This window comes from Psychrosphaera aquimarina, assembly GCF_032461525.1.
In the GTDB taxonomy this organism is placed as follows: domain Bacteria; phylum Pseudomonadota; class Gammaproteobacteria; order Enterobacterales; family Alteromonadaceae; genus Psychrosphaera; species Psychrosphaera aquimarina.
Map to the genome: position 1 here is coordinate 576,714 of NZ_JAWCUA010000001.1, position 57,671 is coordinate 634,384.

The following is a 57,671-nucleotide window of genomic DNA, read 5'->3' on the forward strand; positions in this document are numbered from 1 at the left end:
TTTAATTCAAATGAAGGATTTTCAGTTGTCGCACCAATGAAACTAACCGTACCGTCTTCGATAAACGGCAAAAAAGCATCTTGTTGACCTTTATTAAAACGATGTACTTCATCGACAAATAATACGGTTTTTTTACCGGTTTGTTGTAGACGTTCTTTGGCTCGTTCAACGGTTGCTCTAATTTCTTTGACACCGGCGCTGATAGCAGAAAGTTTTTCTACTTCTGCATCGCAATATTGTGCAATAAGCTCAGCCAATGTTGTTTTTCCAGTACCAGGAGGTCCCCATAAGATCATTGAATGACAGCGTTTGCCTTCAATCATTTTACGGATGGCTTTACCTTCGCCAACCAAATGTTTTTGTCCAACATATTGGTCTAAGGTCAACGGGCGCATTCGAGCGGCTAACGGTTTAGTATCAGCCGGTGAAAAATCAAAACCTATATTAGTATGGTGAGACAAAATGAGTCCTATTTACCCGGCTTAGTCTTTACTGGACGTTGATCATCGATTTCGATATCAGCAGGTATATCAAAGTTAAAATTAACATTTAATTTCTTTTTAAACGCTTGTTTCTTTAACTCATATGAACTGGTCTGTTGGGTTCGGTCGGTAATAACTATTTCCTTTAATAAGAAGTCATCAAAATAAATCGCCAATTGGCTAACTTGTGAATTATTTTCATTTTTAGGTTTAACTAAAAAACCTGACTCCAATTTAGTAATAGTAAATTTATTCCACACTTCATCTTGTTGCGAAACTAGCAATGCAAAAGGCGTAGTGGCCACTGCATCTTTTGCATCAAATATAGACACTTGTTCTAAAAAAGGATTAAACCACCACAAGGTGTCACCATTAGACATCAACAACTCTTGTTCAGGTGCGACAATTTCCCAAATAAATTGACCTGGTTGTTTAAACACTAATTGGCCAGATGCACTGTGCAATACGTTATTATCTGTATCTTTAACTTGTTGTTTAAATTCCGCGGTAAAACCGTCGTAATCAACGAGTAACTTTCTAAGCTCAGTTTCTACCGGCTCGGCGAAAAGTGAGAAACTGCTGATCAATGCAAATATTGTCACTAACTTAGATATATTCATTTATTAAAATTCTTCTTCAATGTTTTTAACTGGTGGCGGCGCTAATACCTCACGCCCCCCATTATTTGCAGCTCGACTTACAATCCCCATAGTTTCCATTTGCTCAACAATACGTGCTGAACGGTTATAACCAATGCGGAGTTTACGTTGAATACTTGATATTGATACCTTGCGAGTTTCCGTAACAAAAGCAACCGCTTCGTCAAATACAGGGTCTATTTCTTCACCATCTGCCATTTCTGCAGCTTCACCGGGTAACATATTTTCATCTGTCATTTCGCCCTGAAGAATCTCTGGTACATAATTAGGTTTCGCTTTAGATTTCCAATCTTTTACCACGGCATGAACTTCATGATCATCTACAAACGCGCCATGAACACGAGTTGGTACACCAGAGCCTGGTGGTAAATACAACATATCCCCCATGCCCAATAAGTTCTCTGCACCTTGTTGATCTAAGATAGTTCTTGAGTCAATTTTTGAGGACACTTGGAATGCCATTCTAGTTGGAATGTTTGCTTTGATAAGACCAGTGATAACATCAACAGATGGGCGCTGTGTTGCTAAAACTAAATGGATACCTGCCGCACGCGCTTTTTGCGCGATACGTGCAATCAACTCTTCCACTTTTTTGCCTACGATCATCATCATGTCAGCAAATTCGTCAATAACCACGACAATAGCAGGTAGCTTTTCAAGTGCAGGTTGACGGTCAGACATTTGCTCTGATTTAACCCAAAGCGGATCAAGGATCGGAGTTCCATCCGCAATGGCTTGTGCCACTTTCGCGTTATAACCTTTTAAGTTTCGCACACCTAATGATGACATTAATTTATAACGACGTTCCATCTCACCCACACACCAACGTAATGCGTTAGCGGCTTCTTTCATATCCGTTACCACTTCAGATAATAAGTGCGGGATACCTTCATATACTGATAATTCCAACATCTTTGGATCTATCATGATTAAACGAACATCTTCTGGTGTTGATTTATATAACAAACTCAAAATCATGGTATTTACACCAACTGACTTACCTGAGCCTGTTGTGCCTGCCACTAACAAATGTGGCATCTTAGCTAAATCAACAGTAACTGCTTTACCCGCTATATCTTTACCTAAGACCATAGTTAACGGTGATGCAGAGTTTTGGAAACCGGCACTGTTCATTACTTCTGATAGACGAACAATTTGGCGATGTTTATTTGGCAGTTCTAAACCTATGAATGATTTACCCGGAATAACTTCTACCACTCGCACACTAAGTGCAGACAACGAACGGGCTAAATCTTTCGATAATGTAGTGATTTTACTTACTTTAATACCAGGGGCTAAATCTAATTCAAAGCGGGTAATAACTGGACCTGGGAATACACCTACCACTTTAGCTTGAATATTAAAGTCTAATAGTTTCGCCTCAACCAAACGAGATACAGCGTCCAATTCTTCTTGCGAAACTGGATTTTCAACTTTATCCGGTCTATCTAAAAGATCTAGAGAAGGTAATGTAATTGGTTTCACTTCTTTAACTAATGGGGGTAAGTTTTCTACCACATTGGTATCACGCTGAGGTGCACGTTGATGTGCAGCTTGCATTCCATCTAACGCGCCTTTGATGTCATCATCGTGTAACTCATCATCCACCCCTGAATAAGTAGGCTGTTGATCGTATTCATCAAATGAAATCGGCATATCATCATCAAGGGAGATTTGATTTGCTGCTTTTACTATATTTGAGCCTTTAGTCACAGGTTCAATTTGCGCGTCAACCATTCCGGCCGCTTGAGAATCGACTAAGTCAATTTTACTATCATCGATTAACTCAGGCGCTGTTGATCCTATGTTACTGCTTTGTTCTTTGATTTCCGCCGCACCAAAAAACTGGTTTAATAAAGATTGTGAGTTATTGCCTTCTAATTTATCTGGTATTGATATCGCGGGCATCTCGTCTGCAGGTTCAACTGCAGCAGTATTTAATTCAAGAGCAACTTCACTTTCAGCCACCTTATTAGCAGCCACATCAATGCCCTTCTGCTTATTGTCTTTCGCATTTTGAATGGCATTCCGTAATTTTGCATAGATAAGACTGCACATAGCTATTGTATATTTACCTAATCCATCGACGACACGGATCCAAGAGACTCCAGTCATTAATGTGATCCCGATAAGAACAAAAACTAATAACACTAAGGTCGAACCAGAAAAGCCAATTACAGGTAATAATAAATACGCGATAACATCACCAATGATGCCACCAGAGGAAAAATAATAAATATCGTCGAAGTTAATACTACTTAGTGCGGAGCTACCAATAATGAATAAAAAGATACCAATTAACCTTAACCCTAAAGCTAAATAGTCTATCTCTATCAAATTATGGAACTTGCGAAATAATAACCATCCTACTAAGGACACGGCCACAGGAACAAAAAAGGCTAACCAGCCAAAGGTAAACAATAATATATCTGACAACCAGGCACCAAATGCACCTCCGCCATTTTTTATCAATTCGTAATTGCCGGTTTTACTCCAGCTAGGATCAGCGGGATCAAAGGTAAATAAAGTAATTAAAATATATATCGCGATAAGCCCAGCTATAAATAAGCCTGCTTCTAACAATCGCTGAAATCCATTTAACATATTCGGTTGGCTGTCTGTCAAAATATACTCCGCACTCAATTTTTGTTTTTATATGAAATATTCATTTTGAGGCTGCAAAACTTTACCAAATTTAATAACAAGAATCATTGCGTTTATGCTCTTTTGCTTAATTAATTGGTTATTATCTAATTGAATTTGTTCAACGTTTAAATATTAATCGGTATTGCCGTATTAGACTTGACCTCTTCCATCACAACATAGGTTCTACTTGCACTAACTGAAGGTAATCTTAATAAGGTATCCCCGAGTAATTTTCGATAGGACGCCATGTTTTTAACTCGGGTTTTTAATAAATAATCAAAACTACCAGAAACTAAATGGCATTCTAATATTTCACTAAACGAACTCACGGATTTAGAAAACTCTGAGAACACATCTTGTGCGGTTTTTTCTAGCGTAATTTCTACAAAGACTAATAACGACGCCCCCACTTGTTCGGCATTAACAATTGCTTTATAGCCCTCAATAACACCTTGATTTTCAAGACGTTTTACCCTTTCTAAGCAAGGGGTTGGGCTTAAACCAACTAACTTGGATAATTCGACATTAGAAATTCGGCCATTTTTTTGTAACTCGACTAAAATGTTTTTATCAATTCGATCTAGAGTTTTATTCATATATAGACTCAATTTTTTATATATAACAGAATAATATCCTGTATATAACGAAAATACAGTATTTAATATTGATTACTTACTACTATACTCGCCGAAAATAAAATACACATTACATAATGTTTGTCACTCGCAAATAATACAAAGAAGGTAGGTTTAAAATGATCGTTGGTGTACCTAAAGAAATTAAAAACCATGAATATCGTGTAGGTCTTACTCCTGCGGCAGCAAAAGAATTTGTTGCTCATGGCCATCAAGTTATTGTTGAAACCAATGCAGGTACTGCTATTGGCTTTACTGACGAGCAATATGTAGAAGCAGGAGCAAGTATTATTGCAACCCCTGCTGAAATATTTGCTACTGCTGACATGATAGTGAAAGTAAAAGAGCCACAGCCTAATGAATGTAAAATGTTACGCGAAGGTCAAACACTATACACTTACCTTCATTTAGCCCCTGATGCGACACAAACTGAATTATTAGTTGCTTCTGGCGCGACATGTATCGCTTATGAAACGGTAACGGACCACACTGGTGGATTACCTTTACTTGCCCCAATGAGTGAAGTTGCTGGACGTATGTCTATTCAAGCTGGTGCGCATCATTTAGAAAAAGCACAAGGCGGTAGCGGAACATTATTAGGTGGTGTACCTGGTGTAGCACCGGCTAAAGTTCTTGTTTTAGGTGGTGGTGTTGTTGGAACCAACGCAGCAAAAATGGCATTAGGCATGGGTGCAGATGTTACGATTTTAGATCGTTCATTGCCTCGTCTTCGTCAATTAGATGATATCTTCAACGGTACCGTTAAAACAGTATTCTCAACGGTTGACGCGATTGAATATTACACAGCAAAAGCTGATCTTGTGATTGGTGCGGTATTAATTCCTGGTGCTGCTGCGCCTAAATTAATTAACAAAACCCACATCGCTTCTATGAAGCCGGGTTCTGTAGTTGTTGACGTTGCAATTGACCAAGGTGGTTGTTTTGAAACAGCTAAAGCAACGACGCATCAAGATCCTACTTATGTAGTTGATGACGTTGTGCATTACTGTGTGGCTAACATGCCAGGTGGTGTTGCTCGTACTTCAACGATGGCATTAAACAATGCAACTTTACCATTTGGTTTAGCCCTTGCTAATAAAGGCCCTAAACGTGCAATGTTAGAAGACAAACATTTGTTAAATGGCCTTAACGTTCATAAAGGTAAAGTAACCTATAAAGCGGTTGTTGATGCATTAGGCGATAAATTAAACTTAGAATACATGGATGCTGCTGAAGCATTAGCACTTTAAATTTGTTTGATTAAACGAGTGATGTAATTACTCGTTTTAAAGATCCCGTAGCACACTTGTTTATAAGCACTGTGCTACGGGATTTTTTTATGTTTGTTAAAGCGTTTAATTACAGATCTTGTTGGATCATTTGTTTAATTTTCACGGCTTTTTCAAAATGGTCTAATTTGTGAGTCATTATCCACCAAGTCGCCACCTCCATTAGTAATTCTGGATCGTCGTTTTTATTGGCAAAAAATGCATAAAATGACAAACCAACATTGGTGCCTTTAGCTGCTATTTTTTTATCACATACATCTATAATTTTTTGCTTCATCGCCACTGGCATCTTAGTCGTTTTCATCATCCGTCCTTGTTTTATTCTAATATTGTTTATATAAATTTAAGACATAAAAAAACAGGCATTTAACCTGTTTTTTTTTAACGTTTTATCAAATTTTTCTGAAAGACTATTCTTCGATGAACTCAGGTTCAAAGTCATCTTCATCAAATTCACTTTCTTGTATTACGCGAATACCCGGCTTAGCTAAGATCTCAATATAAAAAGCGGTGGCACCACCTTCAACGGCAGTATCAATTGATTTATTGATCTCACTTAATTTAATGACTTCAGCCGTATCTTGAGTTAAACCAAATTTAACATCAAAATCCCAAAAATCTGCACCTTTAGGAATCTGTTTGTTGCGCTCTCTTCTTAGATATTTTTTAACATCATGTTTAACTGAGTCAACCATACGTGCTGGTTTAATTTTTTCGTGTGTAATTTCAAATGTTTTTCTCATGATATTCCTAAAAAGCTAACGGTCAGAATAATAACTGACTAATTGGCGTGCATGATACGCGAATTAATTGTAAAAGGCATGACTTTCCATACCTTAACTAATACTAATCTTGATAAAAGATTGGTATGACCTCAAATACGACAAAAAGGCTAAATACCGTTTTTTTATGTTGTTATTTAACACCTAACTCGCGTAAACGTTCTTGCAAATAACTGTCTGCGGTATAACGTTCCGATAATACCACCTCGGCTTTTGGGTGCAAAAATAATGGTAATGAAATACGAGACTTAGTTTTATCTTGGCCTTCTGGATTGATCACTCTATGGATAGTAGAAGGATAATAACCACCAGATGCTTCTTGCAACATGTCACCAATATTCACAATTAAACATCCAAAGTCACCCGGTACATCATACCAAGTCCCATCTTTTAACTGCACTTGTAAGCCACTTGCATTGGCTGCAGGTAAAATAGTTAATAAGTTAATATCACCATGTGCTGCTGCTCTTATCGCGCCAGGTTCTTCATCACCCGTAATTGGTGGGTAATGTAAAATACGTAATAACGTACGTTGGCTTTGTGCAATCATCTCAGATAACGCTATGGAGAATTTTTCTGATACATCTGCTGGCGAGTGTTTTTCTACCCAATCTAATAAGGTGGCAGCCAGTGAATTTGCTTGTTCGTAATAATCAGATAATTGTTGCTTTAATTCTGCAGGAACTTGACCCCAAGGGTAATAATGAAAGTATTCTTTAATGTCTTTTAAATTATTGCCTTTTGCCGTTTCAGAAACAGTAGTTGGAAAAAAACCATCTTGGGTTTCTACATTAAATTTATAATCAAATTTTTCGTCAGAGGCAAAGAAACCAGCCCAATTTTCATAAATAGATTCAAGTAATTCTTTTTGAATAGGATGATTTTTTAATACGCCAAACCCAGTGTTATGTAATGACGTAACAAACTCTTGAGCTGCGTTTTCAGCAGTATAATCAACAACAGATAACATAATATATTCCCAACTAAATTAACCTGCGAATTATAGAGGTTAATAAGTAAAAAGTAACACTAATATTGAGAAAGCTGACATTTAAAGGGGTTTCAACTGTAAACTATTATGAATCGATAAATTAATTTAGTTTATAAATGTTGGGGTTCCACTTTTCCATTAAACTTGACGGGTTAGCGGATTTTGTAAAACCGAATTGTTGATATAGTTGATGTGCATCTTTTGTCGCCAACATAAAACGTCTTAACCCTTGTAACTCCGGATGTTGCATAACAGCTTCCATCATACGTTTACTTAATCCTTTCCCTCTGTGTTCTGCTAAAACAAACACATCGGCTAAATAGGCAAAGGTAGCTTTATCTGTAATAACTCGAGCAAATGCAACCTGGTGTTGATGATCTCCATCTTTGGTATCGGTCATAAATATGCCAAAACAAAGTGAATGCTCAATCGCTAATTTTAAAGTATCAAATGGGATATTCTCGGCCCAATAAGACTGGCTAATAAAAGAATGGATTAATTTTATATCCATATTTTCACTACCCGTTTTTAAAACGTATTTATTTTCCACCTAGTTTCCTTATCAACATACCCAATATTGTACTTACGCTTTAGCCCTGAACCATTTCACTTTATGGCCAAATTGGAACAAACCTAATCCCAATACCACAAATCCTCCACCGACTATCAATAGCCAAGACAAATGTTCGTCATTTAATAAGATGCCAAGTCCTGTTGAAATAACTGGGGTGATCATGACCACTAATGCCACTGTACTGGCTGGCAATTTTTGCAGAATAAAAAAATAGGCTAAAAATCCAATTAAGGAAGCAAAAACCCCTAAATACAGAACCGCAGCTATCGCTCTTGGTTGCCAATCTTGGTAATTTACTTGCCCGTCTGCAACCAACCAAAATACGAGAAAAAACGGTAAACTCACAATTAACGAACCCATGGTTGTTGATAACGGATGAATTTCAATGTCCACACTTTTAACCAAAACACTACTTAAACTAAATAACAATACCGCAATAAAGACATAACCAAGACCAAGTAAACTGGTTGCGCCAAAAGTTACATTTTCACTACAAACAATAGCTAAGCCGGATAGACTAATTAATAAGGCCACTTTTTTCAGTAAAGAGAATTTTTGTTCAAATAGTATTTTTTGCGCCAATAAACCGGACAAAATAGGTGCAATACCAAAGGTCAACGACATCAAGCCTGAAGATATATGCCGTGCCGCTAAATAACAAAACAACATGCCAATAGCGACGGATAAACTGGAATACAAATAAATACGAACGGCTTTTAGGGTCCACTGTAACTTAACTTTTAATGCCACCATCAACACTGAGCCAACACAAATTGCAACGGTCATACGCATTAATAATGAAAAAGTTGGGCTAATAGATTCACTACTCCAAACTATACCAAGTGGCGTAGTGGACCAGATAATGACAACAAGAAGAAAGGCAGCAGAGACAGGCATTTAGGTTCGATAATTTGATCATGAAAAACAAATTTTATCACGTTTGTATTAATTTAAAATGTCATTAAATCGCGCCCGTTATATTGATAAACAATAGCTTATTTATCTGCAATGTAATCGATACATCGTTATTGTTTTTTATTTAACAGAAAAACCAACAAAAACAGGGAATACCTAAGTATCCCCTGTTGTTCACTGCCGCTAACTTTTGTAAAGTGTAGCGGTTAGTTTTGTTCTATTTTATCTTGTGTTTTAAGATCAAAATCAGACGCATCATGACGTTCATGTAATTGCTGGTCTAATTCTCCCCAACTACGATTGACTTTGATTCCACGTTTAACCGCTTCTCTTTGACTGATTTGATCGGCCCAACGCACTAAGTTTGTATAAGACTTAACATCTAAAAATTCAGCCGCTTCATAAAGTCCGCCCTGCACCAATACGCCGTACCAAGGCCAAATAGCCATATCTGCAATAGTATAATCGTCACCGCACATAAACTGATTGTCCGCTAAATGTTTATCTAACACATCAAGCTGTCGCTTTACTTCCATGGTGAATCTTTCAATTGGGTATTCAAACTTTTCGGGGGCATAAGCGTAAAAATGGCCAAAACCACCACCTAAAAATGGTCCACTGCCAACCTGCCAAAATAACCAAGACAAACATTGCGCTTTTGCTGCCGGCTCTTTTGGTAAAAATACATCAAATTTTTCCGCTAAGTGAAGCAAAATGGCACCAGACTCGAATATTGGCGTATTATCATCGGTACTGTTATCCACTAATGCAGGTATTTTTGAATTGGGATTGATGGCAACAAAATCAGAGCCAAATTGATCCCCTTCCATTATATTGATCAAATAAGCGTCGTACTCAGCTTCTTTTATCCCTAATGCCAGTAATTCCTCTAACATTACCGTTACTTTCACACCATTTGGCGTAGCAAGTGAATACAATTGAAATGGATGTTTACCCTTACTTAATGCTTTAACGTGCGTTGCGCCGGATATAGGTCGATTTATATTGGCAAATTTACCGCCACTTTCACTGTTCCACTGCCATACTTTTGCTGGTGTATAGGTTTTATCTGACATACTTTGGATCCTAAATAACTGTTTTTGTGTTTCTCTATTGATGAGGATGATTGCAGTGAACTCAAGGGACAACAAGGAAAGTAAATCGCATTAGTTATACGAAATATATTTAATGAAATGAATGGTTGCTTGAAATTATTTAACCCAAACCACGTTCGCCAAATGTGTATTTTACATTAACATTAGAAACGGTGAGTCATGGATTGACCTTATTTAGATTCCAAGCGCATTTCTGACTCAGAAGACTTAACCCAATAAGATTGTTTCTTCAGTTGTAGCCTAGAACATAACCTGAATGAGCACCATCTGTGTCTACTTTTTCATATAACTTATTTTGTTCAGTATCTAAGGTTTGACTGGTGTTTCGATTCGACTTGAAGCCATCACCTGGATAAGATTGATGTGAGTTATTGCTTGAATTTTTATATGAAGAATTACTTGGTTTATTCATAACGGTCACCTTTTATATCATTTTTATTAATCTCAATCGTGCTACCACGCACCAAACTGATGCAATTACCCTACCACGACTGGTTGAAAATAATACAACACACTGAACATTGTTTAATTAACAAACGTAAACTGTATGTTACAAATACTGATGACCGAGGATAAGAATGTTAATTATACAAATGCGTTGGCTAAACGATAAATAACTAAAAATTGGGTCAAAAAAAGCGGTAATAAACTGCTTTTATAAACATTATGTTTGCCGTCAAATTCAATAGATCATTTTCTATTAGCCAGAAAAGTCCTTACCCCTAACAAGGTGATCATCATCAACAATAAGAGACCAACAATTCCCATCACTTGATTAAAGCCTTTAAACGGTGACCACTGTAGATAGTGGATTTGGTATAACAAATTAATTAACTTAGTGTCTTTTCCGGTTTGACTTAATCTCAGGTATTGCCAATTTAATCGGATCTCAACCCCAGTGCTTGTTGTAGCATGCGCTTGATTGATATCAACAAGGCCACCGTATCTTTCTACATTGCTGGCGATAGCATCTTCTAACAGTAACTTAAATTGTTCTGATGTTGGCGGTGTTTTCTCAGTCATGGTAATTGGATCTAAATGTTGAGTTTCCCCATCAACCTTGACCAATAAATGGTGACCCAATATAGTTCTAACCAACTTAGCTTCTTGCCAATTTTCACTTAGGGTGATGGTTACGTTTTGGGCAAGTGGATATGTTTTTAATGAAAGTTGTTCGTAAGCACCTTGATAACCAGGCTTTATAAAAAATACGACACCGGTGAATATCCAACCAAGCATAGGCAATACTAGGATTAACCCTATAATTCTGTGTAACTTCCTGCTCTTCATCTATGAAAACCTTATTTATTGTTTCATTTAAATACTGGGGATCAATCTAGTCTTTACTGATATTTTTTGTCTTCATTTTAGTTAAAAGTTGATTGATCTCTCTTCGAACTGGAGCAACCACATCTGACTGATTCGCCAAAATAACGACAATCAAACCTGAGTCTAAATGGATATCTAATCTTGCATCAACGCCTAAATACGCACCGCCATGACCAACAACTCTATCATCTAACGTACCGCTAACAGAAAAACCATACCCATACCAAAAAGCAGAATTATACTGTGTCTTTGCACTATAAGCTTGTTCGGTCAACGTTTTCCCTAACAATTGGTAATTTGTTAGTGCAAGAGCAAATTTATGTAGATCACTAACTGTAGAAAAACCGCCTCCAGCAGGACTACCTTTCACCGCTCTGGTATAGGTACTATTAACCCACCCCTCACTGTGCGACCGTTTTAAATAGCCAATCGCTAAATTAGGCGTTACGCTATCTAGTTCAAAACTGCCTGATTTTGACATGCCAGCTTGATCATAAATATTCTGTTGAATGTAATCGTAATATGGCAGACCACTTACCTTTTCGACGATTAAGCCCAACATCAACATGCCAGAATTACTATATCGATTTCGAGTTCCCGGCGTAAATAATAATGGTGTACCGGACACCAAAGGTTTGTAGGCATCTAAATCACGATAAACCTCTTTATTGCTGGCGTTAAAATCACTATTAAAAAAGTTACCTAGGCCAGATGTATGGGTTAATAGTTGTCTGACCGTGATCAATTCCACCTCACCTTCGGGTAACCAACTTTTATCTACAAATTGAACAAGTTTATCGTCAAAGTTAAGTTCACCTTTTTCTATCAGCTGCAGTGCCGATATCGCTGTGAACATTTTATTCATCGAACCTATTGAGAAACGAGTATCAACTTGATTTTTTTGTTTCCACTCTCTATTAGCAAAGCCAACGGAAGTTTTAAGTAAAACATCTTTCCCCTTAGCGACTAATATGGAACCAGAAAAAGCATCTTTGTCATTTAGCTTTTTAATAAATTTAAATAACTGTTGTTTTAGCTCAGAAAGTGTAATTTTTGGTGATGAATTTTCATTATTATCAGGGTCTTGTAAGCTAAAATAGTTGATTTTTTGGGGCAATGTTTCAGTTAGATTTATGGTTAACAGATAAGTTTGCCGATTATTTTCGGACACCACTACGGTTTGTTGATTATTTTCGTTGTTAGGCAAACGTTCAATTAATGTAAGTTTCCCATAGGTACTTTGACTATTTAAAAACACGCCCACATGCGCATCTATTCCATAACGTTCGACCCTTTCTTCAGACATATTGTTTTCAAGGTAATCAATCACAGCAACGCGATTGCCGGTGTTGAACATAGTTATAAATGTATCTGACACGACTGTTTGCGCTTTAACCACCAATGTACAACTTGTGATCAACAGAAAAAGTAAACGTTTTAACATAGTTATCTCAAAATTATTGATGTGCAAATACCTAATATTAATCATTTTTGTCTAACATCTGTTTTCAACAATCTACGACCGTGTTTTAGTGCAGGTAAAATTAATATTAAATATTTTATAGGAGGAACAACAAGTTATCAGTTGTTACAATAAGAAACAATGGATTTAAAAAAGGAAAAATCTTGCAATGCTAAGGCTTAAACTATGTTTTAATAATGCTTACAGGTACAATACAGCAAACCAATAAATAGGAACGAACTTGAGTTTTTCTTTTGAAACGACCTTCCAACTAAATAAAGCTTTTTATCACGAATGTTTTGAACAATCTGCAAATAAAACAACCGGCTTAAAAGCCTATAGTAAAGCCTTAGTATTGTTGATCTTAGGGTTTGCCACTTCCGCTATCGGCCAGTTAGGTCACCTTTCTATGTTTATTATTGTTCTCTCGATTGTTGAAGCCATGAGTGTGTATTGGCAACAAACTTGGTGGGTATGGCGTCAACTGATCGCAAAAGAGTCAAACTCAGAAGTAAGTTTAACTATAGATGATGAAGGGATTAAAACGAACACCCCTTACCATCAATTAACATTAACTTGGTCTATAATTCATCAAATAACCTTGACGGAAAAAGGCTGTATTTTTCATTACGATAAAGGACGATACTATTTAAGTTTTTCTCACCTTAATGATGAAGCCGTTAATTTTGTAAAAACCCATATCAACTAGGTGAATTATAAACACCCACACTTTGTAGCCAATTAAATGCTTCTTGCAAGTCATCACAAAAGCGGCTTTCTACATTCGTTAATACCTCATGACTTGCTTCTAAAAACATTCTTTGAATTGATAAGCTACAAATTACAGCTTCATATTTTTGGTTATTCTGGTTCGCCCATTCATTTAACTCATCTATTTTTTCCCACATATCAGGTGTGGATAATTCCCATTGAGATAGGTCGACAAGGCAAGCCCAGGGTTTATCTTTTATCGTTTTAACCAGTTCTTTATATTCTTTACACATACGTACCACGGTTTCCGTATTCCAAGCATCAAAACACTTAACCACCAATGTTTGATCAATAACTTCCATTTGAAACGAACCATGTTCTATCATAAAAATTGCCATTAAATGACCGTAACTTATTATATAAGTTAACTTATTACGATTTTAAATCAACTAAAGCTGTGCTTAAAAAGTAAATATTTAACGAACGTCACGCTAAAATGTTTATTGTCGCAGCCCATTTGTCACACAGGCAGGTTAAATCATCAATTAGCTTATCTCGTTTTTGTTCGTTTACTGTTAGCTCTAAACTTTGACCATTGGCGATAATATATTGGCATTCATACAATGAATATAAACAAGAAAAATACACTTCGGTTCTCTTCGCATTTAAAAATTGGGTTGGAGATCTTGCTTAACATGTAATGATCCATTATTGCCTGTTCACCGACAAAGTGGATTTTTAATGATTAGTAACGTTTGAGCTTTGACAAATTGTATCGCTCGATATACTGCCTTTCGTTATTTGCAAGTAAGCGGTATAAGGTAAAATTAGCGTATCTGCCGGTAGGCTGAAAAATATATCCCAGAACATGATGGCACTTCCTTGACCTCCATTCCCTTTCAAGATCATACACAAGTCCAATGCCACGCCAGAGTATACTCTTGGGATAGAACACTCATTACGACAAACGTCTTGTTTTAGCTCTTCTGGCGCAGACCAGTCAGATGACACTGTATATATGGTACTGCACCCTTGTAGGGTCAACGTTAATCAAGCTAATAAAACCAAAGTGAATTTCAAATTGCTGTCCTTCAAGATATAAATAATGAACTGGCATCTAGTTTTTATTCCAGCTTAAGCCAATGGATAATTGATTTACTTGATGTAACTCTGACGCAGTCAAAACGCCATAAAGCCTCGGGTAAGGCCAACCATAACCCCATCTAAATTTCGTGGGTAAATACGGTGTTCCTCCCACTCTAACCCCAGCCAGCATTAATGCCGCTATTTCAGGCTCACCAACATTAGAGACACATGTTTTTGGTGCATTATCTGAGTCTAAACGCGCTTGGTACGTGCCGCCTTTCCAATAATCAAAATCATGTTTTTGGCAGCAAGAAAGCCACAAATTTATCTATTTAAATGTCCCGTCTGAAAATGCACTACATCCATCACTGGTAAATGGTTTTAACGTATCTGCGGATATTGAAAAAGGCAAAATTGTGAGTGAAATTAGGTAAATCGATATTTTCATAAATTCAATATGCCCCCTAGTTTTCATCGCAGTATATTGATTTATTAATCGGTTGTATCACCATCAGTTTCAGATGCATTGGCTTCAGATGCATCTGTTGATTCTGGACTTTTTAATTTTTGTAACCGTTTTTCTTCTTTCTTTTTCTTTTTTGCTAATTCTTTCTGGCGCTTTTCAAAAGCATAATTTGGTTTAGCCACAGGTAAGCTCCCTTAAGATAACGATACTATTCAAGCTTTAGAATACGGTATTTTCTCTGTAATTGCGCAATTCATTAACCGCCATTTTAACAAACACCGTAAACCGTAAGTTTAGGTCATTAATTAAGCGCTCACTGCTTCACATTAACTCGAAAGAATTGGCGTGTACCTTTGTAGCAATTCAGACGACCATGCTTACGAAGCCAACTATTACTGTTGAGCAGCCTTAAATACCATATGAGTCTTGTGCCATTTTATATGTCATCTCACCTTTTTCTGCTTCCTAGACAACTGAAAATTTAAAAACGACGGTATAACTTTTTTGTGTCCCATTTGTTATTTAATTTATAGCTCTCACCGATATAGCGATTGAAAAGTGTCGACGATATTTAGGACGGTTCAGCAAAAAAAGCGAAACTATTTAACAGTTTCGCTTTTTTAATGGTCTAGCTAGTGACAAGACTACACTTTAATTAACGTAACATCGCATTTAGCATAGTTAGCCACACCATTGGCCGTAGAGCCAATAAGGGCTTGAATCCCTTTTTTAGAGTGCGTGCCAAGGATAATTAAATCCGCATTTTTCTTTTCAGCCAACAAACAAATTTGTTCATAAGCTTTACCAAATTTCACCGAGACATTCTTCAATGGAATATCCAACGCTGCCGCTTTTGATTCGATTGAAGGTAATGCGTTTTCTTTTAATTCTTTTTGGTAATCTTTTGGAAGCAAAGAGTATGAAATGATGTGAGTAACGAGCAACTTAGCGTTACAAACTTGTGCAAATTCCTTCGCTTTGGCAAGTACACTTGCGCCCTCTTCACTGTCTTCTATTGCACAAAGAATGGTTTTATACATAGGGATTCCTTAGATTTATTAGTATGTGTAACGTATTTTATAAGTATAAACTACCACTGGTGTAGGCCATTAACAATCGCTTTCAATTTGTAACTTCCGTTGCTGCAAATTCTATTGACGTACATCAATATAATCAAAAAAAGTAACCTAAAGCGCGCAAAGCCGATGTCGGTAATTTTAATATGTTTATTGCAAAACGTAATCAAAGTATTTCCTGTGTTCTACCCCAGCTAAATTGGAATTTATTTTGTTTGGGTGTTTGTATTCACGCCAACTCGCGACATTACGGCCTACATTTAATTTTGGAAATTCAGCGCCATCTTTTGGCGTTAACCCCAAAAACTGACTGATTTTTAATAAGCTATCTTGCTCACTTACATCAACAGTTAAAAAATCATCACGTTTTTTAAAATATGAAAGTACTTCCTTTTCATGACGCTTATAACAATCCGTTAATTGAGCTTGACTCAAGGGTAAATCCACCGAAAAGGTATGATGAAAACTGCGCTTTAAAATAGGATGGAACACTCCCGTTTTGGGATCTAAACGGGGAGCCATTTTACCCAGTAACATAGTAATGGAAGGCAGCCATTTATCTAACTCTCTGGTTAAATAAATAAACTTGGAATTGGGAAATAATTGATCTAAATGTTTGTAGTCACTAAAACAGGGTGCATCCGAAATAGCGTCCGCCATTTCAAACGCCTTTTTGGTAAATGCGGTATGCGCCACCGACAACCCCATCTCTAATAATGCAACACTGATGCTGGTGGTGCCTGTCCTAGGTAAGCCAATTATAAATATCTTAGACATCGGATATCACTCACATTTAAAAGGCCGACAGTATACTTGAACTGAAAAACAGATGGTGAAATAAATAGTCAACAATACAACTAATAACTGATCAATTGATAATATGAAGAATCTATTAAGATTGACTTGACTAACGAGAAAATTTATCCAAACTGCACGGGTTCAAATCAGCCTAAACGTTATAAAAAGAGTGTTATGAAAACAGAAGTGAGTTACCGTTTCTCTTCAGCCCAAGTTGCGAATCGTTTTTTACATGAATTAAAAAATTGGCATGTTGCGCAAGTATCTACTCGTTTGTTCAAAGGAGATGATAGCGTCAATGTGTCTTATGAATATGATCAACGTGGATTTGATAATACCTTATCAGAACTTGATAATTTAGCGGAACAATATGGTGGTAAAGAAGTTTAGCGGTTAGATTTATTACCGCTTATATTTCAATAAAACTATTCAAACCTCGTTTAAGGATTTACTTTCCAAATTTTATCTGAAGACTCTAGATACTCTGATAAAGCCGCAGAGCCATACCATGGGTAAAGTTCGGCTTTAAGATATTTCTCTTTGATGGCGGGATCGGTTTCTAGTAATAAATTAGCCTCATCAATTGAGCTAACATCTAAAATAAATATACCTCTAAAATCATTATTATTTTTACCAAAGGGCCCGGCAACTATCAGCTTCTTTTGGTCTACGAGTTTATTTATATTCTTCATGTGACCAACAAACGCATTGCTTCTCATCTCTTTATTGATTGATGTATTCTCACCAGTTTTCAATATAACCAAGATATAACTTTTCATTCCATAATCATCTGCGCCTAACTTTTCTGCTAACTCAGGATCATAATTAGGATTTGAAATTTGGGATAAAGAGTAAGACGTTAAAGGCGCAAACAACAATATTAAAGCAGTGAAGAAGGTAAATTTCATTGTATTTATTCTCATTAAATATTCGTCCAATTATCAGTCAAGGTGAGCATATTTGGAGTTTTCTCTCCTAATATGAACCATTAATTGTTTAAGTAAGGTAAGAAGTAATCATAAACATTATTTATACATTTAATTACGTTAATCTCCAATCCACGTTATTTTGTATAAATCACGACGTCTGTCTAAGTAGTTTTTAACCGAGCCTTCATTTTTTAATTGATCCAACTTGGTTAAATCAAGATCGACAATCAAGGTCATTTCTGTATTTGGTGTGGTTTCCGCCATAATCGCATCATGCGGAAATGAGAAGTCTGACGGTGAAAAAACAACGGATTGTGCATATTGTATATCGGCCCCATCGACTTTTGGTAAGTTGCCCACACTGCCTGCCGTGATCACATAACATTCATTTTCAATCGCTCTAGCGTGAGCACAGTGACGTACTCTTAAGTAAGCATTTTTTGTGTCCGTCCAAAATGGCACAAATAACATTTGCATGCCTTTCTCAGACTGTAATCTGGCGAGTTCTGGGAACTCAACGTCATAACAAATAAGAATACCTATTCGGCCAAAGTCAGTATCAAACACATTAAGTCCATTACCGCCTTTCATGATCCACGCCCTTTTCTCATAAGGGGTTGGGTGTAATTTATATTGCGACTCTAACGTTCCGTCACGGCGACACAAGTAAGCTACATTATATAAATCACCGTCTTCCATCACAGGCATAGAACCCGCAATAATATTTATATTGTAACTGACTGCCAATTTGGAAATCGCATCTAAAATTTCGCCTGAATATTCAGCCAGAGCCTTAATCGAATCAAATGAGTTATCATGTTCATCAATACCCATTAATGGCGCATTAAAAAACTCTGGCAACAAAGCAAGATCACATTGATAGTCTGATAACGCGTCAACAAAAAACTCTACTTGCTGGATTAACTCTTCAACTGAGTTTAAAGAACGCATTTGCCATTGCACACAACCAATTCGCGCCGAAGTTTTGGTCGCGCCGATCAATGGGGTTTTTTGGTCGTCATAATAAAGATTGGTCCATTCAAGTAAGGTGGCATACCCTTTTGATTCTTTATCTTCTGGTAAATAGGCGGTTAATACCCGTTTTACCTCAAAATCATTGGATAGCTGAAAAGTTAAAATTGGATCATATATCTCACGTTTTTTTACTTGTTCTATGTATTTTTGTGGTGAGAGTTCATGCGCATAATTTTTATAATTAGGAATTCGTCCACCAGCAATAATAGACTTAAGGTTTAAGCTTTGGCATAACTCTTTACGAGCTTCATATAAACGTCTGCCAAGACGCATACTGCGATAATCAAGCGAAACACAAACCTCAATTCCGTAGAGCACATCACCAAGCGGATCATGCGTTGTCAGGTATGCATCACCGGTAATTTGATCATAGGTGTGATGGTCGCCAAACTTGTCATAATCCACTATCAATGAAAATGCAGCGGCGACAATTTTACCGTGATCTTCAATGCAAATTTGCCCTTCTGGGAAAACAGCTAATTGAGCTTTAAATTGTTTTTCCGGCCAAGCGCCGCCTAAGTTTGGATATACCTCATCCATCATCACTTTTAAGTCGGCGTAATCTTCTTTAACTAAATGACGTAGTGCTAATTTATGTTCGGATTCATCGGTATAAATATTTTCACTCATTACTTATTTTACTCATAATTTCTGGGGGTAAATTGGGTTTAACGTATTCAGCTCAACTTTACCTATTCAATTTGATATAGGCTTATTGTCGTTGCCGATTTTATTTGCCATTAAGATGGCTATAAAAACGGCCACCAATTGAATTAAAAGCGCAGGGATTATAAAAAATAAATCAACTCGGATGTTGGTGTTTGATGGCAATGATAGTTCAGTCAATAACCATAAACCGCCAAATACCAAGAGTGATTTATATAAGTACTTTTCTAATTTCAGTTTAAATTCTGGCGATTGCCAAATACTGAATACAAGAGTAGCTATTGATAATACAGGTAAGAATAAAAGACTAAAAAATGAAATTAAATATAGAGTACGCCAAGGTTGAGTATCCAAATCTGTGGGTATTCCGATAACAGCATTACAACCACTTAAGAAACCTAAACATATAATTATGAGTAATAATTTCATCTTGTATTCCTTTTCTAGATAAACCATAAGCTAGATTATAACAATGTTCATAATTTAACTTTAATAGAAACTAAAGCAACATTTTTTGTTTTCGTATGAATTCAGTTTTACTCCGAAAATTTAGTAAATAAGGCTATTTGAACCTTTATGTATTTTCTGATGTTATTTTTATCAGACGATCAAGTTTGAGATATTTTGCTTAATCTCAGTGATAACAGAAAGACGTATGACCTAAATCATGCTTTAGTTATATATATTTGTTACCTTAGCAGCGCACAATAAACCTTCCATAGTATTGGCTTACGAGCTCAATTGAAGTCACAAGAAAACAATTGATACTGCGACATACCTCCCCAAATAATAAATGAATTAATACATGGCAAAGACACAATTGTTTTTAACCCGTTAAAAAATTTAACCAATCAATTTGATAAATTAGTTAATGGTAGATTATGGGTTAATGTTTTAATCGCTCTAGGTTTAAGGGGGATTGTGGAATGCACCAGAGCATAAGCTAATTAACACTAAATAAGGTTTAACCCCGATTTTGAAATTAAAGTGGGTGTTCTGGTTATTTTTATAGTTATCATTTCAATTTATTTATTGAATTATATATAAAAAGTTTGAGTTTCGAGTGGGTGGCCTTTGAATTTATTAAGTGCAAATTCTAATATTGCCCTTTTAGCCACCTTTTTGCTGTTAGTTTTTCAAGCTTCCTTCTGTATTTCTTGGGCGAAAATTCTTTAGTATTCCCTTTCATAACTTCAAAAATATCTTCTGATATTATTGCACCAATGGCATGAATTGTTTCGTGCCGACTCAAGCCTTGCCTTGTAAGTTTTGCAAACGTTTCAGGTATTAAATCAACTCCCATTGCTAATTGATTCTCAACTATCACATGAATTGATGAATGTAACCGTATGGCATCTTCGGTTAATTCAAGATCTAAGTTTGAATGGAAATCATGAACCAATTCAATTCGTATCCCTTCATCTAATGCTAACCAATTTTCAGCATCTACTTGTTTATTGGGATTATAAATATCCATTATTTCCTCCAATGCATGAACTCAGATCTTTGTATCTAACAAAGCTGTTAAAATACGAGTGGGTGCCCCTTTTATTTGCTAATTGGAAGTGCATCACCTAATTGAGTATAGACATCATTTGGTGTTTTAAATAAGTTAAGACCAAATGCACGCTTAACGTTATGTAACACTTGATTTGATTCTTCTTGAGACTTTTGGCTACCAACTCTAAGAATGTCTATTAATTGAGATTTATCTGACATAAATATTTCCCTACGTTCTCTAATTGGCTTTAAGATCTCTTGTAAGCACTCTTCTAGAATTTTTTTAGTGGTTCCGTCACCTAAACCACCATTTTGGTATCTATCCTTCAGATCATTAATATAAGCTGAGTCAGGGTGGAATGCATCTAAATATGTGAAAACAACATTACCGTTAATTTGTCCTGGGTCTTCAACATTTAAATGATTAGGATCGGTGTACATCGACTTTACTGCTTTCGATATGTCTTTTTCACTGGAGTTCAAAAGAATACAGTTGCCCATAGATTTTGACATTTTATTTTTACCATCCGAACTTGGTAAGCGTGGCACTTTACTTAATAATGGCCGACACTCCACTAGAATGTCATCTTGTGCGATATGGTTTAATTTCCTCACTATCTCATTCGTTTGCTCAATCATTGGCAATTGGTCTTCACCAACAGGAACTAAAGTAGCTCTAAATGCGGTAATATCTGCGGCTTGACTAATCGGGTATGTTAAAAAACCTGTTGGAATTGACCTACCGAATGATTTAGCTGAAATTTCACTTTTCACAGTTGGATTTCTCTGTAATCTTGCAACAGAGACTAAGTTCGAATAGTACATTGTCAGTTCAGATAACGCGGGAATAGCTGACTGCAAACAAATAGTTGTTTTTTTAGGATCAATACCGACAGCCAAATAATCAGCGACAACATTCAAAATATTGGACGATACTTTGTGTGGATTATAACCGTTATCAGTTAAGCCCTGTAAATCTGCAACTAAAATGGTTTGTTCATGGTCGTGTTGTAGTTTCACTCTCTGCTGAAGCGAGCCAACAAAATGCCCCAGGTGAAGCTGACCAGTTGCTCGATCTCCAGTTAATATTTTTTCTTTTTTTAAGATTGTTCTTGGATTGTGCATAATATGACTCCTAATTGTACCATCGGAGACATAAATAAGGTTATTCATAAGCAGTCTTCCGACGGCTTTGAATAAATGTGATTCAGCGCCGCTCTATAAAATAGAGCGCCACCATGTAACTGTAATGAAGTTGTATGTATTGTTCATTTGCATTTTTTAAGGCTACCATCCATCAAAAAATGATTCAATGAAATTTAGCTTAGCGCAAGTTCTAACGTAGACACCCACTCTAAAATACGAATGGTTGGCTCTTTTATTTTTTTAGAGGTTAATAAAATACAAGCAGTTACCTTAGTTTGTATTAATAAAATCACCCAAGATAGAGCCTGTTATCCTTCCTTTTTATAGTTATCCATGGCCTGCTTAATTTTTTTCATTTCCCATTTATCTCCAAAGGGTTGAAATACTATATATCCATGTACGGCGATGATTAAAGCAAAAGATATTGCACATGAAACTAGTGCACCTAAATTGTCACCTTGGTTATAATTAGGCAATAAAAAGAGAACAAAAATGGCAATTAAAAAGAGTGTTAACATGTAGAATTCTTTTTTTGCTTTCACTTCAGCTTTTACAGTTTCTAAGTCAAATTCAGGTTCTGAATATTCTTGTATATTTGTTTTTTCACTTTGGTTACGTATGCCATTTTTGATTTCGTTTATATCAATTTCAAAAACTGATGCTAAAGACTTCAACGTTTCAAGACCAACACTTTCACCTTTCTCTGCACGTTGGATCGTACGAATATTTAACCCGCTCAATTGAGCTAGTTGCTCTTGAGACCAATTCTGTTTTTGCCTTAAGGATTTAAGAAACATAAACATTTCTCTCTCTTACTTTCATTGTGCGGTAAATATAATCCAATCTTACTTTGTTAGAAACGACAAAAACATGACAAAAACACGACAATCCAGTGATTTCCTTTATAAAAGACAATGCGGACACATCAAAATAAAGATTGATAGAAAGTAAAAGTGAGTTTAATAATGTCACTTCCCTCTTTTCATTAATTATTTAACGTGTTTTATTTTTAAATACTCTGTCTTGATTTTATATTACTTTGACTAATATTTTACGAAGTCATATCATCGATTATTAAAATTAAATAAATATAAATCAACGATTAAGGTTAATAAGGATGTTATTAAATAAAACAAATATGGCACAATCTTTAGTGTTATGTTTTTCACTTATATTTTTAACTAATTGTGCTCCAACAACAATTAAAGAAAATTGGAACAACACGGTTGAGTTAGTATCTAGTGGCGTAGTCAGTATTCAAACTGATGTACCAGTAAGCTTTGATGGTAAATGGAATAGCAGCGGTTATGGCACTGGTTTTATAGTTGATTCAAAAAGAGGGATAATATTAACCAATAGACATATTGTGACCCCTGGACCAGTAACCGCTAAAGCAATATTAATAAACAATGAAGAAATAGATTTAACCCCTTTGTATATAGACCCAGTGCATGATTTTGGGTTTTATCGCTACGATCCTAGCCAGATTAAATATTTGCAACCTCACCAATTTAAGTTAAGTAAAAAGAAACCTAGTGTTGGTCAAGAAATCCGCATCATAGGAAATGATGCAGGACAAAAAATTTCTATTTTAGATGGAACCATTGCACGACTTGATCGTGAAGCTCCGGCCTACGGCCGTGGTCGATATAATGATTTTAATATTTCCTATATTCAAGCAGCCACCGCTTCCAGTGGAGGTTCTTCAGGATCACCAGTAATTAATATACAAGGAGAAGTCGTTGCGCTTAATGCTGGCGGCCAAAGTAAATCAGCTAATGCGTTTTATTTGCCTTTAGAAAAAATTAATATTGCGCTTAAGAAACTTCAAACAAACGAACAAATTTATCGTGGAACAATCCAAACTACTTTTATAGTTAAACCTTATGCTGAGTTACAAAGGTTAGGTTTAAATAACACATTAGAAGTAAAATACCGTGAACAATTCCCTGATGTATTAGGTTTGTTAGTTGTAAATTCAATAATTCCTGAAAGTTCTGCCTCAAAATCACTTGAAGTTGGTGACATTTTATTAGACCTAAATGGACAATCGATTGCCGAGTTTTCAACTCTTGAAACTAACATAAATAATAATGTGGGACAGAGCATAAAATTAGCAGTACTAAGACGCGGTGAACTACTATCATTACAAGTTGATGTTGATGATTTAGATACTATTACTCCTTCTTCATACTTAAAATTTGATGGGGGCATTTTTCATAACTTATCCTACCAACAGGCAAGGCATTATAATAAGCCTATCAAAGGGGTATATGTCGCTAATTCTGCTGGTAGTTTTAAACATGCTGGACTACCGCATAATAGTGTGATTACAGAATTTAATGGGGTTCACGTTGATACCGTAGAAGAATTTAATAACCAATTAAAACTCATTAAAAACGGAACAAAGGTACATTTACGTTATTTCAATCTTAATAATCCTAATACAAGCAATTATGCACTTGTTGAAGTAAATAGTACTTGGTTTGAATTTAGTTTTTGTAAAAAAGATGCGGCTTTAGGCCATTGGCCATGCAGTCAATCGATGCAATTATCTGAGCCTGACCTAGTGGTTACTGATACCACTAATAAGCCCGCTATGAAAATTAGTGATCATATAGAAGATGCCTTAGTTGAAGTTAGTTTCTCTAGTCCTTATTCCATACAAGGTCGCAGTGGAAGCAGCATAAAAACGGGAACCGGGGTAATCGTTAATATAGAAAAAGGTTTGGTTGTTGTCGCAAGAAATGTTGTTCTTAGTTCACTTGGAGATGTCGACCTAACATTTAACAACCGTTTAGAAGTGAAAGGTAAGGTTGAGTATATTCACCCTTTGCATAATTTGGCATTAGTATCATTTAAGCCAGAGAGTGTTGCGAAAATAGCACTAGCACAAGTCTCATTAAGTAAAACATCTATAAAAAAAGGAGATCGCATACTGCAAATGGGACTTAATTATGACGGTGTCGTTGAGTATCGTGAAACGAACGTTGACACCATAGATGAGCTTTGGTTAAAACAATTCGAAGCACCACAGTTTATTGAACGAAATATAGAAGTGGTTAACCTCATAAATCCTAATTTATCTGCAGATGGTATTTTACTTAATGAAGCAAATGAAATGACCGCATTTTGGACAATCTTTAATGAACGAAATGGAGACGGTGTTAACACTCTGATGGCTGGTATTACCGTAGATTATATTGCAGAGTTAATTGAATTTTACGAAAGTAAAAATCCAATTTATTCCATAGATTTAAATTTAACAACGATAGCACCGGTAAATGCATTAAAAATGGGCTTGCCTGAAGAATGGTTAGTAAAGTCAACAGAACAAAATTCATCAACTGGTAAGTTACTTATTGTATATAATGTCGCTAAGAGCTCCAAAAGTGCTGAAATCTTTAAGCGTGGGGATATCTTATTGTCGATAAATGACACCCCAGTATCTTCTTTTAGACAAGTAGAATTATTATCTCAATCACCTGAATTGAAAGTGACTTACTTTAGCGAAGGCAAGGTTTATTCCGATACGTTAACAACGGCACGTTTAACAGGGAATGATATTGAACAAGTATTTTATTGGTCTGGTTTATATCTGCATACCCCGCATAGAGCGGCTCAACAGCAAGGTAATGTCGGTGAAGATGGCGTGTATGTAGCAAGTTATCGGTATGGTTCTCCTGCCACTCGTTATGGACTTTATGCAATGCAGCGAATTGTCGAAATAGATGGACAGGCAATTAAAAATACAGACGATTTTGTAAAGGCCGTTAAAGGCAAAAAGCATCAAGAGTCTGTTTTAATAAAAACGTTAGACTTTAGAAATACCTCAGGTGTCATCACGTTAAGAGTTGATAATAATTATTGGCCATTTTATGAGATCAAATACAAAAATGGACACTGGCAGAAAATCAATCATTTATCCGTTACAGAGTAACCCTCTCCCCCAATAAACACCGAGTAGCGTAAATAACGTTACTCGGTTATTTAAAATCTGAACATCCACTTAATTTACTATCTTGAAGTATCAAAAATTGCATATTTTTGGCGCAACTCCATCTTTCCATCTAAATATTTCTGAAGTGAAATAAGTTTCCTTGAAAAATTTGAGTGTCTGTCCTTGTTATTTAATTTACATATGTCGCTTTATTACTCACTGGATACAAAAGAACAATTGGGGCGTTTTACTAACTATAGGAGAAAGTGGCATATAAAGCTGTAATGCTTTTGCTTTTGCTTTTGCTTTTGCTTTTGCTTTTGCTTTTGCTTTTGCTTTTGCTTTTGCTTTTGCTTTTGCTTTTGTTGTTGCTCTTGATCTTGCTTTTACTCCCGATTCAAAACATCTGTATTAAATATTAACTTTTCTCTAATCGAGCGGGCATGGATGCCCGATTGAGGAAAATGTTCAGGGACGAATGTTTTTCCGTATTTGAAGATAAAAGTTAATATTTAATACAAATAGATGTTTGTTTACGGGCGGCCTTTTTGGGTTACGTTTTTGGGCTGTTGCAAAAAGGTAACTTGCCGAGGGGCGAAACCTTAAAGTTCAAATAAGTAAGATATAAAAACGTCAACTCTAAAAGCAACCTATAAAAAGCACAAAAAAAAGACCAACAATGTTGGTCTCCTCTCTATTCATAAAACACCTAATTTAAGCATCCATAAACGCCAGTTTATAAGTAAAAACTAAACTAGTTCTACAGCAATAGCCGTCGCCTCTCCACCACCAATGCACAAAGACGCCAACCCTTTAGTTAACCCACGGTTTTTAAGAGCATGTAATAAAGTAACAATAATACGTGCCCCCGATGCACCTAAAGGATGACCCAAAGCACATGCGCCACCGTTTACGTTTACTTTATCAGTAGGTAAATTCATGTCTTTCATTGCCGCCATGGTCACCATAGCGAACGCTTCGTTTATTTCAAACAAGTCTACATCTTCTACTGACCAACCCGCTTTGGCTAACGCCGTTTCCATCGCGCCAATTGGGGCTACTGTGAATTTTTCTGGTTCAATTGAGTTTGTGCTGTAACTTACAATTTTAGCCATTGGGGTTAAACCACGTTTAGTCGCTTCTGACAGTTTCATTAATACCAATGCCGCAGCTCCGTCACTGATTGAAGAAGAGTTTGCTGCGGTAATCGTACCGTCTTTGGCAAAAGCTGGACGTAAACTTGGGATCTTATCTATTTTAGCGTTACCCGGTTGTTCATCTACCGATACCACATAATCACCTTTACGTGATGATACCGTTACCGGTGAAACTTCATTATCAAAACGACCGCTAGCAATGGCTTCTTGAGCACGGGTTAACGAACGGATTGCGTAGTTATCTAATTGTTCACGTGTGAACTTAAATTCATCTGACGTATCTTGAGCAAAACAGCCCATCGCCTTACCTTGATACGCATCTTCTAGACCATCTAAAAACATATGATCCATGGCTTTGCCATGACCCATTCGCATTCCGCCACGGGCATTTGGTAACATATAAGGTGCGTTTGACATGCTTTCAAATCCACCAACAACCGCCACATTGATAGAACCTGCGCTTAATGAATCCGCAGCCATCATGGCCGCTTTCATGCCTGAACCACATACTTTATTTATGGTCGTTGCACCTGCAGCTAAACGCACCCCAGCTTTAATTGCCGCTTGACGAGCTGGCGCTTGCCCTAAACCAGCAGGTAATACACATCCCATAATAACTTCGTCGATATCGTTGCCTGTAATACCTGCTTTTTCAATTGCTGCAGCAATTGCTGTAGCACCAAGTTCCGGAGCCGCTAACGATGAAAGACTGCCTTGAAAACCACCTAATGGGGTACGTTGAGCCGATACTATAACTATAGGATCTTGATTGGACATGTTTAAAACCTCTGTTGATAACGTAAATGTTTATTATTGTTTGTTAAAAGTCATAAGCTGTAAGCTGTAAGCTAAAAGAAATAAGTAAAAAAGCATATTCTTTATTTTACTGTAAATAAAAAATTTCCACGATACTACCAAAGTAGCCTGCCTAGCATTTAGCTTTTCACTCAAAGCTCGCGACTCGAAACTGCTTTGTTTTTGCTTTTCACTTAAAGCTTAAAACTGCTTTTGTGGTTCATTGTGACCTGCCTCGCAACTTTATAAAACTATTGCACACAACTGAATGACAAAGCGCAAATGGATTTGTGTCTTGTTTTTTTTACAATCTTGCCTTATTTAAAATGTTCAAACTCTAAATAAAGATAAATACTAAGTTTACGTTAACGTAAACTTACCCTATTATAATTCCAACAATAGTAAACACAATAGTACGTCTATTTGTGTATACGACTATCACTATAAATTTCATGTCCTGTATGACAGCAGACGTGTTGTTGGTACAGATAAAAGTAGATTTAGGAATGAAACAAATGGCTACCGACCAACCTATACAATTTAGTATTGGTGAACTCGCCAAAGAGTTTGACATTACCACCCGCAGTATTCGGTTTTATGAAGACCAAGGCTTATTAGCACCACAGCGTAAAGGTCAGACCCGAATATATTCGCAAAAAGACAAAGTCAGACTAAAACTTGTATTGCGCGGTAAACGTTTGGGCTTTTCGTTAGCAGAAACTAAAACCATATTTGACCTGTACGACACCGAAAAATCTGAACAACGTCAACTTGAAACTATGTTGCAACTGATTGCCACCAAGAAAGAAATATTGGCGCAACAGTTACTCGACATTACCTCGGTAATGGACGATTTGGAACAATTGGAACAAAACTGTAACGAAACACTAAAACAGCTTTAAACACTTAATTTATATAAACGAATAAGAACTCATTCTGGTGAATGCCACTGGAACACACTAATTAATAAAAACAAGAGACCTACTTATGATCAGCTCATTCTCAACAATCAACTTTAATCTTGGCGAAACCGTAGACATGATCCGCGACCAAGTAAATGCTTTTGCCCGCGACGAAATCGCACCAAGAGCGGCACAAATAGACATAGATAACGAATTCCCAATGGACTTATGGCGTAAATTTGGCGACATGGGTTTATTAGGCATGACGGTTGATGAACAATATGGCGGTTCTGGTTTAGGTTATTTGGAACACGTGGTCACTATGCAAGAGATCAGCCGCGCATCAGCATCGGTTGGTTTAAGCTACGGTGCCATGTCTAATCTTTGTTTAAATCAATTAAACAAAAACGGTACTCACGAACAAAAAGCTAAATACTTACCAAAACTTTGTACTGGTGAGCACATTGGTGCGTTAGCAATGTCTGAACCAAACGCCGGCTCTGACGTCGTCAGCATGAAATTAAAAGCCGAGAAAAAAGGCGATAAATACATCTTAAATGGCAACAAAATGTGGATCACTAATGGTCCAGATGCCAACGTATATATCATCTATGCAAAAACAGATACGTCTGCCGGTTCAAAAGGCATAACGGCATTTATCGTTGAACGTGACTACCCTGGTTTTTCTCGTCATCAAAAACTAGATAAGTTAGGTATGCGCGGTTCTAATACATGTGAATTAGTATTCCAAGATTGTGAAGTCCCTGCTGAAAACATTTTAGGTGAAGAAGGCAAAGGTGTACGTGTATTAATGTCAGGTCTTGATTACGAACGTTTAGTGTTATCTGGTGGTCCACTTGGGATCATGGATGCTTGTATGGATTTAGTGGTTCCTTATATCCACGACCGTAAACAGTTTGGTCAATCTATTGGTGAATTCCAATTAGTTCAAGGCAAAGTAGCCGACATGTATACCCAAATGAATGCGGCTAAATCTTATGTCTATTTGGTTGCGCAAGCTTGTGACCGAGGCGAAACCACCCGTAAAGACGCTGCAGGTGTTATTTTATATTCTGCTGAACTGGCCACAAAAATGGCACTAGATGCGATTCAGTTATTAGGCGGCAATGGTTACATTAATGAGTTCCCTGCAGGTCGTTTATTACGTGATGCTAAGTTATATGAAATTGGTGCAGGTACTTCTGAAATTCGTCGTATGTTGATTGGTCGTGAATTATTTAACGAATCAAAATAAATAAAAACAATATACGTTTATTTTAATGACTACTTTGAAGCACAAGCTTGTTTAGCCAGTGCTTCAAAATTAAGAGTTAAGAAGAGAGACCATGGCAAAGATAATAAGTAAGTTAAATCCACGCAGTGCTGACTTCATTGAAAATGCACAACATATGCAAATACAGGTTGATGACTTAAAAGCTAAGTTAGAAAAAATTAAACTTGGCGGCGGTGAACGTAGCCGTGAACGTCATTTATCTAGAGGTAAATTATTACCAAGAGATCGTGTTGATCATTTACTAGATAACGGCTCTCCGTTTTTGGAGCTGTCTCAACTAGCCGCCTATGAAGTTTATAAAGACGACGTCCCTGCCGCCGGCATTATCACAGGTATTGGCCGTGTTGGTGGCCAAGAGTGTGTGATCGTCGCTAACGATGCCACTGTAAAAGGCGGTACTTATTATCCGTTAACGGTTAAAAAACACTTAAGAGCACAAACCATTGCCCTTGAGAATAACTTGCCATGTATCTACTTGGTTGACTCTGGTGGTGCAAACTTGCCAAATCAAGATGATGTATTTCCAGACAAGGAACACTTTGGTCGTATCTTCTTTAACCAAGCTACTATGTCAGCACAAAACATTCCGCAAATCGCGGTAGTTATGGGCTCTTGTACGGCAGGTGGGGCTTATGTTCCTGCCATGGCCGATGAATCTATTATTGTTAAAGAACAAGGCACTATTTTCTTAGCGGGTCCTCCTTTAGTGAAAGCAGCGACTGGTGAAGTGGTCACAGCGGAAGAACTTGGTGGTGCCGACGTACATTGTCGTACTTCTGGGGTATCTGATCATTTAGCTCAGAACGACAACCATGCACTCGAAAATTGCAAGAAGTGCCGTTGGTAACTTAAACCGCACTAAAGACGTTCAACTAAAAATAAAAGAAGTGAACGCCCCTGATTATTCTGGTGAAGAGCTTTACGGTGTTATTCCAAAAGATCCTCGCAAACCTTTTGATATTAAAGAAGTCATTGCCCGTATTGTAGACGGCAGTGAGTTTGATGAATTTAAAGCCTTATACGGTTCTACGTTAGTCTGTGGTTTTGCTCATATCTATGGTTACCCAGTTGGTATTGTTGCCAATAACGGCATTTTATTTGGTGAGTCTGCTGAAAAAGGCGCGCACTTTGTAGAGCTTTGTGCCCAACGTAAAATACCTTTGGTGTTTTTGCAAAACATCACAGGCTTTATGGTTGGTAAACAATATGAAGCTGGCGGTATTGCCAAACATGGTGCAAAAATGGTTACCGCGGTCGCTTGTGCCAAAGTGCCTAAGTTCACCATTTTAGTGGGTGGCAGTTATGGTGCGGGCAATTATGGCATGTGTGGCCGTGCCTTTGATCCAAGATTTTTGTTTATGTGGCCAAACGCCCGTATCTCAGTAATGGGAGGCGAACAAGCCGCTGGTGTATTAGCGCAAGTAACTCGCGATCAAAAAGAAAAACGTGGTGAGTCTTGGTCTGAACAAGATGAAGCTGAGTTTAAGCAACCTATCATTGATACGTACGAACACCAAGGTCATCCCTATTATGCCTCTGCCCGCTTATGGGACGACGGTATCATTGACCCTGCAGATACCAGACAAGTGCTTGGTTTAGCCATTTCTGCATCATTAAACAAAACCATTGAGGATACCAAGTTTGGTATCTTTAGAATGTAGGGAAAGGCAATGACTAAAGAATTAAAGATTCAAGAAAATGGTCAAACCTTAGGCCAGCCTAAAGTCTTGTGTACCGTCGATGGATTAGGGGTTGCAACAGTCACTCTTAATAACCCCGATAAACACAATGCGTTTGATGACGAAGTGATTACTTTATTGACCACATTGTTTGCCAATATAGCCAGTAACCCTGACATTAAAGTGATGGTATTAAACTCTACAGGAAAGAGTTTTTGTGCTGGGGCTGACTTAGGCTGGATGAAACGCATGGCCGATTATTCGTATGAAGAAAACCTTGCAGATTCAAATGCCCTCGCCCAGTTATTTAAAGTATTAAATTTTATGCCACAAGCCACGATAGCCCAGGTTCAAGGTGCTGCATTTGGTGGTGCCGTGGGACTAGTTAGCTGTTGTGACATAGTCGTTGCATCAGACAAGGCGAGTTTCTGTTTAAGTGAAGTAAAGCTTGGTTTAATCCCCGCAACTATCAGCCCGTATGTGATCAATGTTATTGGTCTAAAAGCAGCAAGGCGTTATTTTTTAACGGCTGAACGTTTTTTTGCCGACCAAGCCAAACTCATCGGTTTAGTGGATGAAGTCGTTGCCGTTACTGAATTAGAAAATGCTACACAGACCTTTGTTAATACTTTATTAGCCAATGGACCTTTAGCAGTTAAAGCCGCTAAACAGCTTGCACTCGATGTTGCACATCAGCCAATTGAAGACACACTTATTGCCAATACCTCTGAACGTATTGCTGCGATACGCGTATCTGATGAAGGCCAAGAAGGCTTAACCTCATTTTTTGAAAAACGTCCTGCTAATTGGCAGTCATCTGACGTGAAGGATAACTAATATGTTTACTAAAATACTCATTGCTAACCGTGGAGAAATTGCTTGTCGTGTAATTAAGACAGCTCGTGCCATGGGGATATTAACGGTTGCGGTTTATTCAGACGCTGATAAAAATGCCATGCATGTGCAAATGGCGGATGAAGCCGTTTATTTAGGTGGTTCGCCTTCTCGCGAAAGTTACTTATTATCACAAAAAGTCATAGATGCAGCCCTTTTAACCGGTGCGCAAGCAATACATCCGGGTTACGGATTTTTATCTGAAAACTCTGACTTCTGTCGTTTATGTGAGCAAAATAACATTGTCTTTATTGGTCCACCAATTGGTGCGATTGAAGCTATGGGATCTAAATCTGCCGCTAAAAGTATTATGGAAAAAGCTAATGTGCCGTTAGTACCTGGTTATCATGGTGACGATCAATCTATGGATGTGATCAAACAAGCTGCGGACGATATGGGCTATCCAGTATTACTTAAAGCCACTGCCGGTGGCGGTGGTAAAGGCATGCGTCAGGTTTGGAGTGAAAAAGAATTTAAGTCTGAGTTTGAAGCTGTAAAACGTGAAGCATTATCATCATTTGGTGATGATCGTATGTTGGTTGAGAAGTATTTAACTCAACCTCGTCACGTAGAAATCCAAGTGTTTTGTGATAATCATGGCAATGCGGTTTATCTATTTGAACGAGATTGTTCAGTTCAGCGTAGACATCAAAAAGTAATTGAAGAAGCGCCAGCGTTTAACATGTCTCCAGAACTACGTGCAAAAATGGGTGAGTCTGCAATTAAGTCTGCTCAAGCTATTGGTTATCAAGGTGCGGGCACGGTTGAGTTTTTATTGGATATTGATGGTTCTTTCTATTTCATGGAAATGAATACTCGATTGCAAGTAGAACACCCAGTTACTGAAATGATCACAGGACAAGACTTAGTTGAATGGCAATTACGTGTTGCCGCTAACGAGACCTTACCTAAAACACAACAAGAGCTAACAATTAACGGTCATGCATTTGAAGCACGTATATACGCTGAAGATCCAGATAATGACTTTTTACCAGCGACTGGCCATTTACAGTTTTTACAAACTCCTATTGAAAGCCAACACGTTCGTGTCGATACTGGTGTACGTCAAGGCGATGATGTCAGTGTGTTTTACGATCCTATGATTGCCAAACTAATTGTATGGGATGAAAGCCGCGAAAAAGCGTTACAACGTTTAACCAAAGCGTTAAAAGAATATCGTATACAAGGTGTGACAACGAACATCGACTTTTTACATAACGTGGCCAGTTGTGACGCTTTTGTGACTGAACAAATTGACACTGGGTTTATTGAAAAAAATCATGATCAAATCTTTTCAGAAAACAATGCCAACAACCAAAACATAACCCATCAATTACCTATGGCGGCACTGGCATTAGTTTTACAACAATCTAAAAAAGCGAATAGCCATGCCACAACTAGCACAGACGTTCATTCGCCTTGGCATACCAATAATGCATGGCGCTTAAACCAAGCTAATTTACATCCTATAACTTTGTCTCACAATGAAGTGGAATTTAACGTAAATGTTGAACAACACCCTAGCGAAACTAATGTTAACGGAAACATCCGTTATACCATTACGGTTAGTTCACAGGACAAGGACAACCTTGTATACCAATGTGAAGGAGAATTAGCAGGCAATAGCCTTAATTGTTTTATCGATGGCGTTCGTCGCAGCATAACAGTAGTTTTTGCTGATCTTGATGTCTGTTTATATACCGCAGAAGACGTATATAAGGTTACTCAAGTATTAGCAGATATGGGTGATGCAAGTGACGATACCAGCGCAGGAGGTTTAACTGCGCCAATGAACGGCACTATGGTAAGTGTATTAGTGAGTGCTGGAGATAATGTCGAGAAAGACCAAGCACTGATGATCATGGAAGCCATGAAAATGGAACATGTCATTAAAGCGCCAAGTGACGGCATGGTTACCTCCTTGTTTTATCAAGCTGGCGACATGGTTGATGGTGGTTCCGAACTTCTGAGCTTTGAAGCTACTGACGTTTGAATCCTGTAACAATTAACCGTGACAATATTATAGAGAGTTAATATGACAATTATAATGGATAACAATTTATCTAATATGGCCATGCCAAAGCAGGTCAAGATAGTTGAAGTTGGCCCAAGAGACGGATTACAAAACGAAGTGCCTGTCACATTGGAAGATAAAGTCAATTTGATCAATAGTTTGTCAAAAACAGGCTTAACCGTGATCGAGTCCGGCTCGTTTGTGTCGCCTAAATGGGTGCCACAAATGGCGGGCTCTGCTGAAATATATGGTTTAATCGATCAAGTTGATGGCATTAATTACCCTGCCCTGACGCCAAACTTAAAAGGTTATGAACTAGCCAAACAAGCAGGCGTTAAAGAAGTGGCTATATTTGGTGCGGCAAGCGAGTCTTTTAGTCAGAAAAATATTAACTGCTCAATTGCTGAAAGCTTGCAACGCTTTGAACCTATTATGCAACAAGCTAAGTTAGATGGTATAAAAGTCCGAGGATATGTGTCATGTGTTTTAGGTTGCCCGTACGAAGGTGACATAGACGTTGCTAAAGTAGCAGAAGTCGCTAAAACATTGTATGACATGGGGTGTTATGAAATCTCTTTAGGTGACACCATAGGTGTTGGCACTCCAATTAAAGCACAGGCAATGTTGGCTGAAGTAGCTAAGTTAGTTCCAATTGAGCACTTAGCGGTCCACTTTCACGATACTTATGGTCAAGCCTTAGCAAACATATATGCTTGTTTAGCCTTAGGCGTGAGTGTAATTGATTCTGCGGTTGCTGGATTAGGCGGTTGCCCTTACGCGAAAGGCGCATCTGGCAATGTAGCGACGGAAGATGTAGTTTATATGTTAAATGGTTTAAACATTAAACATGGCGTTGATTTAACAGCATTAGCACAAGCAGGCGAAACCATTTGCAAAGCGTTGGGTAAAAAAACGAACTCTAAAGTGGCTAATGCTCTGCTTTCTAATTAACTGTTAGCTCTTAACCAAAGTAGGATATTTTATGTTGTTACTCGGTGAGCGTATTACCGTTAGGGATATGCAAGAAAGTGACGCTGACTTTATGCTGGCGTTACTTAACAGCCCCGGTTTTATCGATAATATTGGCGATAGAAACATCAGAACCAAACAACAAGTCATAGATAAAATTCACCAAGTTTATACCTTAGAATATCCGGTTTATGGTTTGTTTACCGTCGTTAATAATCAAACCAATGAGCCATTAGGTACAGTCAGTTATTTAAAACGTGATCACTTATCACACGACGACATAGGATTTGCGTTTTTACCACAACATTTTGGTCAAGGTTATGCCTTTGAGACCAGTAAACTATTGTTGGATCATGTCATTAATCAAGGAAAAACCTGTGTAGTGGCAGTCGTTAATCCAACCAATGTTGCATCAATCAAACTATTAGAAAAGCTTGGTTTTATTTATGCTGGGAAAACGACAATGCCTGGTGAAACAAGTCTGATATCAAAATATTCATTTAACATTAGCGACTAATAAACGTATAAAAACACTGACCCTAAGATCAAAAAAGCCGAGTTGTTTTTCAACACTCGGCTTTAATTATTACGCTTGTTATATTTAAAGCTTTTCTAAACTAATACAACCCACTGAGTATCCAGCACCAAAGCTACATAAAATACCTTTTTCGCCAGATTTAAAGTCATCTTGATACTTGTGGAATGCAACAACAGAACCAGCTGATGCCGTATTCGCGTATTCATCAAATATTAGCGGTGCATCGAGAAACTCAGGTTCACGACCTAATAATTTTTTTGCCGCAAACAAATTCATATTAATATTGGCTTGATGTAACCACATTCGTTTAACATCAGTAACCTGCCAATTGTTGTCAGCAATATGACTTGAGATTGTATTGGTTGCTAATGGCAACAATTCTTTAAAAACTTTACGCCCTTCTTGGAAGAAAAATGAATTATCTTCTGCAAGTTCATCGTAACAGTGATCGACATAGCTGTGATTACAGCGAATATTATTTGAGAATTGTGTGATTTGACTCGTGTTTACAATTTTAAATTGATTTGCTGAAGTTGCGGTTTCTTGCTTTTCAATGATAAGCGCAGTGGCTACATCACCAAAGATAAAATGACTATCACGGTTAGTGTAATCTAACTGAGGCGTAGTGAACTCTGGATTAACCACTAATACCGTATTAGCATTGCCAGTTTGAATTGCATTATAAGCATTGATGATGGCAAAAGTAGCGGTAGAACAGGCTACATTCATATCAAAACCAAAACCGCTCGCACCTAATATTTGTTGTACTTCTACGGCCATAGACGGATAAGAACGCTGCATATTAGAGCTACCAAGAATGATCATGTCGATATCTGAGGCGTGTTTGCCTGAATTGGCGATAGCTTGTTTGGCTGCTTCAACGGCCATTAATACCATTTCTGGTGGCTGTTCAGGATCATTTTTTACCATGCTTGGGTGCATGACATTAAGGTCAGTTATGCCCTCTTTATGCATAACATAACGAGATTTTATACCTGACGCTTTTTCAATAAATTCTACGCTTGAACTTTTCTTTTCTGCTAATGTGCCAGCGGCAATTTCAGCTTGGTGTTCGCTATTATATTTTTCTGCATAAGCATTTAATACATCGACAAGCTCTTTATTTGAGACTTTATGAGGAGGGGTAAATAAACCTGAACCGGAAATAACAACTGAAGTCATGATGAAATCCAAAAATTAAACAGCTTAACATTATGCAATTGCGCCAAAAAAGTGCAAGTTTTAACTACCAATTTAGTGCATTTATAATACTAATTAGGTTAATTGGATTAACTTAGTTACAAATCACCTTTAATTACCACGGTTGCGGATATTTTATCTTGAATAGCCTGACGGTTTGAATCCCAATAAATTTGGAAAAATCCTAATAAACCTGTGGCAAAACCAGCACCATAACCACCATAACGACCAAATGAATCCCATGCTGACATATAAGTACCATCAAGTTGTATCACTCGTATTCCCATCAAACGTTTACCAGGAGTTTGTCCACGCCACCAAGCAGGAAAAGCCGTAAAATATAACGCCGCCCAACCAAAACCTAAGCCTAAATCAGAAATAATCCCTTTACCAAACTCAACCAAACTATACACAGGCGCTTCCTGTTTTGGCTGTATTTGTTCATCTGAGCTTTGTTCATCTGAGCTTTGCTGTTCATTGTTCTCTTCAACTACAACAGGTGCTTGAACGACCTCATTTTCCAAAGTGGCTTGATCTGACGGTTCAGTTTGATCTAGTTTTGTAGGATTTTTTAATGCCGCATACTTTTGTACTGACGCTTGATAATAAGTAAAAAGTTGATCAACGTATTCTAAACGCGCTTGTTCTGTCTCTATGGGTAACGATTTTGAATTGTCTTCGATGAATTCATACACTTCATCATTAGACATATTAAGCTCTGCAACAGCATCTAAAGTGTCTTCAATTAACGGATGGTAACAAGCTAAATCACAATCGGGTTGTTCTAATTTAGTAGTTAATTCAAAAAGTAATGCAGCAAACCTTATTGAATTAGCAAAAGAAGGGGCTTGTGTGATCTCTAGGTCATTTTCGGGGATAACAATATCGTTATTAAAACTTTGATTAATAAATGCGATAACACTAATAAAAACAGCAAACGCACCAATTAAACGTAATAAATAACGGGCAAAGCGCCAACGCTTTTGTTCACTTTTTTTACCAAATTTAAAGATAGATAAACCGGCAACTAGCCCCCAAAATACAGCGCCAACATGAGTAAGCATAAGCACTGCCAAGGCATCAATTGACATTGCAAGGCCACGCTGTAATGGCGAGGCCAAACCTTTACCTAATAAGGCGTCATCTACACCAAAGGCAATATCAGTAATGATGTTTTTATCATCGGCTAGTATTACTTTTGGTGTAGATTCCATGTTATTTCCAACGTTAATTTTTGATAGTCATGCTTAGTTAGCTGATGTATCTAATGGCGGAAACGACTTAACTAAATCATCAATGTGTTTCATTTGAGTTAAGAACCCTTCTAGCTTTTCTAACGGTAATGCACAAGGACCATCACACTTAGCTTCATTTGGATTTGGATGAGCCTCAATAAATAGACCAGCCAAACCTAATGCCATGCCAGCTCTAGATAATTCAGCAACTTGAGCTCGGCGACCATCGGCAGAGTCTGTACGACCGCCTGGACGTTGTAACGCATGGGTCGAGTCAAACATAACTGGAGCCATTTTTTTCATGTCATCCATACCCAACATATCAACCACTAAGTTGTTATAACCAAACTGTGAACCACGTTCACATAAGATCACTTGGTCGTTACCGGCTTCCATGAACTTATTAATAATATGACGCATTTCATGTGGTGCTAAAAACTGAGGTTTTTTCACGTTTATGATTGCATTGGTTTTTGCCATCGCCACCACTAAATCGGTTTGGCGTGCTAAAAAGGCAGGTAACTGAATAATATCAACAACCTCTGCGACAGGCGCCGCTTGAAAACCTTCATGCACGTCCGTAATGATTGGCAAATCAAATTGAGATTTAATCTCTTCAAAGATTTTTAATCCCCCTTCCATGCCCGGACCACGATAAGAAGTTACCGACGAACGATTAGCTTTATCAAACGATGCTTTAAAAACATAAGGAATGCCTAACTTAGTTGTGACTTCTTTATAATGTTCTGCGATTTTCATCGCCATATCACGAGACTCAAGTACATTCATACCGCCAAATAATACAAATGGTTTATCATTTGCTAACTCAATATTTGCGCCGATTTGAATGTTTTGTTTGTTGTTTGTCATTTTATTTCCAATAGTTTAAACACCTAACGTATTTAGTTAGGCAGCTATGATCCAATTACTTGTAACACTTGTCCGCAGAACCAAGCTGCATAGGTACCAATTGCATATCCCATAACTGCTAATAATACGCCAACAGGCGCTAATGCAGGATGGAATGCCGACGCAACCACAGGTGCAGAAGCGGCTCCACCGACGTTAGCTTGACTGCCAACCGCCATATAGAACAATGGAGCCTTAATTAATTTAGCCACACTTAACATTAATATTGCATGAACTAACATCCAAATAGTGCCTAATATAAAGAATTTAGGGGACTCAAATATTTGAGTTACATCCATATGCAATCCTACGGTGGCAATTAAGATATATAAAAATGCACTACCAAATTTAGAGGCTCCAACCGCCTCAACCTTGCGTAACTTGGTAAATGATAATGCAATACCAATGGCGCTAGAAATCACTATCATCCAAAAGAATTGACTATGAAAACTATATTTATCGAAAGTTGGGTGATTCTCAATCATATAAGGTGTGATCAGATCTGAGCAAAAATGTGCAAAACCAGTGACGCCAAAACCAATAGCACAAATAAATATAATATCTTCTAGTTTTGGAATGCGGGCGTGTTTTCTTTCAAACTCTTCAACGTTAGCTCTTAATTCATTTAAAGCTGTGGTATCAGCACCCGTACGCGCATCAATTCTTTTTGCATTACTTGCAAGTAACAGTAATACCGCCATCCAAATATTAGCGACAATGACGTCCACCGTTATCATAGATGAAAATATGTTATTACCTACTTCATAAATTTCTTTCATTGCAGTTTGGTTGGCACTGCCACCAATCCAACTACCAGCAACGGTTGTCATACCTCGCCAAACGGCTTCAGGACCTGCACCATTAAGCATTTCTGGTGAGAAACTAGACATAATCAATAACGCTAATGGGCCACCAATAATTATACCTAAAGTACCGGTAAAGAATAAAATTAACGCCTTTGGCCCTAACTTTAATATCGCGGGTAAATCAACACTGATGGTTAACAAAACTATACAAGCGGGTAATAAATAGCGAGATGCAACAAAATACACTTGAGACGTATCGCTATCGACAACATTAAAGGTATTAAGAAGTGATGGTAGGAAGTAACACATTAATACTGCTGGTACTATTTTATAGAACTTTTGCCAACCGCTATTAGCACTATTACTTGTATAAAATACAAACCCTAATATAACAGCAAGCAAGCCTAGAACTGTGGCGTCATTTGAAATCAATGGCGTCATAAATCCCTCTTTTTTATAATTATTGTTTATGAATAAGCGAACGCTTAATGAATTGTTTCCACTATATGACTTTGTTCTTCTAACTGCAATCTTATGAACATGGCCATTGGATCATTTGGGCAGGCTTTGATGAAATAATCAAAATCGTCTTTTGCCCACTTCCCGCAATCTAGTTGGTTTAATACTAAACCTCTATCTCTGCGTTCGTATGGGTCTTCAGGTAATAAATCCATGAGTGTTTCAACACAAGTTAACGCGTCTTCAAACATACCTTCATCTAACAAGGCTAATTTTTGATCGGTAATTAACGTTTTAACCAACTCTTCGTGTGGGATCTCTTTTGCGTAAGCGGCAATATCGCTGACTAAACTGCTTTTCACATCGTCATTTGAGATCAAATACTCAGTTGCACCTGATAAGGCATCCAAAATAATAAGTTCTGAACTACTAAGTCTAACAACTAACGCCATGCCTTCTTCTAATTCGGCAATAAGCGCATTGAAACCTAATTCACGTAGTAAGTATCTAAATAACACAGCAAGTGTCATTTCGTTACCAGTACGGTGCATGATGCAAAATGAAAGGTTGGCTAAGCTCGACTCAGGTAACTCTTGTAAACCTGGACCGGTAACGGCTAATTCGTCAATTAAACAATCGACTGCTTGATACAGTTGCTCTTGCACAGGTTGATTTTTGTCTACAGACGCAGACAAATGTGCAACCAATTCGGCTAAATGTATATCAATATCATCAATAGCAAATTCATCTTGCCAGTTTTGCTCTAACTGAATGACTTCTCTTAGCAAATCATCGGGTTTATCAGACTCGTACAGCCAATTTGCAGACATAATAACTTCTTATATAAATTAATAACGGTGAGGTTTATCCCCAAGCGCACTTAAGTGGGGGCAAATTCTAAAAATTCAATAACCGTTTTGTTAATACTGACCTTTTGTTACTGCATAAAATGCAGCAAATATAAGACAAATAGACGAAATACTTAACATCTGTATTGCCTTCGACTTCTGCTCAGCTTTCATCGCAAATACAGCAAATACAATATAACCCACCACAAAAATCACTTTAACGGTTAACCAGTGATCAACTAATGGGTATTGCGCAATTAAACTGGATAATATGCCAGCAGATATTAATAAAAAGGTATCAATAATATGAGGAATAATTTTAAGCGCTTTATTTAATTCGCGTCCCTTTAATTGATGCTGATAAAAACGATAATAAAACAAAATTATACTAATTAACGCCAACATAATGTGGGTATGTTTTACTGCCATATACATAATAAGGTTCTTCTTTGGTTAATATAAGATGACAACACTAATAACAATTAGTGTTGTTTAATAATGTGAAATGAGTGACAACAAAAGGGGTTAACCTTCTTGGAATTGCTCAATGATTTGTTCAATTTTATCGACCGAATTTAATAAACCTTGAACTAACTTAGGGTCAAATTTCTTACCACTTTCAGATTTAATAAACTCAATAGTTTCGTCTTTATTCCAAGCTTTTTTATAACAACGATCATGACGTAAAGCATCATAGACGTCAGCCATAGCAACTATCCGACCATATACATGGATATCTTCACCAGATTTACCTTTAGGGTAACCCGTTCCATCCCAGTTTTCGTGATGATCTTGCGCGATAATCGATCCCGCTTGAATCACACTGCGGTTAGATCCTTCCAATATTTTAGCCCCTGTTTCAGCGTGACTTTGCATAATGCTCCATTCATCATCAAGTAACTGACCTGGTTTATGTAAAATATTATCCGGTATACTGATTTTGCCCACATCATGTAAAGGTGCAGCACAACTCACTAATTCAACTTCTTTTTGGTTTAATCCATATGCTTGGGCTAACACGCCGCTGATCAAAGCAACCCGTCTAACATGATTTCCCGTTTCATTTGAACGATTTTCTAATGCTTCGCTTAAACGATAAACTAACTCACGTTGGGTATCTTCTAGCTCTAATTGCAATTGCACATTTTCATAAGCAATCTGTACATTTTGGGCAAATAATTCAATCAATGTTCGTTCTGTTTGACTCACCTCTTTTGGCAAACCAGACACATAAAGAATTGAGTTATTAGAAAAACGGCTGTAACAATAAGCAACTAAATAGTCACCACGATAAACAATAGACTTAGTCGATATCGCTTCTTGAAATGCGGCTTGCAGTTCTTCGTTCACAACATCTTTAACATTCTTACCCAAACTAGATTCAAATTCACCTTGGGCGGCAATAACGGTTAAGCCATCTTTGTTTCTTAAATTTTCACAATTGACCATTAAGGTATCTGTGATGTACATGGCTTTTTCGTTACCACAACCAATGACAGACGTAAGTTGTTGCATAACGCCATCAATAAACTGATCCATTGAATGTATAGAAAAAATATCCGCCGATGCTTCAATAATTTTTGTTAAACCTTTACGGCTATTGTCTAAGGCAACTATGTCTCGGTAAGCTCTAAGACTAGACATGATGACTGTAAATAACTTTTGAGCGGTCAGCTCTGTCTTAGATTTATAATCATTGATGTCATAATTTAGTATGACTTGCCTTTCCGGCGCTTGACCTGGTTGCCCAGTTCTTAAGATAATTCTGATTTTGTGGTTATTAGCTTCTTCACGAATAAATTGAGCGACTTGCAATCCTGCGTCATCGGTTTCCATGACAACATCGAGTAAGATAATGGCTGCATCAGGATTTTCGGTAATGACTTTTTTACCTTCAGCACCTGAGTAAGCACTGATGAATTCCAATTTTCTATCTTGGAAAATAAAATCACTTAGCGCTAATTTAGTTACCGCATGAACTTCCGGTTCGTCATCTACAATAATAACTTTCCAACTACCTATCGAAAAAGTTTCATCTTCTTCGCCAGTATCATTTGCAAACAAAAAATCATCATTCATTATCGTGTGTACCCTTTCAATCTATTTGCTTACATCGGCGTCTATCGCTCAATTAAGCTCCCTTTTGTTCAAGACTACCCCAATAATTAAAAATAGCCAACGGTGATACGCTCATTTGCTGATAAATCTTTAAACGTATTCACATTACTGTATCCATTTTGGCAAAAAATCGCTCTAACCTCTTTGCCTTGAGTGTTTCCATGTTCAATCATAACCAAGCCTCCATCATGCAAATATTGTTTGGCTTGTGACAGTATAATTTTAATATCGGATAAACCACTATCCCCTGCTGTTAAAGCGGATAATGGTTCAAAGCGAACATCACCTTGTGATAAATGAGAGTCAGCCTCATCGATATATGGTGGATTGGAAACGATTAAATTAAATTTAGTATTTGGGATATTTTCAAACCAATCACTTTGGATAACTTTACAATTATTTATTTGGTTTAATTTTGCATTTTCTTGCGCCAAAGTAACAGCTTCTGGAACAAAATCCGCAGCTATCCATTCCCAGGTTTTAAGCTCAGATGCTAAAGACAATGCTATCGCTCCGGTGCCAGTACCTAAATCTAAACCTAAAAAAGGCTTATCTTTGTGCTCTTGCATTAACAACAGCGCTTGTTCAACCAGTGTTTCTGTATCTGGACGGGGGATTAACGTTGCAGGTGAAACCTTAAGATTTAATGACCAAAACTCGCGGTATCCAACAATATGCGCAATGGGATGGCCAAGCGCTCGTTTGGCACAAACTTGCTTAAATTCTGCTAATTGAGCTTCATCTAGGGTTTTATCAGGCCAAGTGAATAGATATGTGCGATTACAGTCTAAGACATGGCACATTAGTAACTCAGCATCTAACTTGGCTGTGTCGGATAGTTTATTAAAGGAGCAAGTGGCATCATGTAGCAGCCACTTAATTTGACTTGAGTTATCCATTTCTACCTAATCTATTGCGCCTGATCATTTTAACCGATAAATAGTTTCATCGTTGTTATCAAACTTGGCCTTAGTTAACGCATTGTCCTAATAACCAAGGTTAATATTAATCTTCTGACATTGAAGCTAATAAGTCAGCTTGATATTCCGTCATTAACGGGTGAAGAACACAGTCTAAATCACCTTCCATGATCTCATTCAACTTATACAAAGTTAAGTTGATCCTATGTTCTGACATTCTTCCTTGTGGGAAGTTATAAGTTCTCACTCGCTCTGAACGATCACCACTGGCCACTAAGTTACGACGCATACTGGTTTCTTCAGCATTACGTTTTTCATCTTCCGCGGCTTGCATACGAGCGCTTAACACGGACATAGCTTTCGCTTTATTCTTATGCTGTGAACGCTCATCCTGACATTCAACCACAATGCCCGTTGGTAAATGCGTAATACGTACTGCAGAATCCGTTTTATTTACGTGCTGACCACCCGCACCTGATGCACGATAGGTATCTATTTTTAAATCCGCTGGATTGATATCAATTGCTTCAGCTTCTGGAACTTCTGGCATAACAACCACAGTACAAGCCGATGTATGAACTCGGCCTTGAGACTCAGTGTCTGGTACACGTTGAACGCGGTGACCGCCTGACTCAAACTTCATTGTTCCATAAACATCATCACCGGTTATATGAGCAACCATTTCTTTAAAACCACCGTGATCACCTTCGTTACAGGTCATGACTTCAATTTTCCATTTCTTGGACTCTGCATATCGGCTGTACATGCGGAATAAGTCACCAGCAAATATGGCGGCTTCATCACCACCGGCACCTGCTCTTATTTCTAAGAAACAGTTGTTACCGTCGTTCGGATCTTTTGGCAACATTAATACTTGTAATTCTTGGTCTAAACGTGCGATAGCCGCTTTTGAAGTTTTATATTCTTCTTGGGCCATCTCACGCATTTCTGCGTCGTCTTCATCCATCATTAACTTGGCTTCTTCGAAGTCTTCTTCAGCGCCTTGGTATTGCTTAAACGTAACCGTGATGGCTTCTAAATCGGAGTACTCTTTAGATAATGCACGGAACTTATCTTGATCTGAAATAATTTGTGGTTCACTTAATAGCGCTTCAACTTCTTCACGGCGTTCAATAAGCGTTTCTAATTTGCTTCTAATTGAGTCTTTCATCGGATCCCTAATACGGCTTTTATTGCGGTTAATTCCTGCATATTTTGTTTTTCTGCTGCATCTTTTAAGGCAGAAGTTGGCGCATGAATTAATTTATTTGTTAATTTATTTGCTAGCTCTTTTAATATTTGTTCTACGTCGTTACCCGCTTGTAATTGATTTATCGCTCTATCTAGCAGTTCATCTTTTATCGCCAAACTTTGTTCACGATAATCACGGATCAAATCCACAGACTCCAAAGAGTTTAGCCAATCATCAAATATATTGGCTTTCTGTTGTATTATTTCTTCGGCATCAACGGCGGCTTCGGTTCTTGCTTGCATGTTCTTAGCGACAATTTCTTGTAAATCGTCAACGGTATATAAATAAGCATCGTCGAGCTCAGCAACTTGAGATTCAATGTCTCTTGGTACGGCCAAATCAACTAAAAACATAGGTCTGTGTTTTCGTCGTTTTAATACATTCTCAACCATACCTTTACCAATGATAGGCAAAGTACTGGCGGTTGAACTTATCACAACATCGGCTTCTAACATTTGAGCCGGAATTTGGCCTATGGTACAAGTTTTAGCGGAAAACTGTTCAGCCACTAATTTAGCATTGCTCAAGGTTCTATTTGCGACAACTATGTCTTTAGCGCCTTGCTCAAAAATGTGTTTCGCCACCAATTCGATGGTTTCGCCCGCACCAACCAGTAACACTTTTTTATTATCAAAACTGCCAAATACTTGTTTGGCTAAAGTCACCGCGGCAAATGCAACCGAAACGGCATTCACCGCAATGTCTGTTTCAGTTCTGACTTTTTTAGCGACTGAAAATACTTGTTGGAACATACGCTCAAAATAAGTCTTAACGGTACCCACTGATTTAGCTTGTTGATAGGCCTGTTTAACTTGACCTAATATTTGAGGCTCACCCAACACCATAGAGTCCAGTCCACTTGCCACACGCATTAAATGTGTTGTAGCTGAAACGTCCCTTTGAATGTATAAGTGTTGATCAAGCTCTTGTTCGGGTACTAAATGAAAGTCAGCTAACCAAGATGTTAAGATTTGAGAATTGGTTGCATCGCCAAAACAGTAGATTTCAGTACGGTTGCATGTTGATAAAATCACGGCCTCATCACATAAACCATCGGCGATAACCGACTGCAATGCTTCAGATAATCGTTCTGGTGTAAACGCTAGGCGCTCACGTAACTCTACTGACGCTGTTTTGTGATTTATACCTAATGCAAGAACCGTCATAAAATGGCTGAATTTAAACCCCTTTGGAGAAAGGCGGCAATTCTACGAAAAAGCAGAGGTTTTTAAAAGCCTTAACATGGTTTATCACAATAGAAATTATTAACTAAGAATTGATTTTCATTTTTTATCTGGGAAAATGGCCCCACTAAACTTGCAAGATTGGATTATATGAAACCTTTTCAAACCATTTTTTTACGCGTCTCAATCTTGTTGCTTGCCTTATTTCTAAGTGCATGTAGCACATTAAATCAGTTTCAAACCGCACCAAAAGAATTGCCGCTTGATATCAAAAAACTAGATTCTTGGACTGTCAGAGGTAAAGTCTTAATAAAAACCGAGACCGAAAACCTATCCGGATATTTTTATTGGCAAAAACAACAAGACTCAGTTCAATTTTCGTTAAACACTTTTATTGGCACTAATATTCTTACCTTAACCACAAAAAACAACCTATCAACCTTAGAAGTGGACGGTAAGGTTTATAAAGATAGAAGTGCAAGTCGTTTGATACGGCGCACCACGGGAATCCAATTACCGTTAGAAAAGTTAGAACTATGGATACGGGGTCAATTAGCAGGTAAAGAAAAAAGCATTATTAAAAATGGCAATCAAATAAAACAATTTGACTATACCGGCACAGAACAAAAGTGGCAGGTTAAGTATTCAAAATTCCAACAACAGAAAATATATACCTTGCCAATGTTAATAAATTTAACCACCAAAGGGACTAAATTAAAATTATCCGTTTCTAATTGGGAGTTTGATTAAGTGCCAATTAACACACTAAAACTTACTTCCCCTGCAAAACTTAACCTTTTTTGCATATCAGTGGCCAGCTAGAAAACGGTTATCATGAATTACAGTCTTTATTTCATTTCCTAGACAAAGGCGATGAATTAACGTTTGAGCGCACCAACGACGGCATTGTCACTTTGGAATGTAATTTATCTGAGTTGGTGACTGAGCAGAACTTAATAATCAAAGCGGCAAATGCACTTAAGGCGAAAGTACCTCAAGCACAAGATGGCGTTAAAATTAATTTACAAAAAGTATTACCAATGGGCGGCGGTGTTGGTGGTGGGTCATCAAATGCGGCTACTACATTATTGGCATTAAACGAATTATGGTCGTTAAATTTAGCGCACTCTGAATTAGAAGTGATTGGAAAATCCCTTGGCGCTGATGTGCCTATTTTCGTACGAGGCCGATCATCAATTGCAGAAGGTATAGGGGAAAAATTAACCGACTACCCTATTGATGAAAAATGGTATTTAGTACTCACCCCACAGGTTCATGTAAATACAGCGCTTTTATTTAGCAGTACTGAATTACCAAGAAATACTAAAAAAATAGACTTATGTAACATTAATTACACAGGTTTAACGCCTGAACATAAAAATGACTTTGAAACTTTAGTCTATAAAAACTATCCAGACGTTGCCAAAGCGATAGACTGGTTGTTAGAATACGCGCCAGCCAGATTAACTGGAACTGGTGCTTGTGTATTTTCAGTTTTTGAAAGTAAACAAGAAGCTGAATCAATTTTTAATAGATTGCCTGCGGATCTGTCTGGTTTTATTGCACAAGGTTGTAATATTTCTGTCACACATCAACAACTACGTGAGCAATTAAGCTAGAAATAAAGCCATACTTATACTTTATTTCTTAAACACTTAACGAAGCTATAGGATAACTCTGTGCCTGATATAAAGCTCTTCGCTGGAAACGCTACCCCAGAACTTGCTGAAATCGTCTGCAATCGTCTTGATTTAAAACTTGGAAATGCAACTGTTGGCCGTTTTAGCGACGGTGAAATAAGTGTACAAGTTCATGACAATGTTCGTGGTTCTGACGTATTTATTATTCAATCTACTTGTGCTCCATGTAATGACAATCTAATGGAATTGATTGTTATGGTTGACGCATTACGTAGAGCATCCGCTGGTAGAATCACAGCGGTTATTCCATACTTTGGTTACGCTAGACAAGATCGTCGTGTACGTTCTGCTCGTGTTCCTATTACTGCAAAGGTTGTTGCAGACTTTTTATCAAGTGTTGGTGTTGACCGTGTGTTGACAGTTGATTTACATGCAGAGCAAATTCAAGGTTTCTTTGATGTTCCTGTTGATAATGTATTCGGCAGCCCAATTCTAGTTGAAGACATGAGAAGCCAAGGTTTTGATGTTGCAGATGATGTTGTTGTTGTTTCACCAGACATTGGTGGTGTAGTTAGAGCAAGAGCAATTGCAAAACTACTTGATGATAAAGACTTAGCTATTATCGACAAACGTCGCCCACAAGCTAACGTAGCGCAAGTTATGCACATCATTGGTGATATTGAAGGTCGTGATTGTATTATTGTTGACGATATGATCGATACTGGCGGTACTTTATGTAAAGCCGCTGAAGCACTTAAACAACATGGTGCTAAACGTGTATTTGCTTATGCAACACATCCAATATTCTCTGGTAATGCGGTTGAGAATCTTAAAAACTCAGTAATTGATGAAGTCATCGTTACCGACTCAATTCCATTAAAAGCAGAAATTGCAGCATTACCTAATGTGCGTCAATTAACTTTAGGCAACATGTTAGCTGAAGCAATTCGTCGTCTAAGTAACGAAGAGTCAATCTCAGCGATGTTTGATCACTAAACAAAGTAACCTTTGTCGCAGTGAAAAAAATCCGTCTTATCATAGACGGATTTTTTTATACCTATTTTTTATGTTTCATGCTTCATAACAGGGCTTGGTTGTCGGCTCTGGGTTGAGTCATAAAAAAACCTCAGTATTTACTGAGGTTTAATGAATCTATTCATTTTACAATCAACCGGTTATTTAACGGGCAATTCAATTGATTCAAACATTCTGTCCACTTCTTCTTGATTGCGTAACAAACATGCACGTTCCACCACATCTCGAGTAAGGTGCGGAGCAAAACGTTCAATAAAGTCATACATATAAGTCCGTAAGAAGTTACCTTTTCTGAATCCAATTTTAGTCGTGGATTTTTGGAAAATATGGCTAGCATCAATCGCAACTAAATCAGAATCTAAGTCATCCATTGCCATGGTCGCAACCACGCCAACACCAACCCCCATTCTTACGTATGTTTTAATAACGTCTGCGTCCGTTGCCGTAAAGACTATTTTAGGTTCTAACCCTTTATCATTAAAGGCGCGGTCAAGTTCAGAACGGCCTGTAAATCCAAACACATAAGTGACTAAAGGAAACTGAGCTATATCTTCAATCGTTAATGCACCACTGCGTTTTGCTAGTGGATGATCTTTTTGACCACTACCGAACGATTCCAATGATAACAAGGCAACATCACTAATTCGTTGTATAAATGCAGCGCTTCAGTAGCAATGGCAAAATCAGCTTCACCACGGGCAGCCGCATCACTAATTTGTGATGGCGTACCTTGATGCATATGCAAAGACACTTTAGGAAAACGTTCCATAAATCCTTTGATCACGCCTGGTAATGCATATCTTGCTTGGGTATGGGTTGTGGCAACATTTAACTTACCTTGGTCAGGTAAGGTATGTTCCTTCGCAACAGATTTTATTCCATCAACCTTACTTAGGATATCGTGTGCAATGGCAATTATTTCTTTGCCAGCCGAAGTAACATGCGTTAAATGTTTTCCGCTACGACCAAAAATTTGAATGCCTAGTTCATCTTCTAACATTCTAACTTGTTTACTAATTCCAGGCTGTGACGTATATAAATTTTCGGCGGTCGCTGATACATTTAAATTGTTATTTTCCACCTCAACAATATAACGTAATTGTTGTAACTTCATTAATCTGTTCCGAGCAGTTTTTGTTATACTAAAAATATATACATTTCGGCACATTTATTCCATAAAATTTTTAAATAGTTTCATATTTATTCAAAAAATGCATAAATAGTGTTTAATAAAGCAGTTTTCTATAACATTACTACCTCTTTCTATATAAACGGAGACATAAAAATGGAACGTCCTGTTATTGATTTTTCTACTGTACTTGCTTCATCTGCTCACGATATGAAAAATGGGCTTTGTTTATTAATCCAATTAATAGAACAACTCAGTAGCAAAATGCGCTTAAACAACATGGATGAAGCGGAAGAATTAGCTCAAATTCATTATGAAGCTTCTCGGTTAAATACCAATTTATTGCAGATGTTAGCCATGTACCGTGCTGAGAAAAACGTATTGCCGTTAAATGTAGATGATTATTACTTAGACGAAACCCTTGATGATCTTGTCGCGAATAACAGTCTTTATATAGAAAACAAAAAGTTATCTATTAATTTTGACGTAGAAGATGAATTATCTTGGTACTTTGACCAAGACTTAGTTTCTAACCTGTTAAACGATATCTTCGTTAATGCCATGCGTTATTGTAAATCGTCAATTTTAATTAGTGCAAAAACAGTCAATGACCAATTACATGTTTCCATCGCCGACGACGGTAACGGTTACCCAGAACATATGTTGCAATCGTCCATAACCACACCACAAGATATTGAATTAAATATTAGTCGAACGGGTTTAGGATTATATTTTGCACAGTTAATTGCCGCTACACACGAACAAGATGGCACTTGTGGTTTCATTAAGTTAGAAAATGGCGGTCCGCTAAATGGCAGTGTATTTACTTTAGTACTACCCTAATCCATTTATTTTGTTTACTATTATTAATAGTTACTGAATTTATTTGATTTATAGGTACCGTCTTTAATCAAATAGTTATTTGTATTTATTTGGAGTTATCAATGGCGATAATCATCGCATTAATCATCGGTCTTGTGATCATTGCCGTAATAGCAAACTTGTTACAGCAACATAAAGAAAAACAAGATGCCGATAGACGTCAAGAAATGACCAAATACAAAACCATTATTGAAGAAACTGAATTAATGATCGCCAATGATTCTAGTGTCCCAATCACCCGTAATGGTTTTATTATTTTATATCGTAGAGTTTTAAATTCATTGAAAAAATGAATGAGTTAACCCCTGGCAATAAAGATATACATGCCCGCATAAAAGACTGTACTGGAAAAATCGAAGCCGGTGAATTTCACACTATTGAAGCCGAGTCGATGCACTTACCTGAAAATGAAAAAGCATTAATAGCGTTAATTCAGGGAATTAAAAAGTACCGTATCATTTTGCGTTCAGAACATAGTAAAGGGACATTATCTGCCGCAATCTTCTTAGAAGAAGATAAAAAGATTGAACATTTACAGTTAAGAATTAATGTTGAGTCACAAATGCGCAGAGGGAATACCGCAAGATCAAATGGTATGACAGGCTCAGCAAGACAGTATTATGAAAAAGCGTTAGCAACACTAGACGCGCAAACCTACACAAGTGAATATATTGTGGCCGCTAGAGAAAAAACCGCGCAAATCCTTACTGAGATTGCTTCTGAGCTAAGTGCATCGAAAGCTGAAAAAGCAACAAAAACAGAAAGTGAAGATAATTTAGATGCCCTTTTTGCGCCGAAGAAAAAATGGTAACGGTCAGTTAATAACATAAAGCAGGCAAGCCCTGCTTTTTTTATGCAAGTTAATAACGTAATTAAAGAGTTATGGCACAATTGCAAATTGATCAATGGCGACAACCGCAACAAAAGTTGATCAATCAGTTTTATAAATCACATCAACAAAATGTAAGCTGCCATCGGGCGGATGATATTTATTTTATGCGCGATACTGAGTCTGAAAACGACACTATTGTAGCCGTAACTTTTATAAGAAAATTAACCACGTCTTCTGAACACTTACATCTGTTACGCAGCCTTTTTGTTAGCCCAACATTCCGTAACAAAGGTCTCGCTAAACAACTGATACAATATATTTTACAAGACCAACACGTCCCTTTAACGGTTATCTGTGAGCCCAAATTAACCGCGCTATATCTAAGTGTTGGTTTTACCCTATGTGATGTGACCGATTGTTTAGATTCAGACTATCTCAGTAAATTTATAAAACAAAATTACCACATACTAAAATACAACCACAATTCAAATACATGAACTCACGCCGTTAAATCTAAAGGTTTATTCGATTTGTATGATGCATCAATTCTATCTGATGACAATAGGAGTGGGAGTGGCGAGTGAACTTGTTAAAAATAAACAACAATAGTGGTATATTTAACAAGGAAAATTAAAAAATAAAGCCGCGTTAACGGCCTTATTTATTCTTTATAAAATGCTTATTGAGTTTTAAAGAGTATGAAAACCTTTATTCGTCCACTCCATCATGCCTCCATTTACCGAAAACACGCTGTTAAATCCCATAGACTGTAACGACGCGGCAGCTAATGCTGAACGAGCACCAGAACGGCAAATTAAATAAATATCAAACTTATTCATTTCATCTAATGGTGACTCTGCATCTTTAAATTCTGGATGCATCTGTAATTTCATTTCTAACACGCCACGAGGAAAGTTTACCGCACCAGCGATATGGCTTTCTTTAAACTCTTCAGGCTCTCTCACATCGATTAATACGATGTCATTAGCTAAATGTGTGGCTAAATCATCAACGGTGACTTCTGTGATTTGGCTTTTCACGTTTTGCACTATTTCTGCGGCGGATTTAATCATTTGTACCTCTAAATTCAATATTTATTAGAAAACATACACGTTAATTTAAACGAGTATTATGTAAAAATCTTATCAATTAATATAAAACTGGCAATTAATATTAAAAAACAGCCAAACAATTTGGTTAATAATTTTTGATTAATAAATTGTTGTAACCAAAGGCCTATATACGAACCCACAATACCAATCACTCCAATAACAATTAACATAGACCATTGTATTTGGCTAAAGAGTTCCATTGAATGTTCGTGATAAGAGATCAATCCCATAGTGGATTGTAAAAAGATGATAACAACGCTGGTTGAGACGGCTTTGTTGATCGATAGGTTAGACAATAAAACAAGCGCTGGAACAATAAGAAAGCCACCGCCCACGCCAATAAAACCAGTAACTAAGCCAACCAAAAGACCAATAACAATCAATATTAAATTATGAACCGGCACCCCTTGTTTATTAACATCCATCGTCAGCATTTTCACTGCAGCTACAAACATTAACGTAACAAATACAATAATTTGAATTTCAGGCTCAACACTCGCCCCCAAATAAGCACCAGCATAACTTCCAACTAGGCCGGGGAAAGCAAAATAGATTAAATGGCTCTTACTTACCCCACTTTTGAACCATTGTGGGATAGCAGTAAAAAAAGAAATGATAGCCACCACGAATAACGAACCAATGACGGCGGACTTCTCGTCATAACCGAGTAAGTAAATTAGTGTCGGTAAGGTTAAGATAGCACCACCAGAGCCAAAGACTCCTAAAGATAAGCCTATGACAATGGCGCTAATTACGGTCAGTTCAAACAAATTATTCTCAATAAGAGTTAACAAACTTGGTGCTTATTATATTAGCGTTTACTTATGTACTTGTCATCGCTTGTTTTGAAATAACTTGATAAAACTTTTTACTGCAGTAATTCATGCCCTTTTGGCAATTGCCTTGCTATCCAAAGTGCTAACTTGTGTTTCATATTGGGTTGATCTTCTTTATCCAAGGCAAGGGGTTGAATGAGCTTGTCATTCACTAATAAACGATAAAGGCTTTCTATTTTCTGTTTAGCCGAATTGGTTGCTGCAAACCCTTTATAACCTCGGTTCATAGCATACTTTTCGCCGACAATAATGGCTTTCTTTAATAACGCCGCTTCGTTTTTTATTTTTTTCATCGTTTACCTAACTCTATGATCGTCCTTTATAATTTACCTATCATTACACAGTTAACGCGTTGAGTATTTACTTATATAGACATTATCAAAGGCAAGTCGTTAAATTATTTTTTTACTTTAGCCGATGAATTAGAAGATGCCCTTGAAACCACAGGTTGGAATGTCGTGTTAAATCGAACTTTTGAACGTATTGGTGTTAACGGCCACTCTCGCTTTTTGGCGGTAATAATACAAACACTGCCTACCTTGGGAAGGTATTTTCTAATCAGTTTTTGTAACCAATTTTCAGTGTCCTTTTTACTCAGAAAAGTAGAATAACAGCAATATTCTTGCTCTATGATTTCAAAACCTAATAACACCAGCCAATCTTTAATTCGCGGAATAGAAAACAATCTGGCATTCCACAACGGTGATTGTGTTTTAAAAGGCCATAACTTATTAACAATAAAGAGTGAAAAAGGATTAAATACCGACATGACCAAGTTGCCGTTTGGCATTAAAACTCTGTGTATTTCTCTTAATACTTGATGCGGATCACTGGCGAATTCAAGTTCATGATTCATCAGCACAACATCAACAGAATTGGAAAGAAAAGGTAATTGGTCAAACTCAGCAAATACCCTAACAAATGAGGTTTAACGAATGATGGGGCAAGATTAATTTGATGTTTGATTAAGCACGACTTAGTATCTAAAGCATTGGTTAAATGACCAAGTTTTACTAAATGGTGTCAAAACTAATTTTAGTCTACGTCTTATTATGTCATTCTGAATATGCTTTAATTCTTTACCTGTGGGAATTTGCTCCCACTGAGATAGTGATTCAGTCCAAGTATAAGTTAACGCAGGTTTCATTAAACACTCTCACTATAAACAACTAAAAATTTACTAATCAAACACTAACACTAATTCACAATAGTATAGGCTTTTTATGTACCAAGTTATCGCCATTCCAGCATTTTCTGACAATTACCTTTGGGCGATTGTGAATAAAGAAGGATATTGTGCCATTGTTGATCCGGGCGATGCCAGCCCCGTTATTGATTTTTTACAAACACATAATTACACCTTAACTGATATCTTACTCACTCATCATCATCCCGATCATATAGGTGGCGTTGATACCTTATTAAACACCTATAACAATATTAACGTTTACGGGCCAAGCACAGAACGGTTCCCTATGGTCAATAAACCATGCAAAGATAATGACCAAATTACTCTACCCCAATTAAATATTGCCTTAACCGTCATGGAAGTGCCGGGTCATACCATCGATCACATTTGTTACTTTGATCAACTGAGTCTATTTGTTGGTGACACGCTTTTTTCGGCTGGTTGTGGCCGTTTATTCGAAGGTAGCCCTGAACAAATGCACCAATCATTAACCCGTATATCGGCTTTGGATAAACACACCATTGTGTATTGTGCACATGAATACACCCTAGCCAATCTAAAATTTGCCTTAACAGTTAATGCAGAAAACCAAGACTTGATTGCCTATAACAATAGCGCGACACAATTACGATCGGAAAATATCGCCACTATTCCAACGGTATTATCAACTCAATTAGACATAAATCCATTTTTAAGAGAGCTTTGATCCTGCGATAAAACAAGCCGTTATCAAACACTTTAACCTAAAAGGGCTCGATAACTGACGTTGAGCGTTTTACCTATTTAAGGAAGTGGAAAGACAAGTTTTAAAGTCAACTTCAATCGTATGCCATTGTTTAATTATTAAGTTACTATCTTCCAGGTCTTTATGGCTCAAAGGTTTTCACCTGTATATCCAAAACCACATGAGTCACCTTTTTACTTAAAATAATCTGTGTATATATGATAAAACTAAAAACGCTGTCACTAAAAAAAACAATCGTACCAAATTTCCTTTTTAACGATTTTATCAGGCTGTAGTGCTGTTCAGTCAGGCAAGTCAGAACAAACTGAAATTGTATCAACCCCAACTAATTTAGCCGTACCAGAAGATGTCGTAGATGCACTTACTATCCGCATTGATTGAAGGCAATGAACCTATGGACTTAGAGCCAGAGGTGATTGTATTTGAAGATGTTTGGAAGCGTATTGAAAGCCAATTAAGTATCGACATCCCGCAAAACCGCCAAGTGGTTACCGAACGAAATTGGTATGCCAAACACCCAAGTTACTTCAAACGTATTGCCGCACGTGCTGAACCTTTTTTGTTTTTCATTGTTGAAGAAATTGAAAAACGCCAAATGCCAATTGAACTGGCGTTATTACCTATCGTTGAAGGTGCTTTTGACCCATTTGCCTACTCTCATGGTCGTGCATCGGGTTTATGGCAGTTTGTGCCAGGCACAGGCAACCGTTTCAAATTAAAACAATCTTGGTGGTATGACGGACGTCGTGATGTTGTTGCGGCAACTAAAGCCGCACTGGATTACCTATCTTTCTTACATAAACCTTAGATGGTGATTGGTTAAATGCTATCGCCGCTTATAATTCAGGTGAAGGTCGAGTTTTAAG

Annotated in this window: 57 protein-coding genes and 5 pseudogenes (2 of these 62 cut by a window edge); 20 read left to right on the forward strand and 42 right to left on the reverse strand. The window is 37.3% G+C overall.

The genetic code is table 11. From position 1 onward, the window contains the following. The 4 genes from RT723_RS02625 to lrp all read right to left on the reverse strand — a co-directional run. Positions 1 to 395 carry the beginning of a replication-associated recombination protein A gene (locus tag RT723_RS02625; RefSeq protein WP_315945839.1) on the reverse strand. The gene continues 865 nt to the left of window position 1, outside the view, so 395 of the gene's 1,260 nt are visible here — the first part of the coding sequence; it begins with the start codon at positions 393 to 395; its stop codon lies beyond the left edge, outside the window. A gap of 74 nt (positions 396 to 469) precedes the next feature. After that, a complete protein-coding gene (lolA, locus tag RT723_RS02630; protein ID WP_315945781.1) occupies positions 470 to 1,102 on the reverse strand; it encodes an outer membrane lipoprotein periplasmic chaperone LolA in 633 nt (210 codons plus the stop codon). Between the two features lie 3 nt (positions 1,103 to 1,105). Then, a complete protein-coding gene (locus RT723_RS02635) occupies positions 1,106 to 3,745 on the reverse strand; it encodes a DNA translocase FtsK (RefSeq protein WP_315945840.1) in 2,640 nt (879 codons plus the stop codon). A 167-nt stretch (positions 3,746 to 3,912) separates the two neighbouring features. Next, a complete protein-coding gene (gene lrp / locus RT723_RS02640) occupies positions 3,913 to 4,383 on the reverse strand; it encodes a leucine-responsive transcriptional regulator Lrp (protein WP_216055925.1) in 471 nt (156 codons plus the stop codon). 158 nt (positions 4,384 to 4,541) lie between these two features. Between lrp and ald the strand changes: the two genes are divergently transcribed. Next, positions 4,542 to 5,672 (forward strand): alanine dehydrogenase, encoded by a 1,131-nt coding sequence (gene ald, locus RT723_RS02645; RefSeq protein WP_216055926.1) that lies wholly within the window; start codon positions 4,542 to 4,544, stop codon positions 5,670 to 5,672. Between the two features lie 109 nt (positions 5,673 to 5,781). Here the strand turns inward: ald and RT723_RS02650 are convergent, their stop codons facing one another. From RT723_RS02650 to RT723_RS02690, 9 genes are all read right to left on the reverse strand, one after another. After that, on the reverse strand, positions 5,782 to 6,015 hold the full coding sequence (locus tag RT723_RS02650; protein ID WP_371820000.1) for a DUF6500 family protein: 234 nt from the start codon (positions 6,013 to 6,015) through the stop codon (positions 5,782 to 5,784). Positions 6,016 to 6,121: 106 nt separating this feature from the next. Further along, positions 6,122 to 6,454 carry a DUF6172 family protein gene (locus RT723_RS02655; protein ID WP_216055927.1) on the reverse strand — a complete coding sequence of 111 codons (333 nt, stop codon included), beginning with the start codon at positions 6,452 to 6,454 and terminating at the stop codon, positions 6,122 to 6,124. A 172-nt stretch (positions 6,455 to 6,626) separates the two neighbouring features. After that, entirely contained in the window at positions 6,627 to 7,466 is an 840-nt protein-coding gene (locus tag RT723_RS02660) for an isopenicillin N synthase family dioxygenase (RefSeq protein ID WP_216056015.1), read from the reverse strand. A gap of 118 nt (positions 7,467 to 7,584) precedes the next feature. Further along, positions 7,585 to 8,034: a GNAT family N-acetyltransferase gene (locus RT723_RS02665; RefSeq protein WP_428983583.1), complete on the reverse strand. Its 450-nt coding sequence runs from the start codon at positions 8,032 to 8,034 to the stop codon at positions 7,585 to 7,587. 33 nt (positions 8,035 to 8,067) lie between these two features. Then, a complete protein-coding gene (locus tag RT723_RS02670) occupies positions 8,068 to 8,955 on the reverse strand; it encodes a DMT family transporter (protein ID WP_216055928.1) in 888 nt (295 codons plus the stop codon). 224 nt (positions 8,956 to 9,179) lie between these two features. Beyond that, positions 9,180 to 10,049: a glutathione-dependent disulfide-bond oxidoreductase gene (gene yghU, locus RT723_RS02675; protein ID WP_315945782.1), complete on the reverse strand. Its 870-nt coding sequence runs from the start codon at positions 10,047 to 10,049 to the stop codon at positions 9,180 to 9,182. A 268-nt stretch (positions 10,050 to 10,317) separates the two neighbouring features. Further along, the gene (locus tag RT723_RS02680; RefSeq protein ID WP_216055930.1) at positions 10,318 to 10,500 is read right to left on the reverse strand and encodes a hypothetical protein; all 183 of its coding nucleotides are present in this window, start codon (positions 10,498 to 10,500) and stop codon (positions 10,318 to 10,320) included. 278 nt (positions 10,501 to 10,778) lie between these two features. After that, positions 10,779 to 11,378, reverse strand: a complete 600-nt coding sequence (locus RT723_RS02685; protein ID WP_315945783.1) for a PepSY domain-containing protein — start codon at positions 11,376 to 11,378, stop codon at positions 10,779 to 10,781. Positions 11,379 to 11,424: 46 nt separating this feature from the next. Continuing rightward, complete coding sequence (locus RT723_RS02690; RefSeq protein ID WP_315945784.1) at positions 11,425 to 12,861, reverse strand: serine hydrolase domain-containing protein; 1,437 nt, start codon at positions 12,859 to 12,861, stop codon at positions 11,425 to 11,427. Between the two features lie 259 nt (positions 12,862 to 13,120). On the opposite strand from RT723_RS02690, the gene RT723_RS02695 reads away from it, so the two are divergent. Next, positions 13,121 to 13,588: a hypothetical protein gene (locus tag RT723_RS02695; protein ID WP_315945785.1), complete on the forward strand. Its 468-nt coding sequence runs from the start codon at positions 13,121 to 13,123 to the stop codon at positions 13,586 to 13,588. Here RT723_RS02695 and RT723_RS02700 read toward each other — a convergent pair. From RT723_RS02700 to RT723_RS02725, 6 genes are all read right to left on the reverse strand, one after another. Further along, the gene (locus tag RT723_RS02700) at positions 13,581 to 13,988 is read right to left on the reverse strand and encodes a hypothetical protein (RefSeq protein WP_315945786.1); all 408 of its coding nucleotides are present in this window, start codon (positions 13,986 to 13,988) and stop codon (positions 13,581 to 13,583) included. The genes RT723_RS02695 and RT723_RS02700 overlap by 8 nt on opposite strands. 340 nt (positions 13,989 to 14,328) lie before the next feature. Beyond that, positions 14,329 to 14,601 (reverse strand): YceK/YidQ family lipoprotein, encoded by a 273-nt coding sequence (locus RT723_RS02705; RefSeq protein WP_315945787.1) that lies wholly within the window; start codon positions 14,599 to 14,601, stop codon positions 14,329 to 14,331. A 106-nt stretch (positions 14,602 to 14,707) separates the two neighbouring features. Then, positions 14,708 to 14,998, reverse strand: coding sequence for a hypothetical protein (locus RT723_RS02710; RefSeq protein ID WP_315945788.1), 291 nt, complete (start codon positions 14,996 to 14,998; stop codon positions 14,708 to 14,710). Positions 14,999 to 15,168: 170 nt separating this feature from the next. Then, complete coding sequence (locus RT723_RS02715; RefSeq protein ID WP_315945789.1) at positions 15,169 to 15,324, reverse strand: hypothetical protein; 156 nt, start codon at positions 15,322 to 15,324, stop codon at positions 15,169 to 15,171. Positions 15,325 to 15,786: 462 nt separating this feature from the next. Next, positions 15,787 to 16,182 (reverse strand): universal stress protein, encoded by a 396-nt coding sequence (locus RT723_RS02720; protein WP_216055941.1) that lies wholly within the window; start codon positions 16,180 to 16,182, stop codon positions 15,787 to 15,789. Positions 16,183 to 16,368: 186 nt separating this feature from the next. After that, positions 16,369 to 16,995, reverse strand: coding sequence for a sulfotransferase family protein (locus RT723_RS02725; protein ID WP_315945790.1), 627 nt, complete (start codon positions 16,993 to 16,995; stop codon positions 16,369 to 16,371). A 195-nt stretch (positions 16,996 to 17,190) separates the two neighbouring features. Here RT723_RS02725 and RT723_RS02730 point away from each other — a divergent pair, with 195 nt between their 5' ends. Then, positions 17,191 to 17,406, forward strand: coding sequence for a hypothetical protein (locus tag RT723_RS02730; RefSeq protein ID WP_216055942.1), 216 nt, complete (start codon positions 17,191 to 17,193; stop codon positions 17,404 to 17,406). Between the two features lie 50 nt (positions 17,407 to 17,456). Here RT723_RS02730 and RT723_RS02735 read toward each other — a convergent pair whose 3' ends face one another. From RT723_RS02735 to RT723_RS02760, 6 genes are all read right to left on the reverse strand, one after another. Beyond that, positions 17,457 to 17,924 carry a YciI family protein gene (locus tag RT723_RS02735; protein ID WP_315945791.1) on the reverse strand — a complete coding sequence of 156 codons (468 nt, stop codon included), beginning with the start codon at positions 17,922 to 17,924 and terminating at the stop codon, positions 17,457 to 17,459. A gap of 138 nt (positions 17,925 to 18,062) precedes the next feature. Continuing rightward, on the reverse strand, positions 18,063 to 19,610 hold the full coding sequence (locus RT723_RS02740) for a carbon-nitrogen hydrolase family protein (protein ID WP_315945792.1): 1,548 nt from the start codon (positions 19,608 to 19,610) through the stop codon (positions 18,063 to 18,065). 66 nt (positions 19,611 to 19,676) lie between these two features. Continuing rightward, positions 19,677 to 20,075 carry a hypothetical protein gene (locus RT723_RS02745; RefSeq protein ID WP_315945793.1) on the reverse strand — a complete coding sequence of 133 codons (399 nt, stop codon included), beginning with the start codon at positions 20,073 to 20,075 and terminating at the stop codon, positions 19,677 to 19,679. A gap of 667 nt (positions 20,076 to 20,742) precedes the next feature. Beyond that, the gene (locus tag RT723_RS02750; RefSeq protein ID WP_315945794.1) at positions 20,743 to 21,123 is read right to left on the reverse strand and encodes a hypothetical protein; all 381 of its coding nucleotides are present in this window, start codon (positions 21,121 to 21,123) and stop codon (positions 20,743 to 20,745) included. A gap of 71 nt (positions 21,124 to 21,194) precedes the next feature. Beyond that, positions 21,195 to 22,271: a tryptophan--tRNA ligase gene (trpS, locus tag RT723_RS02755; RefSeq protein WP_315945795.1), complete on the reverse strand. Its 1,077-nt coding sequence runs from the start codon at positions 22,269 to 22,271 to the stop codon at positions 21,195 to 21,197. Between the two features lie 329 nt (positions 22,272 to 22,600). Beyond that, positions 22,601 to 23,095, reverse strand: a complete 495-nt coding sequence (locus RT723_RS02760) for a helix-turn-helix domain-containing protein (RefSeq protein ID WP_315945796.1) — start codon at positions 23,093 to 23,095, stop codon at positions 22,601 to 22,603. A 314-nt stretch (positions 23,096 to 23,409) separates the two neighbouring features. Here RT723_RS02760 and RT723_RS02765 point away from each other — a divergent pair, with 314 nt between their 5' ends. After that, positions 23,410 to 26,232 carry a trypsin-like peptidase domain-containing protein gene (locus RT723_RS02765; protein ID WP_315945797.1) on the forward strand — a complete coding sequence of 941 codons (2,823 nt, stop codon included), beginning with the start codon at positions 23,410 to 23,412 and terminating at the stop codon, positions 26,230 to 26,232. Positions 26,233 to 26,981: 749 nt separating this feature from the next. On the opposite strand, the gene RT723_RS02770 is transcribed toward RT723_RS02765, so the two are convergent. Further along, entirely contained in the window at positions 26,982 to 28,166 is a 1,185-nt protein-coding gene (locus RT723_RS02770) for an acetyl-CoA C-acyltransferase (protein ID WP_315945798.1), read from the reverse strand. Positions 28,167 to 28,699: 533 nt separating this feature from the next. Here RT723_RS02770 and RT723_RS02775 point away from each other — a divergent pair. The 7 genes and pseudogenes from RT723_RS02775 (at position 28,700) to RT723_RS02805 (ending at position 36,453) form a co-directional block, all read left to right on the forward strand. Then, positions 28,700 to 29,086 carry a MerR family transcriptional regulator gene (locus tag RT723_RS02775; protein WP_252731806.1) on the forward strand — a complete coding sequence of 129 codons (387 nt, stop codon included), beginning with the start codon at positions 28,700 to 28,702 and terminating at the stop codon, positions 29,084 to 29,086. Between the two features lie 85 nt (positions 29,087 to 29,171). Then, entirely contained in the window at positions 29,172 to 30,341 is a 1,170-nt protein-coding gene (locus RT723_RS02780; protein ID WP_315945799.1) for an isovaleryl-CoA dehydrogenase, read from the forward strand. Between the two features lie 91 nt (positions 30,342 to 30,432). Further along, a pseudogene (locus tag RT723_RS02785) lies at positions 30,433 to 32,041 on the forward strand (carboxyl transferase domain-containing protein). Between the two features lie 9 nt (positions 32,042 to 32,050). After that, positions 32,051 to 32,896 carry an enoyl-CoA hydratase/isomerase family protein gene (locus RT723_RS02790; protein WP_315945800.1) on the forward strand — a complete coding sequence of 282 codons (846 nt, stop codon included), beginning with the start codon at positions 32,051 to 32,053 and terminating at the stop codon, positions 32,894 to 32,896. 1 nt (position 32,897) lies between these two features. Further along, positions 32,898 to 34,946: an acetyl/propionyl/methylcrotonyl-CoA carboxylase subunit alpha gene (locus RT723_RS02795; protein ID WP_315945801.1), complete on the forward strand. Its 2,049-nt coding sequence runs from the start codon at positions 32,898 to 32,900 to the stop codon at positions 34,944 to 34,946. A gap of 75 nt (positions 34,947 to 35,021) precedes the next feature. Continuing rightward, entirely contained in the window at positions 35,022 to 35,918 is an 897-nt protein-coding gene (locus tag RT723_RS02800; RefSeq protein WP_315945842.1) for a hydroxymethylglutaryl-CoA lyase, read from the forward strand. A 31-nt stretch (positions 35,919 to 35,949) separates the two neighbouring features. Continuing rightward, positions 35,950 to 36,453 (forward strand): GNAT family N-acetyltransferase, encoded by a 504-nt coding sequence (locus tag RT723_RS02805; protein WP_315945802.1) that lies wholly within the window; start codon positions 35,950 to 35,952, stop codon positions 36,451 to 36,453. Between the two features lie 84 nt (positions 36,454 to 36,537). Here RT723_RS02805 and RT723_RS02810 read toward each other — a convergent pair whose 3' ends face one another. The 10 genes from RT723_RS02810 to hemA all read right to left on the reverse strand — a co-directional run bounded on the left by RT723_RS02810 (position 36,538) and on the right by hemA (position 47,387). Then, entirely contained in the window at positions 36,538 to 37,656 is a 1,119-nt protein-coding gene (locus RT723_RS02810) for a beta-ketoacyl-ACP synthase III (RefSeq protein ID WP_315945803.1), read from the reverse strand. A gap of 116 nt (positions 37,657 to 37,772) precedes the next feature. After that, the gene (locus tag RT723_RS02815) at positions 37,773 to 38,888 is read right to left on the reverse strand and encodes an RDD family protein (RefSeq protein ID WP_315945804.1); all 1,116 of its coding nucleotides are present in this window, start codon (positions 38,886 to 38,888) and stop codon (positions 37,773 to 37,775) included. Positions 38,889 to 38,921: 33 nt separating this feature from the next. After that, on the reverse strand, positions 38,922 to 39,779 hold the full coding sequence (gene kdsA / locus RT723_RS02820) for a 3-deoxy-8-phosphooctulonate synthase (RefSeq protein WP_315945805.1): 858 nt from the start codon (positions 39,777 to 39,779) through the stop codon (positions 38,922 to 38,924). Positions 39,780 to 39,823: 44 nt separating this feature from the next. After that, positions 39,824 to 41,065 (reverse strand): DUF819 family protein, encoded by a 1,242-nt coding sequence (locus RT723_RS02825; protein ID WP_216055957.1) that lies wholly within the window; start codon positions 41,063 to 41,065, stop codon positions 39,824 to 39,826. Between the two features lie 44 nt (positions 41,066 to 41,109). After that, entirely contained in the window at positions 41,110 to 41,913 is an 804-nt protein-coding gene (locus tag RT723_RS02830) for a tetratricopeptide repeat protein (protein WP_216055958.1), read from the reverse strand. 90 nt (positions 41,914 to 42,003) lie between these two features. Beyond that, the gene (locus tag RT723_RS02835) at positions 42,004 to 42,366 is read right to left on the reverse strand and encodes a SirB2 family protein (protein WP_315945806.1); all 363 of its coding nucleotides are present in this window, start codon (positions 42,364 to 42,366) and stop codon (positions 42,004 to 42,006) included. Positions 42,367 to 42,456: 90 nt separating this feature from the next. Further along, the gene (locus RT723_RS02840; protein ID WP_315945807.1) at positions 42,457 to 44,010 is read right to left on the reverse strand and encodes a DUF3369 domain-containing protein; all 1,554 of its coding nucleotides are present in this window, start codon (positions 44,008 to 44,010) and stop codon (positions 42,457 to 42,459) included. 86 nt (positions 44,011 to 44,096) lie between these two features. Continuing rightward, positions 44,097 to 44,948, reverse strand: a complete 852-nt coding sequence (prmC, locus tag RT723_RS02845) for a peptide chain release factor N(5)-glutamine methyltransferase (protein ID WP_315945808.1) — start codon at positions 44,946 to 44,948, stop codon at positions 44,097 to 44,099. A gap of 106 nt (positions 44,949 to 45,054) precedes the next feature. Continuing rightward, the gene (gene prfA, locus RT723_RS02850; RefSeq protein WP_315945809.1) at positions 45,055 to 46,140 is read right to left on the reverse strand and encodes a peptide chain release factor 1; all 1,086 of its coding nucleotides are present in this window, start codon (positions 46,138 to 46,140) and stop codon (positions 45,055 to 45,057) included. After that, entirely contained in the window at positions 46,137 to 47,387 is a 1,251-nt protein-coding gene (gene hemA / locus RT723_RS02855) for a glutamyl-tRNA reductase (protein ID WP_216055963.1), read from the reverse strand. Before hemA ends, prfA begins: the two co-directional genes overlap by 4 nt. A gap of 168 nt (positions 47,388 to 47,555) precedes the next feature. Here hemA and lolB point away from each other — a divergent pair, with 168 nt between their 5' ends. The 3 genes and pseudogenes from lolB (at position 47,556) to RT723_RS02870 (ending at position 50,041) form a co-directional block, all read left to right on the forward strand. Continuing rightward, positions 47,556 to 48,155, forward strand: coding sequence for a lipoprotein insertase outer membrane protein LolB (gene lolB / locus RT723_RS02860; protein WP_315945810.1), 600 nt, complete (start codon positions 47,556 to 47,558; stop codon positions 48,153 to 48,155). Then, a pseudogene (gene ispE, locus RT723_RS02865) lies at positions 48,156 to 49,024 on the forward strand (4-(cytidine 5'-diphospho)-2-C-methyl-D-erythritol kinase). Positions 49,025 to 49,084: 60 nt separating this feature from the next. Then, entirely contained in the window at positions 49,085 to 50,041 is a 957-nt protein-coding gene (locus RT723_RS02870; protein WP_216055965.1) for a ribose-phosphate pyrophosphokinase, read from the forward strand. 179 nt (positions 50,042 to 50,220) lie between these two features. On the opposite strand, the pseudogene cysB reads toward RT723_RS02870, so the two are convergent. Further along, positions 50,221 to 51,194, reverse strand: a pseudogene (cysB, locus tag RT723_RS02875) (HTH-type transcriptional regulator CysB). Between the two features lie 171 nt (positions 51,195 to 51,365). Between cysB and RT723_RS02880 the strand changes: the two are divergent. The 4 genes from RT723_RS02880 (at position 51,366) to RT723_RS02895 (ending at position 53,420) form a co-directional block, all read left to right on the forward strand. Next, positions 51,366 to 52,052, forward strand: coding sequence for a sensor histidine kinase (locus RT723_RS02880; protein ID WP_315945812.1), 687 nt, complete (start codon positions 51,366 to 51,368; stop codon positions 52,050 to 52,052). 101 nt (positions 52,053 to 52,153) lie between these two features. Next, positions 52,154 to 52,384, forward strand: coding sequence for a hypothetical protein (locus RT723_RS02885; RefSeq protein WP_315945813.1), 231 nt, complete (start codon positions 52,154 to 52,156; stop codon positions 52,382 to 52,384). After that, positions 52,381 to 52,902 carry a hypothetical protein gene (locus tag RT723_RS02890; protein WP_315945814.1) on the forward strand — a complete coding sequence of 174 codons (522 nt, stop codon included), beginning with the start codon at positions 52,381 to 52,383 and terminating at the stop codon, positions 52,900 to 52,902. The genes RT723_RS02885 and RT723_RS02890 overlap by 4 nt, the downstream gene beginning before the upstream one ends. Positions 52,903 to 52,973: 71 nt before the next feature. Then, positions 52,974 to 53,420 carry a GNAT family N-acetyltransferase gene (locus RT723_RS02895; protein WP_315945815.1) on the forward strand — a complete coding sequence of 149 codons (447 nt, stop codon included), beginning with the start codon at positions 52,974 to 52,976 and terminating at the stop codon, positions 53,418 to 53,420. 192 nt (positions 53,421 to 53,612) lie between these two features. Here RT723_RS02895 and RT723_RS02900 read toward each other — a convergent pair whose 3' ends face one another. The 5 genes and pseudogenes from RT723_RS02900 to RT723_RS02920 form a co-directional block, all read right to left on the reverse strand. Next, on the reverse strand, positions 53,613 to 53,996 hold the full coding sequence (locus RT723_RS02900; RefSeq protein WP_252731789.1) for a rhodanese-like domain-containing protein: 384 nt from the start codon (positions 53,994 to 53,996) through the stop codon (positions 53,613 to 53,615). Between the two features lie 56 nt (positions 53,997 to 54,052). Further along, the gene (locus tag RT723_RS02905; protein ID WP_315945816.1) at positions 54,053 to 54,829 is read right to left on the reverse strand and encodes a sulfite exporter TauE/SafE family protein; all 777 of its coding nucleotides are present in this window, start codon (positions 54,827 to 54,829) and stop codon (positions 54,053 to 54,055) included. A gap of 74 nt (positions 54,830 to 54,903) precedes the next feature. Next, positions 54,904 to 55,164: a DUF5062 family protein gene (locus RT723_RS02910; protein ID WP_315945817.1), complete on the reverse strand. Its 261-nt coding sequence runs from the start codon at positions 55,162 to 55,164 to the stop codon at positions 54,904 to 54,906. Positions 55,165 to 55,268: 104 nt separating this feature from the next. After that, positions 55,269 to 55,766, reverse strand: a pseudogene (locus RT723_RS02915) (class I SAM-dependent methyltransferase); the annotation flags it as partial. A gap of 81 nt (positions 55,767 to 55,847) precedes the next feature. Continuing rightward, positions 55,848 to 56,018 (reverse strand): hypothetical protein, encoded by a 171-nt coding sequence (locus RT723_RS02920; protein ID WP_315945818.1) that lies wholly within the window; start codon positions 56,016 to 56,018, stop codon positions 55,848 to 55,850. A gap of 76 nt (positions 56,019 to 56,094) precedes the next feature. Here RT723_RS02920 and gloB point away from each other — a divergent pair, with 76 nt between their 5' ends. Beyond that, entirely contained in the window at positions 56,095 to 56,766 is a 672-nt protein-coding gene (gene gloB / locus RT723_RS02925; RefSeq protein WP_315945819.1) for a hydroxyacylglutathione hydrolase, read from the forward strand. A 282-nt stretch (positions 56,767 to 57,048) separates the two neighbouring features. Then, positions 57,049 to 57,671 (forward strand): annotated as a pseudogene (locus RT723_RS02930) (transglycosylase SLT domain-containing protein) (its annotated part continues 144 nt past the right edge of the window); the annotation flags it as partial.

Coding starts and splice junctions, on each gene's coding strand:
- RT723_RS02825 (WP_216055957.1), bottom strand. CDS start 41,065: ATGACGCCATTGATTTCAAATGACGCCACAGTTCTAGGCTTGCTTGCT.
- RT723_RS02745 (WP_315945793.1), bottom strand. CDS start 20,075: ATGAAATTATTACTCATAATTATATGTTTAGGTTTCTTAAGTGGTTGT.
- RT723_RS02885 (WP_315945813.1), top strand. CDS start 52,154: ATGGCGATAATCATCGCATTAATCATCGGTCTTGTGATCATTGCCGTA.
- RT723_RS02780 (WP_315945799.1), top strand. CDS start 29,172: ATGATCAGCTCATTCTCAACAATCAACTTTAATCTTGGCGAAACCGTA.
- lolB (WP_315945810.1), top strand. CDS start 47,556: ATGAAACCTTTTCAAACCATTTTTTTACGCGTCTCAATCTTGTTGCTT.
- RT723_RS02730 (WP_216055942.1), top strand. CDS start 17,191: ATGAAAACAGAAGTGAGTTACCGTTTCTCTTCAGCCCAAGTTGCGAAT.
- RT723_RS02815 (WP_315945804.1), bottom strand. CDS start 38,888: ATGGAATCTACACCAAAAGTAATACTAGCCGATGATAAAAACATCATT.
- RT723_RS02840 (WP_315945807.1), bottom strand. CDS start 44,010: ATGAATGATGATTTTTTGTTTGCAAATGATACTGGCGAAGAAGATGAA.
- RT723_RS02775 (WP_252731806.1), top strand. CDS start 28,700: ATGGCTACCGACCAACCTATACAATTTAGTATTGGTGAACTCGCCAAA.
- ald (WP_216055926.1), top strand. CDS start 4,542: ATGATCGTTGGTGTACCTAAAGAAATTAAAAACCATGAATATCGTGTA.
- RT723_RS02720 (WP_216055941.1), bottom strand. CDS start 16,182: ATGTATAAAACCATTCTTTGTGCAATAGAAGACAGTGAAGAGGGCGCA.
- RT723_RS02735 (WP_315945791.1), bottom strand. CDS start 17,924: ATGAAATTTACCTTCTTCACTGCTTTAATATTGTTGTTTGCGCCTTTA.
- RT723_RS02920 (WP_315945818.1), bottom strand. CDS start 56,018: ATGAAACCTGCGTTAACTTATACTTGGACTGAATCACTATCTCAGTGG.
- kdsA (WP_315945805.1), bottom strand. CDS start 39,779: ATGACAAACAACAAACAAAACATTCAAATCGGCGCAAATATTGAGTTA.
- RT723_RS02700 (WP_315945786.1), bottom strand. CDS start 13,988: ATGGCAATTTTTATGATAGAACATGGTTCGTTTCAAATGGAAGTTATT.
- RT723_RS02690 (WP_315945784.1), bottom strand. CDS start 12,861: ATGTTAAAACGTTTACTTTTTCTGTTGATCACAAGTTGTACATTGGTG.
- yghU (WP_315945782.1), bottom strand. CDS start 10,049: ATGTCAGATAAAACCTATACACCAGCAAAAGTATGGCAGTGGAACAGT.
- RT723_RS02670 (WP_216055928.1), bottom strand. CDS start 8,955: ATGCCTGTCTCTGCTGCCTTTCTTCTTGTTGTCATTATCTGGTCCACT.
- RT723_RS02725 (WP_315945790.1), bottom strand. CDS start 16,995: ATGTCTAAGATATTTATAATTGGCTTACCTAGGACAGGCACCACCAGC.
- RT723_RS02795 (WP_315945801.1), top strand. CDS start 32,898: ATGTTTACTAAAATACTCATTGCTAACCGTGGAGAAATTGCTTGTCGT.
- prfA (WP_315945809.1), bottom strand. CDS start 46,140: ATGAAAGACTCAATTAGAAGCAAATTAGAAACGCTTATTGAACGCCGT.
- prmC (WP_315945808.1), bottom strand. CDS start 44,948: ATGGATAACTCAAGTCAAATTAAGTGGCTGCTACATGATGCCACTTGC.
- RT723_RS02835 (WP_315945806.1), bottom strand. CDS start 42,366: ATGTATATGGCAGTAAAACATACCCACATTATGTTGGCGTTAATTAGT.
- RT723_RS02790 (WP_315945800.1), top strand. CDS start 32,051: ATGACTAAAGAATTAAAGATTCAAGAAAATGGTCAAACCTTAGGCCAG.
- RT723_RS02805 (WP_315945802.1), top strand. CDS start 35,950: ATGTTGTTACTCGGTGAGCGTATTACCGTTAGGGATATGCAAGAAAGT.
- RT723_RS02760 (WP_315945796.1), bottom strand. CDS start 23,095: ATGTTTATGTTTCTTAAATCCTTAAGGCAAAAACAGAATTGGTCTCAA.
- hemA (WP_216055963.1), bottom strand. CDS start 47,387: ATGACGGTTCTTGCATTAGGTATAAATCACAAAACAGCGTCAGTAGAG.
- gloB (WP_315945819.1), top strand. CDS start 56,095: ATGTACCAAGTTATCGCCATTCCAGCATTTTCTGACAATTACCTTTGG.
- RT723_RS02770 (WP_315945798.1), bottom strand. CDS start 28,166: ATGTCCAATCAAGATCCTATAGTTATAGTATCGGCTCAACGTACCCCA.
- RT723_RS02765 (WP_315945797.1), top strand. CDS start 23,410: ATGTTATTAAATAAAACAAATATGGCACAATCTTTAGTGTTATGTTTT.
- RT723_RS02880 (WP_315945812.1), top strand. CDS start 51,366: ATGGAACGTCCTGTTATTGATTTTTCTACTGTACTTGCTTCATCTGCT.
- RT723_RS02635 (WP_315945840.1), bottom strand. CDS start 3,745: ATGTTAAATGGATTTCAGCGATTGTTAGAAGCAGGCTTATTTATAGCT.
- RT723_RS02890 (WP_315945814.1), top strand. CDS start 52,381: ATGAATGAGTTAACCCCTGGCAATAAAGATATACATGCCCGCATAAAA.
- RT723_RS02680 (WP_216055930.1), bottom strand. CDS start 10,500: ATGAATAAACCAAGTAATTCTTCATATAAAAATTCAAGCAATAACTCA.
- lrp (WP_216055925.1), bottom strand. CDS start 4,383: ATGAATAAAACTCTAGATCGAATTGATAAAAACATTTTAGTCGAGTTA.
- RT723_RS02750 (WP_315945794.1), bottom strand. CDS start 21,123: ATGGATATTTATAATCCCAATAAACAAGTAGATGCTGAAAATTGGTTA.
- RT723_RS02810 (WP_315945803.1), bottom strand. CDS start 37,656: ATGACTTCAGTTGTTATTTCCGGTTCAGGTTTATTTACCCCTCCTCAT.
- trpS (WP_315945795.1), bottom strand. CDS start 22,271: ATGCACAATCCAAGAACAATCTTAAAAAAAGAAAAAATATTAACTGGA.
- lolA (WP_315945781.1), bottom strand. CDS start 1,102: ATGAATATATCTAAGTTAGTGACAATATTTGCATTGATCAGCAGTTTC.
- RT723_RS02830 (WP_216055958.1), bottom strand. CDS start 41,913: ATGTCTGCAAATTGGCTGTACGAGTCTGATAAACCCGATGATTTGCTA.
- RT723_RS02895 (WP_315945815.1), top strand. CDS start 52,974: ATGGCACAATTGCAAATTGATCAATGGCGACAACCGCAACAAAAGTTG.
- RT723_RS02655 (WP_216055927.1), bottom strand. CDS start 6,454: ATGAGAAAAACATTTGAAATTACACACGAAAAAATTAAACCAGCACGT.
- RT723_RS02910 (WP_315945817.1), bottom strand. CDS start 55,164: ATGAAAAAAATAAAAAACGAAGCGGCGTTATTAAAGAAAGCCATTATT.
- RT723_RS02650 (WP_371820000.1), bottom strand. CDS start 6,015: ATGAAAACGACTAAGATGCCAGTGGCGATGAAGCAAAAAATTATAGAT.
- RT723_RS02740 (WP_315945792.1), bottom strand. CDS start 19,610: ATGAGTGAAAATATTTATACCGATGAATCCGAACATAAATTAGCACTA.
- RT723_RS02800 (WP_315945842.1), top strand. CDS start 35,022: ATGGCCATGCCAAAGCAGGTCAAGATAGTTGAAGTTGGCCCAAGAGAC.
- RT723_RS02685 (WP_315945783.1), bottom strand. CDS start 11,378: ATGAAGAGCAGGAAGTTACACAGAATTATAGGGTTAATCCTAGTATTG.
- RT723_RS02900 (WP_252731789.1), bottom strand. CDS start 53,996: ATGATTAAATCCGCCGCAGAAATAGTGCAAAACGTGAAAAGCCAAATC.